The 45,953-nt window shown below is 73.1% G+C and carries 47 protein-coding genes and 1 pseudogene; 28 read left to right on the top strand and 20 right to left on the bottom strand.

Translation table 11 applies throughout. From position 1 onward, the window contains the following. A partial coding sequence (locus KME75_RS13605) for an aminotransferase-like domain-containing protein (protein WP_219414995.1) occupies positions 1-1,179 on the bottom strand: 1,179 nt, incomplete at its 3' end. A gap of 79 nt (positions 1,180-1,258) precedes the next feature. On the opposite strand from KME75_RS13605, the gene KME75_RS13610 reads away from it, so the two are divergent. The 4 genes from KME75_RS13610 (at position 1,259) to KME75_RS13625 (ending at position 3,752) form a co-directional block, all read left to right on the top strand. Next, complete coding sequence (locus KME75_RS13610) at positions 1,259-2,059, top strand: alpha/beta fold hydrolase (RefSeq protein WP_219414996.1); 801 nt, start codon at positions 1,259-1,261, stop codon at positions 2,057-2,059. A gap of 88 nt (positions 2,060-2,147) precedes the next feature. After that, entirely contained in the window at positions 2,148-2,939 is a 792-nt protein-coding gene (locus KME75_RS13615; RefSeq protein ID WP_219414997.1) for an SCO4651 family lipoprotein, read from the top strand. A 250-nt stretch (positions 2,940-3,189) separates the two neighbouring features. Beyond that, on the top strand, positions 3,190-3,549 hold the full coding sequence (locus KME75_RS13620) for a hypothetical protein (protein WP_219414998.1): 360 nt from the start codon (positions 3,190-3,192) through the stop codon (positions 3,547-3,549). Continuing rightward, positions 3,513-3,752, top strand: coding sequence for a TIGR03943 family putative permease subunit (locus KME75_RS13625; protein ID WP_219414999.1), 240 nt, complete (start codon positions 3,513-3,515; stop codon positions 3,750-3,752). The genes KME75_RS13620 and KME75_RS13625 overlap by 37 nt, the downstream gene beginning before the upstream one ends. A gap of 5 nt (positions 3,753-3,757) precedes the next feature. Here the strand turns inward: KME75_RS13625 and KME75_RS13630 are convergent, their stop codons facing one another. From KME75_RS13630 to KME75_RS13650, 5 genes are all read right to left on the bottom strand, one after another. After that, positions 3,758-4,456 carry a hypothetical protein gene (locus KME75_RS13630; protein WP_219415000.1) on the bottom strand — a complete coding sequence of 233 codons (699 nt, stop codon included), beginning with the start codon at positions 4,454-4,456 and terminating at the stop codon, positions 3,758-3,760. Continuing rightward, entirely contained in the window at positions 4,453-5,358 is a 906-nt protein-coding gene (locus KME75_RS13635) for an ABC transporter ATP-binding protein (RefSeq protein ID WP_219415001.1), read from the bottom strand. The genes KME75_RS13630 and KME75_RS13635 overlap by 4 nt, the downstream gene beginning before the upstream one ends. Then, positions 5,355-5,717: a GntR family transcriptional regulator gene (locus KME75_RS13640; RefSeq protein ID WP_308282750.1), complete on the bottom strand. Its 363-nt coding sequence runs from the start codon at positions 5,715-5,717 to the stop codon at positions 5,355-5,357. The genes KME75_RS13635 and KME75_RS13640 overlap by 4 nt, the downstream gene beginning before the upstream one ends. A gap of 170 nt (positions 5,718-5,887) precedes the next feature. Then, complete coding sequence (locus KME75_RS13645) at positions 5,888-6,736, bottom strand: ANTAR domain-containing protein (RefSeq protein ID WP_246632039.1); 849 nt, start codon at positions 6,734-6,736, stop codon at positions 5,888-5,890. A gap of 44 nt (positions 6,737-6,780) precedes the next feature. Further along, positions 6,781-7,674 (bottom strand): DedA family protein, encoded by an 894-nt coding sequence (locus KME75_RS13650; protein WP_308282751.1) that lies wholly within the window; start codon positions 7,672-7,674, stop codon positions 6,781-6,783. 76 nt (positions 7,675-7,750) lie between these two features. On the opposite strand from KME75_RS13650, the gene KME75_RS13655 reads away from it, so the two are divergent. Then, positions 7,751-8,110, top strand: a complete 360-nt coding sequence (locus tag KME75_RS13655; protein WP_219415004.1) for a DUF1330 domain-containing protein — start codon at positions 7,751-7,753, stop codon at positions 8,108-8,110. Between the two features lie 94 nt (positions 8,111-8,204). Here the strand turns inward: KME75_RS13655 and KME75_RS13660 are convergent, their stop codons facing one another. Then, entirely contained in the window at positions 8,205-10,328 is a 2,124-nt protein-coding gene (locus tag KME75_RS13660; RefSeq protein ID WP_308282758.1) for a 3-hydroxyacyl-CoA dehydrogenase NAD-binding domain-containing protein, read from the bottom strand. Between the two features lie 107 nt (positions 10,329-10,435). Then, positions 10,436-11,659 carry an acetyl-CoA C-acetyltransferase gene (locus KME75_RS13665; protein WP_219415006.1) on the bottom strand — a complete coding sequence of 408 codons (1,224 nt, stop codon included), beginning with the start codon at positions 11,657-11,659 and terminating at the stop codon, positions 10,436-10,438. 59 nt (positions 11,660-11,718) lie between these two features. Here KME75_RS13665 and KME75_RS13670 point away from each other — a divergent pair, with 59 nt between their 5' ends. The 4 genes from KME75_RS13670 (at position 11,719) to KME75_RS13685 (ending at position 14,105) form a co-directional block, all read left to right on the top strand. Next, positions 11,719-12,447 carry a MerR family transcriptional regulator gene (locus tag KME75_RS13670; protein WP_219415007.1) on the top strand — a complete coding sequence of 243 codons (729 nt, stop codon included), beginning with the start codon at positions 11,719-11,721 and terminating at the stop codon, positions 12,445-12,447. A 67-nt stretch (positions 12,448-12,514) separates the two neighbouring features. Continuing rightward, positions 12,515-13,330: an alpha/beta hydrolase gene (locus KME75_RS13675; protein WP_219415008.1), complete on the top strand. Its 816-nt coding sequence runs from the start codon at positions 12,515-12,517 to the stop codon at positions 13,328-13,330. 35 nt (positions 13,331-13,365) lie between these two features. Next, positions 13,366-13,692 carry a cupin domain-containing protein gene (locus tag KME75_RS13680; RefSeq protein ID WP_219415009.1) on the top strand — a complete coding sequence of 109 codons (327 nt, stop codon included), beginning with the start codon at positions 13,366-13,368 and terminating at the stop codon, positions 13,690-13,692. Beyond that, on the top strand, positions 13,689-14,105 hold the full coding sequence (locus tag KME75_RS13685; RefSeq protein ID WP_219415010.1) for an acyl-CoA thioesterase: 417 nt from the start codon (positions 13,689-13,691) through the stop codon (positions 14,103-14,105). The genes KME75_RS13680 and KME75_RS13685 overlap by 4 nt, the downstream gene beginning before the upstream one ends. Before the next feature lie 35 nt (positions 14,106-14,140). Here KME75_RS13685 and KME75_RS13690 read toward each other — a convergent pair whose 3' ends face one another. Next, positions 14,141-15,118, bottom strand: coding sequence for a DUF2867 domain-containing protein (locus KME75_RS13690; RefSeq protein ID WP_219415011.1), 978 nt, complete (start codon positions 15,116-15,118; stop codon positions 14,141-14,143). A 51-nt stretch (positions 15,119-15,169) separates the two neighbouring features. On the opposite strand from KME75_RS13690, the gene KME75_RS13695 reads away from it, so the two are divergent. After that, on the top strand, positions 15,170-15,745 hold the full coding sequence (locus KME75_RS13695) for a TetR family transcriptional regulator (protein WP_308282752.1): 576 nt from the start codon (positions 15,170-15,172) through the stop codon (positions 15,743-15,745). Here KME75_RS13695 and KME75_RS13700 read toward each other — a convergent pair. After that, a complete protein-coding gene (locus KME75_RS13700; protein ID WP_308282753.1) occupies positions 15,732-16,484 on the bottom strand; it encodes an enoyl-CoA hydratase/isomerase family protein in 753 nt (250 codons plus the stop codon). The genes KME75_RS13695 and KME75_RS13700 overlap by 14 nt on opposite strands. A 75-nt stretch (positions 16,485-16,559) precedes the next feature. Here KME75_RS13700 and KME75_RS13705 point away from each other — a divergent pair, with 75 nt between their 5' ends. From KME75_RS13705 to KME75_RS13720, 4 genes are all read left to right on the top strand, one after another. Continuing rightward, on the top strand, positions 16,560-17,645 hold the full coding sequence (locus tag KME75_RS13705) for an S-(hydroxymethyl)mycothiol dehydrogenase (RefSeq protein WP_219415014.1): 1,086 nt from the start codon (positions 16,560-16,562) through the stop codon (positions 17,643-17,645). A 73-nt stretch (positions 17,646-17,718) separates the two neighbouring features. Further along, positions 17,719-18,345, top strand: a complete 627-nt coding sequence (locus tag KME75_RS13710; RefSeq protein WP_219415015.1) for an MBL fold metallo-hydrolase — start codon at positions 17,719-17,721, stop codon at positions 18,343-18,345. 33 nt (positions 18,346-18,378) lie between these two features. Continuing rightward, on the top strand, positions 18,379-18,669 hold the full coding sequence (locus KME75_RS13715; RefSeq protein WP_219415016.1) for a type II toxin-antitoxin system Phd/YefM family antitoxin: 291 nt from the start codon (positions 18,379-18,381) through the stop codon (positions 18,667-18,669). Then, entirely contained in the window at positions 18,666-19,049 is a 384-nt protein-coding gene (locus KME75_RS13720) for a type II toxin-antitoxin system VapC family toxin (RefSeq protein ID WP_219415017.1), read from the top strand. The genes KME75_RS13715 and KME75_RS13720 overlap by 4 nt, the downstream gene beginning before the upstream one ends. 15 nt (positions 19,050-19,064) lie before the next feature. On the opposite strand, the gene KME75_RS13725 is transcribed toward KME75_RS13720, so the two are convergent. Next, positions 19,065-20,237, bottom strand: coding sequence for an MFS transporter (locus KME75_RS13725; protein ID WP_308282754.1), 1,173 nt, complete (start codon positions 20,235-20,237; stop codon positions 19,065-19,067). Then, the gene (gene mtnA, locus KME75_RS13730) at positions 20,225-21,184 is read right to left on the bottom strand and encodes an S-methyl-5-thioribose-1-phosphate isomerase (RefSeq protein ID WP_219415036.1); all 960 of its coding nucleotides are present in this window, start codon (positions 21,182-21,184) and stop codon (positions 20,225-20,227) included. The genes KME75_RS13725 and mtnA overlap by 13 nt, the downstream gene beginning before the upstream one ends. A gap of 129 nt (positions 21,185-21,313) precedes the next feature. On the opposite strand from mtnA, the gene KME75_RS13735 reads away from it, so the two are divergent. The 4 genes and pseudogenes from KME75_RS13735 (at position 21,314) to KME75_RS13750 (ending at position 25,088) form a co-directional block, all read left to right on the top strand. Beyond that, on the top strand, positions 21,314-22,276 hold the full coding sequence (locus KME75_RS13735) for a metal ABC transporter solute-binding protein, Zn/Mn family (RefSeq protein ID WP_219415018.1): 963 nt from the start codon (positions 21,314-21,316) through the stop codon (positions 22,274-22,276). A gap of 2 nt (positions 22,277-22,278) precedes the next feature. Beyond that, entirely contained in the window at positions 22,279-23,046 is a 768-nt protein-coding gene (locus KME75_RS13740; protein WP_219415037.1) for a metal ABC transporter ATP-binding protein, read from the top strand. Then, a complete protein-coding gene (locus KME75_RS13745; protein ID WP_219415019.1) occupies positions 23,043-24,218 on the top strand; it encodes a metal ABC transporter permease in 1,176 nt (391 codons plus the stop codon). Before KME75_RS13740 ends, KME75_RS13745 begins: the two co-directional genes overlap by 4 nt. Then, positions 24,215-25,088: pseudogene (locus KME75_RS13750) on the top strand (metal ABC transporter permease). Before KME75_RS13745 ends, KME75_RS13750 begins: the two are co-directional and overlap by 4 nt. A gap of 67 nt (positions 25,089-25,155) precedes the next feature. Here KME75_RS13750 and KME75_RS13755 read toward each other — a convergent pair. Continuing rightward, positions 25,156-26,493, bottom strand: a complete 1,338-nt coding sequence (locus tag KME75_RS13755; RefSeq protein ID WP_246632041.1) for an MFS transporter — start codon at positions 26,491-26,493, stop codon at positions 25,156-25,158. A gap of 163 nt (positions 26,494-26,656) precedes the next feature. Here KME75_RS13755 and KME75_RS13760 point away from each other — a divergent pair, with 163 nt between their 5' ends. Together KME75_RS13760 and KME75_RS13765 are read left to right on the top strand one after the other, a co-directional pair. Then, positions 26,657-27,571, top strand: a complete 915-nt coding sequence (locus tag KME75_RS13760) for an ABC transporter ATP-binding protein (protein WP_308282755.1) — start codon at positions 26,657-26,659, stop codon at positions 27,569-27,571. Beyond that, positions 27,568-28,749: an ABC transporter permease gene (locus tag KME75_RS13765; protein ID WP_219415020.1), complete on the top strand. Its 1,182-nt coding sequence runs from the start codon at positions 27,568-27,570 to the stop codon at positions 28,747-28,749. Before KME75_RS13760 ends, KME75_RS13765 begins: the two co-directional genes overlap by 4 nt. Positions 28,750-28,791: 42 nt before the next feature. Here KME75_RS13765 and KME75_RS13770 read toward each other — a convergent pair whose 3' ends face one another. The 5 genes from KME75_RS13770 to pdxH all read right to left on the bottom strand — a co-directional run bounded on the left by KME75_RS13770 (position 28,792) and on the right by pdxH (position 34,319). Then, entirely contained in the window at positions 28,792-29,217 is a 426-nt protein-coding gene (locus KME75_RS13770; protein WP_219415021.1) for a sunset domain-containing protein, read from the bottom strand. Positions 29,218-29,387: 170 nt separating this feature from the next. Further along, complete coding sequence (locus KME75_RS13775; RefSeq protein ID WP_219415022.1) at positions 29,388-30,686, bottom strand: citrate synthase; 1,299 nt, start codon at positions 30,684-30,686, stop codon at positions 29,388-29,390. Between the two features lie 99 nt (positions 30,687-30,785). Next, positions 30,786-32,144: an APC family permease gene (locus KME75_RS13780; RefSeq protein WP_219415023.1), complete on the bottom strand. Its 1,359-nt coding sequence runs from the start codon at positions 32,142-32,144 to the stop codon at positions 30,786-30,788. A gap of 51 nt (positions 32,145-32,195) precedes the next feature. Next, positions 32,196-33,587 carry an MFS transporter gene (locus KME75_RS13785; RefSeq protein WP_219415024.1) on the bottom strand — a complete coding sequence of 464 codons (1,392 nt, stop codon included), beginning with the start codon at positions 33,585-33,587 and terminating at the stop codon, positions 32,196-32,198. 81 nt (positions 33,588-33,668) lie between these two features. Next, the gene (gene pdxH, locus KME75_RS13790; protein WP_219415025.1) at positions 33,669-34,319 is read right to left on the bottom strand and encodes a pyridoxamine 5'-phosphate oxidase; all 651 of its coding nucleotides are present in this window, start codon (positions 34,317-34,319) and stop codon (positions 33,669-33,671) included. Positions 34,320-34,622: 303 nt separating this feature from the next. Between pdxH and KME75_RS13795 the strand changes: the two genes are divergently transcribed. Then, the gene (locus KME75_RS13795; RefSeq protein ID WP_219415039.1) at positions 34,623-35,738 is read left to right on the top strand and encodes a citrate synthase 2; all 1,116 of its coding nucleotides are present in this window, start codon (positions 34,623-34,625) and stop codon (positions 35,736-35,738) included. Between the two features lie 92 nt (positions 35,739-35,830). Here the strand turns inward: KME75_RS13795 and KME75_RS13800 are convergent, their stop codons facing one another. Next, entirely contained in the window at positions 35,831-37,096 is a 1,266-nt protein-coding gene (locus KME75_RS13800; RefSeq protein ID WP_308282756.1) for an MFS transporter, read from the bottom strand. A 71-nt stretch (positions 37,097-37,167) separates the two neighbouring features. Here KME75_RS13800 and KME75_RS13805 point away from each other — a divergent pair, with 71 nt between their 5' ends. Continuing rightward, positions 37,168-38,139: a GlxA family transcriptional regulator gene (locus KME75_RS13805; RefSeq protein ID WP_219415027.1), complete on the top strand. Its 972-nt coding sequence runs from the start codon at positions 37,168-37,170 to the stop codon at positions 38,137-38,139. Here KME75_RS13805 and KME75_RS13810 read toward each other — a convergent pair whose 3' ends face one another. Next, on the bottom strand, positions 38,140-39,024 hold the full coding sequence (locus KME75_RS13810) for a DUF7847 domain-containing protein (RefSeq protein WP_219415028.1): 885 nt from the start codon (positions 39,022-39,024) through the stop codon (positions 38,140-38,142). A 559-nt stretch (positions 39,025-39,583) separates the two neighbouring features. Here KME75_RS13810 and KME75_RS13815 point away from each other — a divergent pair. The 6 genes from KME75_RS13815 to sepH all read left to right on the top strand — a co-directional run bounded on the left by KME75_RS13815 (position 39,584) and on the right by sepH (position 45,779). Further along, complete coding sequence (locus KME75_RS13815) at positions 39,584-40,429, top strand: ABC transporter ATP-binding protein (protein ID WP_219415040.1); 846 nt, start codon at positions 39,584-39,586, stop codon at positions 40,427-40,429. Further along, positions 40,426-41,265 (top strand): ABC transporter permease, encoded by an 840-nt coding sequence (locus tag KME75_RS13820; protein WP_219415029.1) that lies wholly within the window; start codon positions 40,426-40,428, stop codon positions 41,263-41,265. Before KME75_RS13815 ends, KME75_RS13820 begins: the two co-directional genes overlap by 4 nt. Beyond that, the gene (locus KME75_RS45850) at positions 41,262-42,473 is read left to right on the top strand and encodes a sensor histidine kinase (RefSeq protein WP_219415030.1); all 1,212 of its coding nucleotides are present in this window, start codon (positions 41,262-41,264) and stop codon (positions 42,471-42,473) included. The genes KME75_RS13820 and KME75_RS45850 overlap by 4 nt, the downstream gene beginning before the upstream one ends. Continuing rightward, positions 42,470-43,090 carry a response regulator gene (locus tag KME75_RS13830; RefSeq protein ID WP_219415031.1) on the top strand — a complete coding sequence of 207 codons (621 nt, stop codon included), beginning with the start codon at positions 42,470-42,472 and terminating at the stop codon, positions 43,088-43,090. The genes KME75_RS45850 and KME75_RS13830 overlap by 4 nt, the downstream gene beginning before the upstream one ends. Positions 43,091-43,216: 126 nt before the next feature. Next, positions 43,217-44,353 carry a phosphoserine transaminase gene (gene serC / locus KME75_RS13835; RefSeq protein WP_308282757.1) on the top strand — a complete coding sequence of 379 codons (1,137 nt, stop codon included), beginning with the start codon at positions 43,217-43,219 and terminating at the stop codon, positions 44,351-44,353. A 274-nt stretch (positions 44,354-44,627) separates the two neighbouring features. Next, entirely contained in the window at positions 44,628-45,779 is a 1,152-nt protein-coding gene (sepH, locus tag KME75_RS13840; protein WP_219415033.1) for a septation protein SepH, read from the top strand. Positions 45,780-45,953: the final 174 nt, after the last annotated feature.

Genomic DNA, 45,953 nt, shown 5'->3' on the forward strand with positions numbered 1-45,953 from the left:
CACGGCGATGCCGCGGCGGGCCGCCGCCGCCACGAACATGTCGGCCCGCCACGGTGGCGGCAGCTCCCACCAGCAGTGGTAGGCGGCCGGGTCGGAGTGCACGGCGAAGCCGGCGAGCCGCTCCCGGACCAGCTGCTGGCGTACCGCGGCGTCGGCCCGCTTCATCCGTTCGATTCCGGTGACCACCCCGTCGGCCATCCAGCGCGTCGCCACCTCCAGCGTGAAGGACTGCGCGGTCCACCCGCCGGACCGCAGCGCGGCGGCGATGCGGTCGTGCAGCGCGGGTGGTGGCACCACGAACCCGAGCGTGAGCCCCGGCGCGACCCGCTTGGACAGGCTGTCCACGACGACCGTCCGGTCCGGGGCGATCGCCGCCAGCGGCGGCGGCCCGTCGCGGAGGAACGCGTAGATGGTGTCCTCGACGGCGGTGAGGTCCCGCTCGGCCAGCACGTCGGCGATCGCCGCCCGGCGGGAGCGCGGCATCGTCGTGCCGACCGGGTTGTGCAGCGTCGGCTGCAGGTAGACCGCGTCCAGCCGGCCCGCGGCTCGGAGCGCTTCGGGCAGCACGCCGTCGGCGTCCATCGCGAGCGGGACCATCTCCACGCCCAGGCGGGCGGCGATCGTACGCGCCACCGGGTAGGTCAGACCCTCCACGCCGAGCCGGCCGCCCACGGGCACGAGCGCGCTGATCGCGGCCGCGATCGCGGTGCGCCCGTTCCCGGCGAACAGCACGTGCTCGGCGGCGGGCGCCCAGCCCTCACGGGCGAGCACGACGGCGGCAGCGGTGCGCGCAGCCGCCGTACCCGTGGCCCGCGACTGCGCCAAGGTCGCCTCCAGCGCGTCGGGCCGGAGCAGGCCGGTGAGCGCGGGCGCGAGCAGCTCCGCCTGCCCGTTGAGCATCGGGAAGTTCAGCTCGAGGTTCACCGCCGCCGCGCGCCCGGGTTCGGCCAGTGCGGGGCCCGGGTCGGGCGGCGCGGCCCGGACGAACGTGCCCCGGCCCACCTCGCCGGTCACGAGGCCACGGCGGCCGAGCTCGCCGTAGACGCGGGACGCGGTGGACACCGCGACCCCCCGGTCCCGTGCGAACCGGCGCTGTGTGGGCAGCCGCTCCCCGGGGCGCAGTCGGCCCGCCGCGATGTCGGCGGCCACGCGGTCGGCGATCGCACGGAAATCATCCACGATTGCTCCGAGCACATTGTCAGTATTGAACTCGGATGATGCACCGCGCAGACTCGGATCGTCAACGAGAGGAGCTGCGATGCAGACCATCAGCCGCCACTACGGCACGCTCGCCTACGACGACCTCGGCCCGGACCGCGCGACGCCGCTGCTGCTCGTGCACGGCCACCCGTTCGACCGGTCGATGTGGCGCCCGCAGCTGCGGGCCTTCGGCGCCCAGCGGCGCGTGATGGTACCGGATCTGCGCGGCTACGGGGCGAGCGCGGGCGCGGTGCCGGAGTGGCGCGCCTTCGCCGACGACCTCGCGTTCCTGCTGGACGCACTCCGGGTGCCGCGGGCCGTCGTCGTGGGGCTGTCGATGGGCGGGCAGATCGCCCTCGAGTTCTGGGCCCGCCACCCGGGGCGCGTCGCCGGGCTCCTGCTCGCCGACACCACGGCGGCGGACGAGACGGCGGAGTCCCGCCGCGACCGGCTCGCGCAGGCCGACCGGCTCCTCGCCGAAGGCATGGACCCCTACGCCGTCGACGTCCTCTACCGGATGGTGACGCCCGACGCCCCCGCGGACGTCGCCGAGCACGTGCTCACGATGATGCGCGACACCGACCCCGCCGGAGCCGCTGCCGCACAGCGGGCGCGGGCCGACCGGCCCGACCACCGCACGACGCTCGGCACGATCACCGTGCCCACCACCGTTGTCGTCGGCGCCCGGGACGTGTTCACCCCGCCCGCCGAGGCGGAGTCGATCGCCGCGGCGGTGCCGGGCGCCCGGCTGGTGGTGGTCGACGGCGCGGCGCACCTGCCCAATCTGGAGAACCCGGGGCCCTTTGATGACGCACTCGCCGAGCTCCTCGCCCGCGCGGACGCCGCGACCACGGTGTGACGGCGGTGTGACGGCGTAGCGGAGGCCGACGCCGGGACCCGCCGCGTGGTCTGCCAGTGTGGCCGTCCACTACCTGCTTGGGGGGAACATGCGAAACGTCAGGTGGCTCCAGATCGGCGTAGGGCTCGCGGCCGCGGCGCTCGTCGCCGGCTGCGGGGGCGCCACACCGGAGGTCGGCACCCCGGTGACCGCCGATTCGAACCAGGCGGCCACCACACCCACGGGCGGAGACCCACTCCAGACCGTTGTGGCGGCATCGGAGGCCACGAAGGCCGCGGGCACGGCGCGCTTCGAGATGAGCCTCGAGGCGAGCCAGGACGGCCAGACCCTCACGACCACGGCCACCGGTAGCCAGGACTTCGCGCAGCAGCTCACCGAGATGGACTTCACCGTCTCGGTGCCCGGCACCCCGCCGCAGTCCATGCGCATGATCACCGCGGGCACCACGATGTACCAGCAGCTGCCGGGTGAGGAGCGGTGGTTCTCCATGGACCTGGCCGCGCTCGCCGCCGCAGGCGGCGGGAGCTTCGACCCGGCCCAGCAGCTCGCGATGTTCGAGAAGGCGGCGAAGGACGTGCGCGAGGTGGGCCCCGCCGAGGTCCGTGGCGTCCAGACCCGGCACTTCGAGCTGACGCTCGACGCGCAGGCCATGGTCGACGCGACGGGCGGCGCCGCCACGCAGTCGATCACCGAGCCGCTGCCCGCTGACGTCTACATCGACGGCGACGGCCGCCTCACCAGGTTCGAGATGGAGGCGAAGCAGGCGGGGCTGCCCTCGACGTCGATCAGCATGGACCTCTTCGACTTCGGGGCCCCGGTGTCGATCCAGGTGCCCGACTCCGCCCTGGTGGACTCCGCGCCTGCCGGCCCGCCGAACTGAGCGGAGCGGGGCCGGCCGGCGACCTTGTCCGTGCGGCCCCGCAGACCCGGCTCGGCCTGGCAGCATCCCGCCCGTGACCACGCTGCCCCGGACCCGGCGCGTCACCTCACTGCACGTCTTCTGCGCGGTGCTCGTGTCCGCGATCCTGGCCCGGCCGGGGGCCATCTGGGCGCGAAGACCGCGTTCCTGATCCGCGGGGCGCGGCCTGATCCGGTCGTGCTGGCTGCTCGTCGCCGCGGGAGCGGTGGTCGTGCTGCTCGCCGTCGTGGCCCTGGTCCGCGACCGGACGGCGGCGCCGGCGACCGGAGGGCACGAGCACGGCGGCGCCGAGCGGCACGCCCCCTGGCTGCTCCTAGCCCCGGTGCTGGTGATCGCCCTCGTCGCCCCGCCCGCGCTGGGCGCCGACGCCGTCGCCCGGTCCGGGCCGCACGCGGTGGTGCAGGCCTCCGACGTGTTCGCCCCGCTTCCGCCGGGCGACGCCCCCGAGGTGGCACTCGCGGAGTTCGTACAGCGTGCGGTGTGGACACATCCGGTTCGCTCGACGGTCGGCAGGTCACGCTCACCGGCTTCGCCGTGCGGCGCGGCGCCGCCACCGACCTCGCCCGCCTGATGATCGCCTGCTGCGCCGCCGACGCCCGCCCGCACCGGGTCCGGCTGGTCGGCGACATCGGCGACATCGCCACGGACACCTGGCTGCGGGTCCGGGGCACGGTGCAACCCGGCAGCGCCACGGCGGCCACCGGGCACGCTCCCGCGCTCACCGTGGCGGCCGTCGAGGTCGTGCCGGCGCCGCGGGACCCCTACGAGTACTGACCCGGTCAGGGCGTGGCCCGGCGCAGGGCCAGCCAACCCGCCCCGCCGAGCACCAGCGCGATCACCAGCGGGTAGCCCGCGTACAGGGCCAGCGACGACTGGCTCGCGAAGAACGAGCCGACCGCCGGCCACCACCGCTGCCAGGTGACGACGAGCACGAAGGCCGTCGCCAGCACGGCGGCGCCGAGGCCCACCACGTACACCCCGGGCTGGCCCCACCGCTTGAAGACCACGCCCATGAACACCCCGATCGCGGTGATCGCCAGCATCGGCACGGCGTAGACCAGCCACTGCGCGACGACGTTGCCCTGGCCGAGGAACGGCAGTCCGAAGAAGCGGATGCCCAGACCCCAACCTCCGGTCGCGGCCTCCAGCCGGACACCCGCCACGAGGATCAGCCCGTAGAACAGCGACTGCGCCACCACGACCAACGCGGTGGCCGCGTAGAAGGCCCGCCGCGTGACGCTGAGCCCGAGCGTGAACGGGAACACCTGCGTGATCGTCTGCAGGTGCGCGATGCCCATCGTGATGTAGACCGACATCAGGGCACCGCTGATCCGGCCCTCCTCGGGAGCCTCGTCACCGATCACGGCGAAGATCACCAGGTTGAGCGCGAACGCGAGGGCGAGGACCACCAGCGGCAGCCCGATCACCATGAACCAGTTGACGGTCAGGGTCCGCGCGACGTCCAGTACGCGCCTCATCGGAGCTCGCCTCCCCCGGCACCGGCCCCGACCGGCTGCCCGTTGGCCTTGTTGCTGTGCTGGGTGGTGCGGACGACGAGCTGCTGCAGCGTCACCGGTTCGACGTCCAGGCCGCGTCCGTCGGCGGAGCCACCCGGGCCGGCAACGGTCACGCGCAGGAAGGTGCCCAGCTGCTCGCGGTGCAGCTCGGTGCGACCCGCCACGAAGGACTCGACGGCGCCGACCGGCCCGGTGACGGTGACCGCGGCGCTGCGCAGGGTGCCGGCGTCCTCGTCGATCAGGATCCGTCCCCTGTCGATCAGCACGACGTGCTCGATCAGGTCGCTGACCTCGTCGATCAGGTGTGTGGAGAGAACGACCGTGCGCGGGTGCTCGGAATAGTCGGCGAGCAACCGGTCGTAGAACAGCTGGCGTGCGACGGCGTCGAGTCCGAGGTAGGGCTCGTCGAAGAACGTCAGCGGGGCGCGGGAGGCCAGCCCGATGACCACCCCGACCGCCGACAGCATGCCGCGTGACAACTTCTTGATCCGGCGGTTGGCCGGCAGCGCGAAGTCCGCCATGAGCTCGTCGGCGAAGGCCGGGTCCCAGTTGGGGTGGAGCAGCTCGGCGGCACGCAGGGCGTGCTTCACGCGGAACGCGTCGGGGTAGCGCTGGCTCTCCTTGATGAAGCACACCCGGTTCAGCACCCGGGCGTTCTCGTACGGGTGCTCCCCGAAGACCTCGACCGTGCCGGCCGTCTCGAAGGCCTGGCCCGTGAGCACCTGCATGAGCGTGGTCTTGCCCGCGCCGTTGCGGCCGAGCAGGCCGTGGATCCGGTTCTCGGCGAGCTCGACGCTCACCCCGTCGAGGGCGGTGACGTCGCCGTAGCGCTTCGTCACCCCGCTCATCCTGACCGCGGTCATTCCTGGTCCCCCCAGACATCGATCAGCTTCTTGATCTGCTCGGTGTCCATCCCGAGCTTGCGCGCCTCCGCCAGCAGCGGGGCCACGTACTGCCGCGCGAAGTCCTCGCGCCTGCGCTCCAGCAGGAGGGTCCGCGCGCCGGATGCGACGAACATCCCGATCCCCCGTCTCTTGTAGAGGACCCCGTCGGGCACGAGCTGGTTCACGCCCTTCGCCGCGGTGGCCGGGTTGATGCGGTGGAAGGCCGCGAGCTCGTTGGTCGATGGCGCCTGCGCCTCCTCGGCGAGCGACCCGTCGACGATTGCGTTCTCGATCTGCTCCGCGATCTGCAGGAAGAGCGGCCGTCCGTCGTCCTTCACCCCGACCACCGAGTGCCTCGGCCCGTCGGTTCATTACTCATGTACCTAACCATGCAGCCCGAGCGGTAGCAGTGTCAAGGCGACAGGTGGCAGGGACGCCGGACCCGGGGGACGGACCGGGTGGCGACGGAGGAGGAGGGCGGCGGCGCCCCGGATCGGACGGTCGGGCCTCAGAGCTCGGTGCGGCGCTCCACGAGGGTCTGCGCCACCTGGGTGAGCTTGATGTTGAGGGCCTGCGAGGCGGCCCGCAGCGCCTCGAACGCCTCGTCGGCGGAGATCTTCCGGCGCTCCATGAGGATGCCCTTGGCCTGCCCGATGACGTCGCGGGTGCTGAGCGCCTGCCGCAGCTGCGCCGCCTCCAGCTCCGCGGTCGCGCAGACCGTGGTGGCCGCGAGTGCGGTCGCGGCGTGCGCGGCGAGCACGAGCGCGATGTCGCGGTCCACCTCGTCGAGCCCGCCGACCTCATGGGAGTAGAAGTTGAGCGCGCCCATCCGCGGCGCGTCGCCCCCGTGCGGGAACAGTCCCACCGCGAGCACGCTGCGGACACCCAGGCGCGCGGCAGCCGGCCCGAAGCGTGGATACTCCTCGCCCGCGCCGAGATCCGCGCAGAACGACAGCCCCAGCCCGGCGGTGCGGGTGGCCTCCACGCACGGGCCCTCGTCGAACCGGTACTGCACCTCGTCGAGCCGGCTCGCCAGCTCGTCGGTCTGCACCGGCGTGTGGAACCCGCCGGGCGCCCGCATCGTCACACTGACGAGATCGGCGCCCGGGACAACGTTCCGGCCGGCGTGCACGACCCGCTCCAGCACACCGTGCACGGTGGTGGCGTCGGCGAGCACCGTGGCGAGGCGCACGAACTCACCGGCCAGCGGACCGACCGCCGCGGTGCCGTCCGGAGGCCCGTCCGACCCGGGATCCAGGTCACGGTCACCGAGCGCGAAACGCAGCCGGTCCTCGACCCACTCCTGCTCCGTTGCCACGTCCACCTCGTTCTGCGCCCCGCCCGGTTGCGGGTTCAACCGGCGGAGCATGGCGCAGCGGGACGGCGCCGGGCAAGCCCGTGTCACCGAGACCTTCGTCCCGGCCCCTGCGCCGGGCCCGGCGGCCTTCCCCCCGGGGCAGGCTGGCCCGGGGCGGGCGGGCGGCCCGGGAACGGCGGCGGACCGGATACCGGTGGCCGCGCGCTCGGCGGAACCCGGCCGTCGCCGGGCCGAGCGGGCCCGTGCTGCCCGTGAGGCGCGGGCGCAACCGGGGGACGCGAGCCGGCGTGCTCCGGCCCCGGCACCCGCGGAATCGGGCGAGTCGCATCCGCATCGGCCGGACCGCCCGCCTCCCGGGCCGCCTTCTCCTCCTCGCGCGCGGCGCGATGGCGCATCCTGCGCACGACCAGGATCACCACCCCGACCACCAGCAGCCCGACCACGACGTAGGTGATCGGGCCAAGCCAACCCTCCACCTGCCCCCAGTTCTCGCCGAGAATCCACCCCAGCCAGAGGAACGTCGCGTTCCAGACGCCGCTGCCGATCGCCGTGAGCAGCACGAACCGCGTCAGCGGCATCCCCGCGATCCCGGCCGGGACCGACACGACGCTGCGGATCAGCGGCACGCAGCGCGCCAGCAGCACGACCTTGCCGCCGTGCCTGTCGAACAGCGCGTCACCGCGCTCGATGTCTTTCTGGCTGGCCAGCACGAACCAGCGGTGGCCCGCCAGCTGGTGGAGCCGCTCGTAGCCGAGCCACGCGCCCAGGCCGTAGAGCACCAGCGCACCCAGGACCGACCCGGCCGTGGCCGCAGGCCAGACCGCCAGGATGTTCAGCGAGCCGGTGCGAGCGCGGAACCCGGCGAGCGGGAGGATCACCTCGGAAGGGATCGGTGGGATCACGTTCTCGAGGAAGATGAGCAGGCCGACGCCCACGGCACCCAGCCGGTCCACGATCGAGAACACCCAGTCCACCACGCGTCCAGGATGCCCGAGTCGTCCGATCGGGGACGGGCGGGGCGCCGGGAGCGTCACAGCGCGCGAGGATGGCGCCATGGCAGTGAACCCGACCGGGGCCGACATGAAGGCGTTCCTCGCCGCCGACCCCGACCAGCCGATCGTCATGCTCAACCTGCTCCGGTTCGCCGAGGGCGGCGCGGAGCGCTACGACGAGTACCTCGCCCACTTCACGCCGTACGCCGAGCAGGTGGGCGCGACCGTGCTCTACTTCGGCCACGGTGCCGACCCGATCGTGGCCGAGCAGGGCCAGGCGTGGGACGCCGTGCTCCTGGTCTCCTACCCGAGCCGCCGGGCGTTCTCGGACATGGTGCGCGATCCGGGATACCAGTCCGGCACGCACCTGCGCACCGAGGCCGTCGTGGAGGCGGTCCTCCAGCCGACCGTGCCCCGCTGAGCACACCCGAGCCCCGGAGGGGCGCGGTGGCGCGTTGCAGCAAAGCCACTTTCACGCAACGTGGTTGCATGAAAGTGGCTTTGCTGCAATCCCCTCAGGCCGCCGTGGTCGCTGCCTGCCCGGCGCGGGTGCGCAGGCTCGCCGGCACCTCGAAGCGGGCGCCGTGCTTGGCCGCGAGCTCGTCGGCGCGGGCCACGAACCCGGCGGGCCCGCCCGGGTAGCCCTCGATGTACTGCATGACCCCACCGGTCCAGGCCGGGAAGCCGATGCCGAAGATCGAGCCGATGTTGGCGTCGGGCACCGAGGTGAGCACGCCCTCGTCGAAGCACTTGACGGTCTCGAGCGCCTCGATGATCAACATCCGCTCGGACAGCTCGCGCAGGTCGACGTCGTGGTTCGTGGCCCCGAAGTGCTCGCGCAGCCCCGGCCACAGCCGCACCCGCTTGCCGTCGGCGTACTCGTAGAAGCCTGCACCGGAGCTCTTGCCCTTGCGGTCGAACTCCTCCACCAGCCGGTCGATCACGGCCTCGGACGGGTGCGCCTGCCAGGTACCGCCCGCGGCCTCGACCGCGGCCCGGGTCTCCTTGCGGATCTTCTGCGGCAGCGTGAGCGTCAGCTCGTCCATCAGCTGCAGCACCGGGGCGGGGTAGCCGGCCTGCGCGGATGCCTGCTCGATCGTCTGCGGGTCGATGCCCTCGGCGATCATCGCGACGCCCTCGTTGAGGAACGTGCCGATCACCCTGCTGGTGAAGAAGCCGCGGCTGTCGTTGACGACGATCGGGGTCTTCTTCATCCCCAGCGTCACGTCGAACGCCTTGGCGAGCGCGGCGTCCGACGTCCGCTCGCCGCGGATGATCTCCACCAGCGGCATCTTGTCGACCGGGGAGAAGAAGTGGAGGCCGATGAAGTCGGCCGGCCGGTCGACGCCCTTCGCCAGCTCGGTGATGGGCAGCGTCGAGGTGTTGGAGCACAGCAGGGCGTCGGGGGCGAGGTGCTTCGCCGCCTCCTGGAACACCTGGTGCTTGAGCTCGACGGACTCGAACACGGCCTCGATGACGATGTCGCAACCGGCGAGGTCCGCGTAGTCGGCGGTGGGGGTGATCCGGGCGAGCAGCGCGTCGCCCTTCTCCTGCGTGGTCTTCCCGCGCTTGACGCCCTTCGCGACCAGGGCCTCGGAGTAGGCCTTGCCCTTCTGCGCCGCCTCGAGCGAGACGTCCTTGAGCACGACCTCCCAGCCCGACAATGCGCAGGTGTAGGCGATGCCGGCGCCCATCATCCCGGCGCCGAGCACCGCGACCTTGGTGGGCTGCCAGCGCTCGTAGCCGTCGGGCCGCGACTTCCCGCCGTTGATCGCCTGCAGGTCGTAGAAGAACGCCTTGGTCATGTTCTTCGCGACCTGGCCGGTGACCAGCTCGGTGAAGTAGCGCGCCTCGATCCGGAAGGCGGTCTCGATGTCGACCTGCGTGCTCTCGACGGCGGCGGCGAGGATGTTGCGCGGCGCCGGCATCGGGGCGCCCTTGAGCTGCTTGCGGAGGTTGGCCGGGAACGCCGGGAGCATCGCGGCCAGCTTCGGGGTCGACGGGGTGCCGCCGGGGACCTTGTAACCGGGCTTGTCCCACGGCTGCGCGGCCTCCGGGTTGGCGGCGATCCAGGCGCGCGCCTTCGTCAGCATCTCCTCGTGGCTCGTCGCCAGCTCGTCGATGATCCCGATCTCGAGCGCCTTCGCCGGCTTGTGCCGCTGCCCCTGCACCAGCACGTTCATCACCGCGTTCGCGATGCCGAGCATCCGCACGGTGCGCACCACGCCGCCACCGCCGGGCAGCAGGCCGAGCGTCACCTCGGGCAGCCCGTAGACCACGCCCTTGGCGTCGAGCCCGATGCGGTGGTGGCAGGCCAGCCCGATCTCCAGGCCGCCGCCGAGGGCGGTGCCGTTCATGGCCGCGACCACCGGCCTGCCCAGCTTCTCCAGCTTGCGCAGCTGCCCCTTCACCCGCATCGAGTTCTCCATGACGGCGGGCGCGTCGGCGGGCGTCGCCTTGCTCATGGAGTCGAGGTCACCGCCGGCGAAGAAGGTCTTCTTCGCTGACGTCACGATCACGCCGGTGATGTCGTCCTTGGCGGCCGCCAACGCGTCCACGCACTCGCCCATTGCGGCGACGTAGCGGTCGTTCATGGTGTTGGCGCTGCGGCCCGGGTCGTCGAGGGTGACGACGACGATCCCGTCCTCGCCCTTCTCCCAGCGGACCGGGGGATGGAAGTCGGCGGAGCCTGCGGAGCCGGCGGGGCGGGTAGATGGAGCCTTCTGCTCAGTCACTACGTATCCCTTCAGGAGAGGCGCTCGACGACCGTGGCGATGCCCATGCCGCCGCCGACGCAGAGCGTGGCGACGCCGAAGCGCTGGTCGCGGCGCTCCAGCTCGTCGATCAGGGTGCCGAGGATCATGGCGCCGGTGGCGCCCAGCGGGTGGCCCATCGCGATGGCGCCGCCGTTGACGTTGACCTTCTCGTGCGGCACGCCCATGTCCTTCATGAACCGGAGCACGACGGCGGCGAACGCCTCGTTCATCTCGAACAGGTCGATCTGGTCGGCAGTCATCCCGGCGCGGGCGAGCGCCTTGCGGGTGGCGGGCGCGGGGCCGGTCAGCATGATCGTGGGGTCGGCGCCGGAGAGGGCGGTGGACAGGATCCGGGCGCGCGGGGTGAGCCCGGCCGCCTTCCCCGCTTCCTCGGTGCCCAGCAGCACGAGCGCGGCGCCGTCGACGATGCCCGACGAGTTGCCCGCCGTGTGCACGTGGTCGATCTGCTCGACCCAGTGGTAGCGCTGCAGCGCCACCGCGTCGAACCCGCCCTGGTCGCCGATCATCGCGAACGACGGCTGCAGCGAGCCGAGCGCGTCCAGCGTGGTGCCGGCGCGCACGTGCTCGTCGCGGTCGAGCACCGTGACCCCGTTGCGGTCCTTGACGGGGACGACCGAGCGGGCGAAGTAGCCGTTGGCCCATGCCTTCGCCGCGCGGGTCTGCGACTCGAGCGCGTACGCGTCGACGTCGTCGCGGTTCCAGCCCTCGAGGGTGGCGATCAGGTCGGCGCCGATGCCCTGCGGCACGAAGCCGGTCTCGTAGGAGGTCTCCGGGTCCATCGCCCAGGCGCCACCGTCGGAGCCCATCGGCACCCGGGACATCGCCTCCACGCCGCCCGCGAGCACGAAGTCGGCCATCCCGGCGCGCACCTGGTGGGCGGCGTTGTTGACCGCGTCGAGCCCGGAGGCGCAGAAGCGGTTGAGCTGCATGCCCGCCGTGGTCTCCGGGAGACCGGCGAGGATGGCGGCGGTCTTGGCGATGTCGCCGCCCTGGTCCCCGATCGGCGAGACGACGCCGAGCACGACGTCGTCGATCGTCGCGGGGTCGAGCTCCGGGTAGCGCGCCCGCAGCTCCTGGATCAGCCCGACGACCAGCGAGACGGGCTTGACCTCGTACAGCGAGCCCGAGGCCTTGCCCCGGCCGCGCGGCGTGCGGATGGCGTCGTAGACGAATGCCTCGGGGATCTCACTCATGTCAGGATTGTTACAGCAGCGCTGTCACATAGGTCAAGCTTCGCGCTACCCTCCAGCCCATGGCGGCACCGGAGCAGGAGCAGGCGCTCCTCACGATCGACGAGCTGGCCGCGCGCACCGGGATCACGGTGCGCAACATCCGCTTCTACGCCGGGCGGGGGCTGCTGCCGCCGCCGCAGCTGCGCGGGCGCACCGGCCTCTACGGGCCGGACCACGTGGCGCGGCTGGAGCTGGTGAGCGAACTTTCGGCGCTCGGGTTCACGCTGTCGGCCATCGAGGGCCACTTGGAGCGGCTGCCGCAGACGGCAGGCGCCGCGGAGCTCGCACTGCAGCGGGCACTCCTCACACCGTGGGTGCCCGAGCAGCTCGAAGAGGTCGACCGGGCCGAGCTCGACCGGCGCGCGGGCCGCCCGCTCACCGCGGCCGACGTCGAGGCACTGGTCGGCCTCGGCGCGATCACCCTGCTCGACGACGGCCGGGTGCGGCTGCACGGCACCGGCACGTTGAGCGGTGGCCTCGCCGTCCTCGACTCGGGGCTGCCCACCGAGCTCTGGCGGCGGGCGCACGACCTCATCGAGCAGCACACCACGGCGCTCGCCGAGGACTTGATGAAGATGTTCCAGGACGAGGTGCTGCAGCCCTACCGCGACCGCGGCCGCCCGGCCGACGAGCGCCGCCGGTTGGCGGAGGCCCTCTCGCAGCTCAAGCCCGTGACCGTGCGGGGCGTCGTCACGGCGTTCGGGCGCGCGGTCAACCGGACGATCCGAGAACGCGCTTCGCACCCGTGAGTGGAAAACGTCGCGCGGACGACGTCTTCCACTCACGAGCGCGAAGCGCCTGGGCAGGAGGATGCGAATGGCGGAATCGCAGGAGTGGACGTACCCGGGCCACGGGGGCGAGCTCGTCGCCCGCACGTGGCCGCGGGAGGACGCGCGCTACATCGCGCTGCTGTGCCACGGCTACGGCGAGCACATCGGCCGGTACGAGCACGTCGCCGACGCGCTCGTCCGCCACGGCGCGGTCGTCCACGGCGTCGACCACGTGGGGCACGGCAAGAGCGCGGGTGAGCGGGTGCTCGTCGGCGACTACGAGCAGGTCGTGGCCGACTTCCACGAGCTCGCCGGACGCGCCGGCGACCGCGACCCGGGCCTGCCGACCGTGCTCGTCGGGCACTCGATGGGCGGCATGATCGCGGCCCGGTACGCGCAGCGGTACGGCGACGAACTGGCCGCGCTCGTCCTGTCCGGTCCCGTTCTCGGCCGCTGGGACACGGTGAACACGCTGCTCGCCCTCGACGAGATCCCCGACACCCCGATCGACCCCGACACTCTCTCCCGCGACCCGGCCGTCGGTGCGGCCTACGCCGCCGACCCCCTGGTGTGGCACGGGAGGTTCGCCCGGCCGACCCTCGAGGCACTCGCCGCGTGCCTGGACCGGATCCGCGCGGACGGCGGGCTGGGCGACCTGCCCACGCTCTGGGTGCACGGCGCGGACGACCGGCTGGTACCGATCGACGGGACCCGTGAGGGCATCGAGCTCCTGCGTGGGAACCGGTTCGAGGAGCGGGTCCACGCCGGCGCCCGCCACGAGGTCTTCAACGAGACCAACCGGGACGAGGTCCTCGCGGAGGTCACTGCGTTCGTCGACCGCGTGCTCCCCGGCACGACGTGATCACGACGGACGCCGGCACCCGGTACGGTCCGGGCATGCAGGTGGTGCAGGGCGCGCACGAGTTCGTGCTGCCGGACGGCAGACAGAGCAACTACGTCGAGCACCTGCGGGTGCCCGACCTGTCGCTGGGCACCTACTGCATCCCCGCCGACGGTGTCGACGGCCAGCAGCCGCACACCGAGGACGAGATCTACGTCGTGCTGAGGGGCGCCGCCCGGCTCGTCGCGGACTCCGGTGAGACCCCGGTCGGTCCCGGCTCGGTCGTCTTCGTCCCGGCCGGGGAGGCGCATCGGTTCACCGACGTCACCGAGGACCTGTCGGTGCTCGTGGTGTTCGGCCCGGCGGAGCACTCGCGGGGATGAGCGACGTCGTCATCCACCCGGTCACCGTCCGGTACATGGAGATCGACGCCCAGGGCGTGGTCTTCAACGGCTGGTACCTCACCTGGTTCGACGAGGCGATGGCCACGTTCTTCACCGCTCGGGGAGCGCCTTACCACGCGATGATCGAGGCGGGGTACGACGTGCAGCTCGTCCACTCGGAGATCGACTGGAAGGCCGGGGTGCGCTGGCAGGACGCGATCGAGGTCGCGGTCTCCACCGCCCGCGTCGGCCGCACCAGCTTCGCGCTGGACTTCGAGGTGCGCCGGGACGGGGCCGAGGTCACCTGCGCGGGCCGCACCGTCTACGTCGTGATCGCCACGGACGGATCGGGGAAGCGGCCGATCCCGCCGCTCATCGCCGAGGCGCTGGGCGAGCCGGCGCCGCTGCACTGAGGCACCCATCGCGCGAACGGCCCGTTCGCGCGAACCTATCGCGCGAACGTGCCGCTCGCGCGGGTCGGCGCCACGCGCGGCGCGCGGGAGAGCCGCCGCGCCGCGCGCGTCAGCATCGCCCGCACGACCACCGGGTGCACCCGCCGCACCAGCGCCGAGTAGGCGCGGCCACGTGCGTTGTGCACCTGGACGACCGTGCTCAGCACCACGCGGTCCGGCTCCCGCCGCACCGAGGCGCGGAAGTCGAGGTGCCCCGCGTCGGTGCCGAGCAGCACCTCGTCGTCCGTGCGGGCGAGCGTGTCGAACGCGGTGCCGTCGTCGCGCTCGATGCCGACGAGCCCGACCACGGCCTGCCGCAGGCCGAGCAGCGCGACCACCCAACGCGGCGGGTCGCGGAAGATCGCATCCGCCCAGGCCTGCGGATCGGTGGGCATGCCCGGGTGGCACACGACCGCGTACGCGTCGGCCCAGTCGACGCGTTCCAGGGCTCCGGCGAGCAGTGCGGTGGCCGGCAGGTCCACCTCGCGCGCCCGCGGCACTTCGAGCGGCTGCAGCAGCCGCACCCACGGCGACCACCAGGCGGGCCGCGCCGGGCCGGTCCCGAGCTCGGCCTCGGCCCGGTCGAGGAGGTCCTCCAGCACGGCGTCGTGCAACCACCGGATCGCCAGCGGCCACAGCAGCAGCACGCGCCCGGCCGTTCGGCCCTCGACGACGTGGCGCAGCACGGTCCGCGACGGGCCGGCCGGCTCGGCGATCAGCGTGTGCCGCCCGTGCAGCCCCACCCGCGGGTGGAACGTGAACTCGACCATCCGCCCCGGCTCGTACGCCGTGACCCGGTACCGGATCGGGCCGTGCCCACCGGACGCGCCGATGCGCAGCGGCCCGTCGAGCACCATCGGCGCCCACGCCGGGGACGGCCAGAGCCGGTCGTCCGGGCCGCCGAGCCCGTCGAGCAGCGGTTCGACGTCGGCCACCGGAACCGGCAGCACGCGCTCGTGGACGTTGTGCACCATGACGACCTCCGTACGCCACCGTATGGAATGACCGTACGCTACCGTACGGTCGTGGCGGAGCGGAAGCGACTCACAGCATGGGACTGGACCGTGGCGGCCTACGAGGCGCTCGCCGAGGGCGGCGCCGCCGCGGTCGCCGTCGAACCGCTCGCCGCCCGGCTCGGCACCACGAAGGGTAGCTTCTACTGGCACTTCCCCGGGCGCGACGCCCTGCTCGAGGCGGCCCTGCTGCACTGGGAGCGCACCGAGACCGAGGAGGTCATCGCGCTCGTCGAGGCCCAACCGGACGTCCGCGCGCGGCTGCGGGCCGTCCTCGCCATCGCCCTCGGCGAGCACGAGGACCGGCCGACGGGCGCCGCAGTGGAGCTCGCGCTGCAGCCGACCGCGGGGCACCCGCTGGTCGCCCCGGTGCTCGCCCGCGTCACCGAACGCCGGCTGACCTACCTCACCGCGCTGTTCGGTGAGCTCGGGTTCCCACCCGAGGACGCCCGACATCGCAGCCTGCTGGCCTACACGTCGTACCTCGGGCACGCCCAGCTGACCCACGCCACACCGGCCGCCGCGCCGAGCGGTGACGCACTGCGCCGCTACGTCGACGCCGCGATCGGCACGCTCACCTCCGCGTGACGGCCGCCAGGTAGTCGGCGGTCCACCCGTCGGTGGCGCGGCGGCTCCACAGGGCGGTGACGGCGTCCTCCTCGTCGGCGTACCGGTCGGTGCGCTCGAGGGCCTCGCGCCGCAGCTGCGCCTTCATGGCCGCGAACGTGTCGGGCGGGACGTCGGCGGCGAGCGACCGCGCGGCCTCGACGGCCCGCGGCAGCAGCTCGTCGACGGGCACGACCTCGTCGACGAGGCCGACGGCCTGCGCGTCACGGGGCCGGTGGGTGCGCGCACCGAGGATCAGCCGGCGCGCCGCGACATCACCCACGGCGTACCGCAGGACCTCGACGGCCATCCGCGGGAACGGCACCCCGACCTTGATCTCGGGCACGCCGATGCGGCCGTCGCCGTCGGCCATGAGCGTGACGTCGGCGCACGCGGCCAGCACGCATCCGCCCGCGATGGCGTGCCCGTTGACGGCCGCCACGACCGGCTTGGACAGCTCGAACGCCGCCCGGAACGCGTCGGCGAGCGCGGGCAGGAACCGCCGCACGTACGGCTCCCCCTCGTCGAGGTACCGCCGCAGGTCGACACCTGCCGAGAAGGTGTGGTCCGTTCCGGTGAGGACGACGGCCCGCGCCGGGTCGGTCGCCAGCGCCCGGAACCGTTCGGCGATCGCCTCGCACAGCTCCATATCCATCGCGCTGACCTTGCCGTGCGCCAGCCGCAGCACCGCGACATCGCCCTCGTCCACGTACTCGATCACGTGCCGCAACCTACCGGCGCCGCGCACGCATGGCAGGCTGCGCATGCAATTCCGACGTCGAGGATGGGAAGCACCATGCCGCAACAGGTCCGCGGAGTCGTGGCGCACCGCAAGGGCGAGCCGGTCACGCTGGAGACCATCACCGTGCCCGACCCGGGGCCGGGCGAGGCGGTCGTGCAGGTGCAGGCCTGCGGGGTCTGCCACACCGACCTGCACTACCGCGAGGGCGGGATCAACGACGAGTTCCCGTTCCTGCTCGGCCACGAGGCCGCCGGCATCGTCGAGGCCGTCGGCGAGGGCGTCACCGACGTCGCCCCCGGCGACTTCGTCATCCTCAACTGGCGTGCCGTGGACGGCACCTGCCGCGCGTGCCGCCGCGGTGAGCCCTGGTACTGCTTCTCCACCCACAACGCCACGCAGAAGATGACCCTGGAGTCCGGGCAGGAGCTCACCCCGGCCCTGGGCATCGGCGCGTTCATCGAGAAGACCCTCGTCCACGCCGGCCAGTGCACCAAGGTCGACCCCGCGGCCAAGCCCGAGGTCGCCGGCCTGCTCGGCTGCGGCGTGATGGCCGGCATCGGCGCCGCCATCAACACCGGCAAGGTCGGCCGCGGCGACTCCATCGCCGTGATCGGCTGCGGCGGCGTCGGCGACGCCGCCATCGCCGGCGCCAAGCTCGCCGGCGCGTCCACGATCATCGCCGTCGACATGGACCCGCGGAAGCTGGAGTGGGCCAAGGAGTTCGGCGCCACCCACACCATCGACGCCCGCGAGCAGGACGTCGTCGAGGCCGTCAAGGAGCTCACCGACGGCAACGGCGCCAACGTCGTCGTCGACGCCGTGGGCCGGCCGGAGACCTTCAAGCAGGCCTTCTACGCCCGCGACCTGGCCGGCACCGCGGTCCTGGTCGGCGTCCCCACCCCGGACATGACCGTCGATCTGCCCCTGATCGACGTCTTCGGCCGCGGCGGCTCCACCAAGTCGTCCTGGTACGGCGACTGCCTGCCCTCCCGTGACTTCCCGATGCTGGTCGACCTGCACCTGCAGGGCCGGCTCCCGCTGGACAAGTTCGTCACCGAGACGATCCCGCTCGACGGTGTCGAGGCCGCTTTCGAGAAGATGCACAAGGGCGAGGTGCTGCGGTCGGTGGTGGTCCTGTGAGCGAGCGTCAGCGAGCGAACCATCGACACAGCGCCCGCGCGCAGCGCCGGAAGAGCGCCAGCGAGGACGTGCGATGAGCCCCGTCGACCACGTCGTCACGTCCGGCACCTTCTCCCTCGACGGCGGCACCTGGGACGTCGACAACAACGTCTGGATCGTCGGCGACGACCGCGAGGTCGCCGTCATCGACGCCGCCCACGACGCCGACGAGATCGCCGCCGCGGTCGGGGACCGGCGGGTGGTGGCGGTCGTCTGCACGCACGCCCACGACGACCACGTCAACCAGGCCCCGGCCCTGGCCGACCGGTTCGGCGCGCCGATCCTGCTCAACCCGGCCGAAGCACCGCTGTGGGAGATGACCCACCCGGACCGGAAGCCCGACCGGGAACTCGCCGACGGCGACGTGGTCACCGCCGGCGGGGTCGTGCTGCGGGTGCTGCAGACCCCTGGCCACTCCCCCGGCTCCAGCTGCCTGTACGCCCCCGAGCTCGGCACGGTCTTCACCGGCGACACCCTGTTCAACGGCGGCCCCGGCGCGACCGGACGGTCCTACTCCTCGTTCGACACGATCATCGAGTCGATCCGGGAGAAGCTGCTCACCCTGCCCGGCGACACCACCGTGCGCACCGGGCACGGCGACTCCACCACGATCGGCAGCGAGCTGCCGCACCTGGAGGAATGGATCGCGCGTGGACACTGAAACTATGTAGCACCTACGTGCTACCTTGGTGAGATGAGCCAGCCCGAGAGCATCGGCATCCGCGAACTGCGCCAGCACGCGTCGCGGTACGTCGCGATGGCCAAGGCCGGGAAGCGGGTGCCGGTGACCGAACGGGGCAAGCTCGTCGCGTACCTGGTGCCCGCGGAGGAGCCGGGGTCGATCCTCGACCGACTGGAGGCGGCGGGGCAGCTGCGGCGGGCGACGGGGAACTTGATGGATCATCTGCCCCCACCACCCGCCCCACCTGGCGCGCGGCCGCTGAGCGAGGTGCTGCAGGAGATGCGCGACGAGGAACGCTATTGATCTACCTGGACACGTCGGCGTTCCTGAAGACGGTATGGCAGGAGCCCGAGTCAGCCGCACTGTCCCGGGCGATCGGCGACAAGCCGACGGTTTCCAGCGCGCTCCTGGCTGTCGAAGCGCGGCGAAGCACGCTCCGCGTCGCCGCCGATCAGCTGCCGCGCACCGACCTGATGCTCGCGGATGTGAATCAGATCGAACTGACCCCGGCGCTTCTGGAGTCCGCCAGCCGGCTGCCCGACCCGATGCTCCGCTCCTTGGACGCCATCCACCTCGCCACCGCGCTCCTGATCCGCGAGGAGGTCGACGTCCTGCTCAGCTACGACCAGCGGCTCCTCGACGCGGCCGCGGAGCACGGCCTCCCCACGGCCGCCCCCGCGTAGTCCCGATGGCCGGCGTCAGCGGCGGCGGGTGCGAGCGAGGAGGGCGGTGCCGCCCAGCAGCGCCGCGGACGTCCCGAACGCGGCCGCGAACCCGAACGGCTCCGCCACCGCCCCGAGGCCGACGGCGCCGACGCCGGTGCCCGCGTCGTAGGCGATGTTCCAGGCCGCGCTCGCGGCCCCGTACCGGGCGCTGCCGAACGCGGTGAACAGCGCGGTGAGCGAGGCGTTCTGCACCACGCCGAACCCGACGCCGACGACGCCCGCCCCCACCGCGAGCAGCACTCCGCCGCCGGTCGTGACGGCGATGACCTCGGCCACCATCCCGGCGGCCGTCAGCAGCATCCCGGGCGCGAGCAGGCGGGCGCCCCACCCGCGCCGGTCCACCAGCTCGCCCGCCAGCAGCCGCCCGAGCAGCGCTCCCGCCGACGTCGCCAGCAGGGCGAGGGCCACGAGCAGCCCCGCGTCGGGCGCGGCCAGCGGCAGGAACGTGATCAGCCCGCCCTGCGCGATCGAACAGGCGATCATCGCCAGCACGGGCGCGAACGCCGACCGGGCCAGCATCCCGGCCCCGGCCGGCCCGGCGAGCGGGTCGGCCCCGTCGCCACCGGCGGGCCCGATCAGTGGCACGAGCAGCGCGCCGAGCACCGGCGCCACCCCGGCCGCGAGGAACACCACGGTGAACCCCAGCTGGTCGACCACCGCCACGCCCGCGGCGAGCAGCCCGAGCTGCGGCAGCCCGACCGCCAGGCCGTACCGGGCTGCGGCCCGCCCGTGCTGGGCGCGCGGCACGAGCTCCGCGACGAGCGCGCCGCCGGCGACGGTGAGCATCCCGAACCCGATGCCGCGCAGGACGGAGACGCCCAGCACCGGGGCCAGCGCCGGCGACAGCGCGAGCAGTGGCGCGGGCGCCCCGAGCAGCACCGACCCGATCGCGAGCACCCACCGGTGCCCGATCCGGGCGAGCATCCACGGCACGCCGAGCTGGGTGACCACCGTGGCGAGCATCAGTACGCCGGTGGTCGCACCTGCGCCGAACGCGCCGGAGCCGCCACGCGCCACCCACAGCGGCACGACCGGCAGCAGCAGCGCGTACCCGCTGAACGCGAGGACGGTGGCGCCGAGCATCAGCCGGAACGGCGCGCCCCCGATGCCCCGGGCGGAGGTGGGCACGCGCGTCACGGGCGCCACACCCGGTCCTCGGTGACGACGGCCGTCACGAGGTCGGACGGAGTCACGTCGAAGGCGGGGTTCCAGGCCGCGCTGCCGGCCGGCGCGACCCCGGCGCCGAGCACCTCGTCGGGCGCCCGCTCCTCGATCTCGATGGCGGCGCCGTCGAGGGTGTCCGGGTCGAGCGTCGACTCCGGCGCCGCGACGACGAACGGGATCCCGGCGCGGGCCGCGGCGAGCGCGAGCGGATAGGTGCCGATCTTGTTGGCTATGTCACCGTTGGCCGCGACCCGGTCGGCGCCGACCACGACCGCGTCGACGAGCCCGCGCGCGATGATCGAGGGACCGGCGCCGTCGACCACGATCCGGTACGGGACGCCCAGCTCGGACAGCTCGACGGCGGTGATCCGGGAGCCCTGCAGCAGCGGACGCGTCTCGTCGGCGACGACGTGGGCCACCCGGCCCGCCTCGTGCAGCGAGCGGACCACGCCCAGCGCCGTACCCCATTCCACGCAGGCCAGTGCCCCGGCGTTGCAGTGGGTGTGCACCCGCAGCGGCGCCGGTCCGCAGAGCTCCTCCAGCAGTTCGGCGCCGCGCGCCCCGATCGCCCGGCACGCGGCCGCGTCCTCGGCGAGCACCGCGAGCGCGGCGTCGAGCACCGCGTCCGGGCCGTGCGGCGCCGCCGCGAGGGCCCGCCGGACCCCGACCGCGAGGTTCACCGCGGTGGGCCGGGCCGCGGCGAGCCGTGCGGCGACGGCGGCGAGCTCGGCCCCGGTGGCGGTCCCCGCGGCGAGGGCGACCCCGAGCGCGCCCGCGGCCCCGAGCGCCGGGGCGCCGCGCACGACGAGCCGCTGGATCGCGTCGATGAGCGCGTCCACCGTCGCGACGTCGGTGAGCCGCAGCTCCGGCAGCGCCGTCTGATCGATCAGCCTGATCCGACCGTCCACCCATTCGACCGTTCGCGGCAACACCCGTCCGAGCGTAGGCGGCGCAACGAGCGGCCGGAGGGCCGGCCGAGGTTGATCTCGCCGAATCGCGGGAAGCCCAGTATGGTGGAGTCGGTTAGTTCAAGCTCACGTATCAATTAGAGGTGGCTAATGCCGGACGGCGCGCGGCGCGTCCCGCGGCGCTCGGTGCTGGCCGCCGCCGCGCTGGGCCTCGCCGGCCTCACCGGCTGCGTGGCTCCCCCGGCCGCGGGCGACGAGCCCATCGGCGACCGCCGCCTCCGCGTCACCACCACCACGAACTTCATCACCGACACCGTCGCCCGGATCGGCGGCGAGCGGGTCGAGGTGACCGGGCTGATGGGTCCCGGCGTCGACCCGCACCTGTTCCGGGCGAGCGCGCGCGACGTGCGGACGCTGCGCCGGGCCGACGTCATCTTCTACGGCGGGCTCGAGCTCGAGGGCCGGATGGCCGACCTGCTCGCCGACCTGGCCGAGCGACAGCTCACCGTGGCCGTCACCGCCGACCTGCCGCGCGACCAGCTGCTCGCGCCCGCCCCCGGCGCGAGCGAGCAGTACGACCCGCACGTCTGGTTCGACGTCGCGCTGTGGCAGCAGGTGTGCCGCACGATCGCGGCGACGCTGGCCGAGCGCGACCCCGCGCACGCGGCGACCTACCAGGCGAACCTCGACGCGTACCTGACCGAGCTGACCGAGGTGGACCGCTACATCCGGCAGCGCCTGGAGCCGATCCCGCCACAGCGGCGGCTGCTGGTCACCTCGCACGACGCGTTCGCCTACTTCGGTCGCCGGTACGACGTCGACGTCGCCGGCATCCAGGGCATCTCCACCGCGGCCGAGGCCACCACGGCCGACATCGAGCGGGTGGCCGAGCTGATCGCCGACCGCGGCGTGCCCGCGGTGTTCATCGAGTCCAGCGTGCCCCGCCAGACGATCGACGCGCTGATCGCCGCCGCCGCCCAGCGCGGCGCGCAGGTGCGGGTGGGCGGCGAGCTCTACACCGACGCCGCCGGTGAACCCGGCACGCCGGAGGGCACGTACATCGGGATGTTGCGCGCGAACGCCGACCGGATCGCCGAAGGACTGGGAGGGTGACCATGCTGATGAGCTCACGGTCGGCCACGGAGCTTGCGACCTCCACCGACACCGCGCTGGACGTCCGCGGACTCACCGTGTCCTACCGCTCCGCGCCGGTGCTGTGGGAGGTCGACGCCCGGTTCCCGGCCGGACAGCTGTGTGCGATCGTCGGGCCGAACGGAGCGGGCAAGTCCACCCTGCTCAAGGCGGCCCTCGGGCTCGTCCCCTCCGACGCGGGCCGCGTGCTCGTCCAGGGGGCCACCGGCCGGGCGGCACTGGACCACGTGGCCTACGTGCCGCAGGCCGAGTCGGTGGACTGGGACTTCCCGATCACCGTGCGCGAGGTCGTCGAGATGGGCCGCTACCGGTCGGCCGGGTGGTTCCGCCGGGTCGGGCGGACCGACCGGGCGATCGCCGCGGAGTGCCTGGAGCGGGTGGGGATGGCGGGCTTCGGCCGCCGCCAGATCGGGCAGCTGTCCGGCGGGCAGCGGCAGCGGGTGTTCCTCGCCCGCGCGCTGGCGCAGCGCGCGCCCGTGCTGATGATGGACGAGCCGTTCGCCGGGATCGACGCCCGCACCCAGGCCGACCTGCTGCACCTGCTCGGCGGGATCCGCGACGACGGCGGCTCGGTGATCGTCGTGCACCACGACATGGCGCAGGTGCGGGCCGCGTTCGACTGGACGCTGCTGCTCAACGTGCGTGCCCTGGGCTGCGGTCCGACGGCGGAGGTGCTGACGCCCGCCGCCCTGCGGGAGGCCTACGGGGTCGACCTCACGAGCGCCGGATGACGAGCCTGTTCGGCCTGCCCTACAGCGACTCGGTCGTCGTCGCGGGCGCGCTCGTGCTGGGGATCACCAGCGGCGTGCTGGGCGCCTTCGCGGTGCTGCGGCGGCGGAGCCTGGTCTGCGACGCCGTCGCGCACTCGACGCTGCCCGGCGTGTGCGTGGCGTTCCTCGTCGCCGGCGTGAAGGACGTGCCGGGGCTGCTGCTCGGCGCCGCGGTCGCCGGGCTGGTGGCGGCGCTGCTCATGGTGGGGATCGAACGCACGAGCCGGATCCGCCCGGACGCCGCGATCGGCGTGGTGCTGTCGGGCTTCTTCGCGCTCGGGGTCGTGCTGCTCACCCACATCTCCAACACGGCCGACGCCGACCAGGCCGGGCTGGAGAACTACCTGTTCGGGCAGGCCGCCGGGCTGCTGGAGCGCGACGTCGCCGTGATGGCCGTGGTCGCGACCGGTGCCCTGCTCGTGGTGGCCGTTGCCCGCCGCGCCCTCACCGCCACGCTGTTCGACCCCGCCTACGCCGGCGCGATCGGCCTGCCGGTGCGCGCGCTGGAGACCGTCATGACGCTGCTGCTGGTCGTGGCGGTCGTCATCGGCGTCCGCGTCGTCGGGGCGATCCTCATGGTCGCGATGCTCGTGATCCCCACGGTCACCGCCCGGCAGCTCGCCGACCGGTTCCCCCACGTACTGGTGCTGGCCGGCGTCGTCGGCGCGGCCGTCGGCGTCACCGGGTCCCTCGCGGCCACCCGCGGTCAGCTGCCCACGGGGCCGGTCGTCGTGCTCACCGGCTTCGCGGTCGCGCTGGCCGCAGTGCTCCTCGCCCCGGGGCGGGGTGTCGCGTGGCGGGCACTGCGGCTCACCGCCCGGCGCCGGCAGGTGCGCCGCGAGGCCGTGCTTGCCGCGCCGGAGGCACCCGGGCACGGTCTCGCAGACCGGCTCGCCAGGGCGGCACTGCGCCGCCGGGGCCTGCTCGCTCCCGACGGGCGCAGCCTGACCGCCGCGGGTCGCGCCGCGGCCGATGAGCTCGCCGAACGTCGGGCCCTGTGGTCGGCCTGGCTCGCTCACGGCGCCGCGGTGCGGCTGCCGGACGCGCGCGAACCCGACCCGGCCGACCTGGCGGGCAGCCTCGGAGAGGACGCGGTGCGGCAGCTGCGCAGGCTGGCGCGGGAGGCTGTATGAGCGACGACCTGGTGATCATCGTGGTGGCCGGGCTGGTGGGCACGGCCTGCGGGTTGCTGGGGCCGTTCCTGGTGCTGCGGCGGATGGCCCTGCTCGCCGATGCCGTCAGCCACGCCGTGCTGCCCGGCATCGTCGCGGTCTGGCTGATCGCGCAGACGCGCGCGCCACTGCCGGTGGTGGCGGGCGCCGCGGTGTTCGCCGTGCTCTGCGTGCTCGCGATCGACGCTGCGCGCCACCGGGCTCGTCGCCTCCGACGCCGCGATCGCGCTCGTGTTCCCCGCCCTGTTCTCCCTCGGGGTCCTCGAGGTCACCCGCTACGCCGACGGCATCCACCTCGACCTCGACTCCACGATCTACGGCGAGATCGCGTTCGTCCCGTTCGACACCGTGCCCATCGCGGGCCACGACGTCGTGCGCTCCGGGCTCGTGCTGGCGGTCGTGGCACTACTCAACCTGGTGCTCGTCGCGCTGCTGTCGAAGGAGCTGAAGACCACCACCTTCGACCCGCAGTTCGGGACGACGGTGCGGCTGCGCCCGAAGCTGCTCTCCCGGCTCCTGCTCGTGGCCGCGGCCGTCACCGCGGTCGCCGCGTTCGACGCCGTCGGCGCGATCCTCGTGGTGACCATGCTGATCGTCCCGGCGGCCACCGCGTACCTGCTCACCGACCGGCTGGTCGTCATGGTCGCGATCGCGGTCGGCGTCGGCTGGGTCGGGGCCGCTGCCGGGTACGGGATCGCGCTCGGCGTGGACAGCTCGATCGCCGGGGCGATGGGCCTGGTGTGCACCGCCTGTTTCGTCGTCGCGCTGCTGGCCTCACCGCGGCACGGGCTGCTCACCCGCCGCCTCCGCCGCCGCTCGCTGCGCCCCTAACGCCGGCAAGGTGGCAATTCTGTCACCGGACGGCAGTATCGCCACCTTGCTGCGACGGCCCGGGGCCCTACGCCGGTTGCGCGCGCAGCACCGACGCCGACGCCTTGGGCAGCGGGCGCCGCGCGCTCTCCGCCACCTTGATCACCGCGACCAGCGAGATCAGGGAGGCGACCGCGAGGTAGATCCCGGGCATCGTGTTGTTGCCGGTGCTGTCCACGAGCGCCGTCAGGATGAGCGGCGCCGTGCCACCGAAGATCGAGGTGGACAGGTTGTAGCCGATGGAGAAGCCGCCGTAGCGCACGTCGGTGTCGAACAGCGCGGGCAGCGTGGCCGACATCGTGCCGAGCAGCATCACCAGCAGCAGGCCGAGGATCACCAGCCCGCCGACGGTGCCCAGCACCGTGCCCATCGCGAGCAGCGCGAAGGACGGGTAGCCGAGCACGATGAACCCGACGCACGAGGTCACGATCAGCGGCTTGCGGCCGATGCGGTCGGACAGCGCACCCACCGGGATGATCACGAACATGATCATCAGCATCATGCCGAGGATGTAGAGCAGCGCGGGCGTGGCCTCGAGGCCGAGCGTCGTCTGCAGGTACGTCGGCATGTAGAACAGGATCGTGTAGACGGCGACGTTGTAGAACAGCACCAGCCCGATGCACGTCAGGACGGGTCCCCGGTGCCGCGTCAGGGTGTCCTTCAGCGGCGATTCCGACACCTGCGCCGACTCCTCGAGCTCCCGGAAGGCGGGCGTGTCCTCGAGCTTGCTCCGCAGGTAGAGCCCGACCAGGCCGAGCGGCCCGGCGATCAGGAACGGGATGCGCCAGCCCCACGAGCTCATCGCCGCGTCCGACAGCCCGACCTGCAGCAGCGTCACCATGCCCGCCGCGAGGACGAACCCGCCGGTCGTGCCGAACTCCAGGAAGCTGCAGTAGAAGCCGCGCCGCTTGTCCGGCGCGTACTCGGCGATGAACGCGGCCGCGCCGCCGTACTCACCACCCGTGGCGAAGCCCTGGATCAGCCGGGCCACGACGAGGAGGATCGGCGCTGCCCACCCGATCGCCCCGAACGTCGGCAGCAGGCCGATCGCGAAGCTCGCCGCCGACATCACCACGATCGTCAGCGCGAGCACCCGCTTGCGTCCGATCCGGTCACCCAGCGGGCCCAGGATCGTCCCGCCGAGCGGACGCACCAGGTAGGCCACGGCGAACAGCGCGAACGTGAGCGCAACGTTGGCGTTCTCGTCGCCGCCGGGGAAGAAGTTCATCGCGATGTAGATGGCGACGTAGCTGTAGATGCCGTAGTCGAACCACTCGACGAGGTTGCCCATGGCGGCCGCGCCCACCGCCTTGCGCACGGTGCGTTCGTCGACCTCGACGGGCTCGGTCTTGTCCGTTGTGGTCATGAAGACCCCCCTCTCCTGGGCCCGGACGCTATGAGTGGCCGGATAGGGCCGCAACAGCTGGGACGGCCTGCGGCAGCGGCCGCCGGTGGCTGCACGCCCCCTCACCGGCCACGATCGGGGACCACCGGGAGGTCTGTCACTTTCGGTGACTAGGGTCGGATCCGTGCTGGACATCGGGGGGATCACCAAGAGGTTCGGGTCACGACAAGTCCTCGACGACGTGTCGTTCGCCGTGCAGCCCGGGGAGGTGTTCGGGTTCGTCGGCAGCAACGGCGCGGGGAAGACCACCACCATGCGGATCGTGCTGGGGGTGCTGTCCGCCGACGCGGGCGAGGTGCGCTGGAAGGGTGCGCCCGTCCGTCGACGCCGACCTGCGGCGGCGCATCGGCTACATGCCGGAGGAGCGCGGCCTCTACCCGAAGATGAGGTCGGCGACCAGCTGCACTACCTGGCCCGGCTGCACGGGCTCAGCGACGCCGAGGCGACCACCTCCTTGCAGCGCTGGACCGAGCGGCTCGGGGTCGCGGCGCGGTTCGGCGACGAGGTGCAGAAGCTCTCGCTGGGCAACCAGCAGCGGGTGCAGCTCGCCGCCGCGCTGGCACACGACCCTGAGGTGCTCGTGCTCGACGAACCCTTCTCCGGGCTCGACCCCACCGCCGTCGAGGTCATGAGCAGCGTGCTGCGGGAGAAGGCGCGTTCCGGCGTCCCCGTGATCTTCTCCAGCCACCAGCTCGAGCTGGTGGAGCGGCTCTGCGACCGGATCGGCATCATCGCTGCCGGGCGGATGGTCGCCGTCGGAAGCGTCGACGAGCTGCGCCGCCGCGACGACGCCACCGTCATCGACGTGCTCGGGCCGCAGGACGGCTGGGCCGCCGGCGTGCCGGGCGTCGAGGTGGTCGACGGGGGCGACGCGGCCGGGCGAACCCGCGTGCGGCTCGCTCCGGGTGTCGACGACCAGCACGTGCTGCGGGCGGCGCTCGCCGCCGGGCCGGTGCACGAGTTCCGGCGGTGGCGTCCACCGCTCACGGAGCTCTACCGCGACGTCGTCGAGTCCGACCGCCCGGAGGTGCCGGCATGACCACGCCACTGTCCTCGAACCAGGCGGTGCTGCTCGTGGCGCGCCGCGAGTTCGTCACGCAGGTCCGGTCCCGCACGTTCCTGATCGGGCTGATCATCACCCTGGTGCTTTTCGGCGGCTTCGGCCTGCTCGGCGGCTTCATCGCGAGCCAGGCCTCGAGCCACTCGCTCGGCGTCACCCCCGCGACAGCGCCGCTGCGGCCCGCCGTCGAGGAGATCGCCCGCGTCCAGGACGCCGACGTGGAGATCCGGGAGCTCGACGACGCCACCGGCCGGACCCAGGTCGCCGCCGACGAGATCGACGCCCTGCTCAACGGTTCCCCCGGCGGCTATCAGCTCGTGGGCCGCGACACGGTCGACTCCGCGCTGGAGGCGATCGTCGGGACCGCCGCCCAGCAGCAGGCTCTGGCCAGCGCGCTGGCCGGCGCAGGGGTCGATCCCGAGCAGCTGGCGGCGAACGCGCAGGTGGGCATCAGCACGCTGGAACCGGCCGACCCGGCCAGGGGCGAGCAGCTCGCGCTCGCGATCGTCGGCACGATCCTGCTGTTCATCTCCCTCAGCAGCTACGGGGCACTCGTGGCCACGGGCGTGGTGGAGGAGAAGCAGAGCCGGGTGGTCGAGCTGCTGCTCGCCACGATCAAGCCGTGGCAGCTGCTGGCGGGCAAGGTCCTGGGGCTGGGCGCGGTCGGGCTGGTCCAGCTGGCGATCCTCAGTGGGATCGCCGCCGCGGTGGGTACCCTCACCGGCTTCCTGACGCTCCCGGGCGCCGCCGCGGGCATGTTCGTCATGGTGGTCGTCTGGTACCTGCTCGGCTTCTTCCTCTTCGCCTCGCTCTACGCCGCGGTGGGGTCCACGGTGTCGCGCCAGGAGGAGCTCAACTCGGTGGTCACGCCGATGATCTTCCTGCTGCTCATCCCGTTCGTGCTCGTGCTGAACCTGCTGCCCAACGACCCGCGCAACGAGCTTCCCACGGTGCTGTCCTACATCCCGTTCTTCTCTCAGACGATCATGCCGGCCCGGTACGCGATGGGCGTGGCATCGCTGTGGGAGGTGCTGCTGGCCGCCGTCCTCGCCGCCGTCGCGATCGTGCTGGTCGTCCGCGTGGCCGGGCGGGTGTACAAGAACTCGATCCTGCGTACCGGGGCCCGGGTGAGCCTGCGCGAGGCGCTGCGCTCCTGACGCCCGCCCTGCGGCTCGGCGTCCGGCCCGGGGCGGCGGGGGTCAGCTCGCCGCGCGCCGCTTCGCGCTCCACTCGGTGAAGCCCGCCGCCCGGGCGTCCTCGGTGGTGCGGAACCAGACGTCGGCGCGGGTGCGCGCGTAGTACGGGCTGGCCGGCGGGTGGAAGAGCCGGGACGCGTGCTTGCCCTTGATCGTGTACTCGGCGGCGGGTGCGGACCCGTCGGGCAGGGGCGCAGCCGACGCTGGCAGCGCGGCCACCGGGACAGCCCCGCGCGGCCGCGGCGACGGACGCGGCGCTGCGCGCTCAGGAGCCGGGGTGCGCTGCGGCTCGGGCCATCGGTCGCCGTAGTCGACGCCGGTGGTGCGCCAGTAGCGGGCGATCACCGCAGCGGTGGCGCCGACCAGCAGCAGGAACAGGAACCGGTACAGCCGGCGCGGAGCGCGCTTCCGGATGTTCTTCGCCATCATTTCCCCTCCTGACGGGACTGCTGACGAAGAGTAGCCGAGCAGACACGCACTGCAACATCAGCCCGAGTGGAGGGGCGTCATTCGCTCGCAGCCGCCCGGCCTTGCAGCAGGGTGGCGCTACTGCCGTGTTGGTGGAGCAAAGGCCACCATGCTGCAACTCGGGCCGGCGGTCAGCGCTCCGACATCGGCACGAACGGGCGCTCGGTCGCGCCGACGTAGAGCTGCCGCGGACGACCGATCTTCGTGGCCGGGTCGTTGATCATCTCGCGCCAGTGCGCGATCCACCCCGGGAGCCGGCCGAGCGCGAACAGCACCGTGAACATCTTGACCGGGAAGCCCATGGCCCGGTAGATCACGCCGGTGTAGAAGTCGACGTTCGGGTAGAGCTTGCGCTCGACGAAGTAGTCGTCGGCAAGCGCCTTCTCCTCCAGCGTCTTGGCGATGTCGAGCAGCGGGTCGCTGACGCCCAGCTTCTTGAGGATGTCGTCGGCGCTCTGCTTGACGATCTTCGCCCGCGGGTCGTAGTTCTTGTAGACGCGGTGCCCGAAGCCCATCAGGCGGGCACCCTTCTCCTTGTTCTTCACCCGCTCGACGAACTTCTCGACGTCGCCGTTCTCCTCGTCGCGGATGCGCTGGAGCATCTCGAGCACCGCCTGGTTCGCCCCGCCGTGCAGCGGGCCGAACAGCGCGTTGATGCCCGCCGAGATGCTCGCGAACAGGTTGGCCTGCGACGACCCGACCATCCGGACGGTGGACGTCGAGCAGTTCTGCTCGTGGTCGGCGTGCAGGATGAGCAGGACCTCGAGGGCGCGGGCGAAGTCGGGGTCGATCTCGTAGGGCTCGGCCGGGAAGCCGAACGTCATCCGCAGGAAGTTCTCGACCAGCCCGAGCGAGTTGTCCGGGTAGAGGAACGGCTGCCCGACCGACTTCTTGTACGCGTACGCCGCGATCGTGGGGACCTTGGCGAGCAGCCGCACGGTGGACAGCTCGACGGCGTCGTTGTCGAACGGGTCGAGGCTGTCCTGGTAGAAGGTGGACAGTGCGCTGACCGCGCTCGACAGCACCGGCATCGGGTGCGCGTCGCGCGGGAAGCCGTCGAAGAACCGCTTGAGGTCCTCGTGCAGCAGCGTGTGCCTGCTGATCCGGTTGGTGAACGCGTCGAGCTCGGCCTGGGTGGGGAGCTCGCCGTAGATCAGCAGGTAGCTGGTCTCGAGGAACGTGGAGCCCTCGGCGAGCTGCTCGATCGGGTACCCGCGGTAGCGCAGGATCCCGGCGTCGCCGTCGATGTAGGTGATGCCCGACGCGCAGGCCGCGGTGTTGCCGAAGCCGGAGTCGAGCGTGACCATGCCCGTCGAGGAGAGCAGCTTGCTGACGTCGAACGCCGAGGCGCCCTCCGTCGCGGGTTTGATGGCCATCTCGTGGTCACCGCCGGGGTGGCGCAGGACGGCTGTGGTGTTCTCGTCGGCCATGTGGAGGTTCCCTCACACTCAATGTTTCCGTGGTTGGCCGCAACGCTAGTGCGCTCCCAGGCCGCCGTGCCTCTCAGAGCGTGTGACGTCAGGCAAGGTTCAGCTCTTGCCGAGCCGCTCCGCGTCGACGTCCACCCGCCCCACGACGAGGTAGTTCACGACCCACAGCGCCGCACCGACGAGCAGCAGGATCCCGGCGATCACGAACTGCTGCAGCGGCCGCCCCGACAGCGGTGTGGCGAGGAAGCCGCAGAGCACGATGCCGGCGTAGGGCGCCCAGGTCGGCGCGCGGAAGTGCCGGTGTTCCACGCGGTCGCGGCGGACCACCAGCACCGCGATGTTGACGATCGTGAAGACGGCGAGCAGCAGCAGCGCGGTGGTGCCGCCGAGCTGCGAGATGTCGGCGCTCGTCACCAGCACGATCGCGACCACGCTGGTGAACGCGATCGCCACCCACGGGGTCCGGCGGCCCTCGTGCACGGTGCCGAACACCCGCGGGATGATCCGCTCGTGGGACATGCCGTAGAGCAGCCTGCTCGCCATCAGCATGTTGATCAGGGCCGAGTTCACCACGGCGAAGAGCCCGATGGCGGCGAACACCGCGAGCGGGAACCCGGGTGCGCCCGCCTGCAACACTCGGAAGAGCGCCCCGCTCTCGGCAGCGGCCAGCTCGTCGGCGGGCACGAGCATCGACGACAGCACGGCCACGACCACGTAGATCGTGGCGGCGACCCCCATCCCGACGAGCATCGCCCGCGGGAAGATCCGCGGCGGGTCGTGGGACTCCTCGGCCATGTTCACCGAGTCCTCGAACCCCACCATCGCGAAGAACGCCAGCGACGTGGCGGCGGTGATGGCGAGGAAGGCCGTGGAGTCGCCGGTGTCGACCTCGACCAGGCGGGACGGCTCCCCCGCGCCGCCCGCCACCGCGTATATGCCGACGCCGATGATGAGCAGCAGGCCCGACAGCTCGATCAACGTGAGCACCAGGTTGGCCTTGACCGACTCGCCCACCCCGCGGAAGTTGATCAGCGCGAGCCCGGGGATGAATACCGCCGCGACGGCCCACGTCGGCAGCTCGATGAACTGGCGCAGGTAGGTGTCGCCGAACGCCTTCGCGGCGGTGGCCGCCGAGGTGACGCCCGAGGCCATCACCGTGAACGTCACCATGAACGTCAGGAAGTTGATCCCGAACGCCTTGTGCGTGTACAGCGCGGCCCCCGCCGCCCGCGGGTACTTCCCCACCAGCTCCAGGTAGCTGAACGCGGTGAGGAACGCGACGACGAACGCCAGCAGGAACGGCGCCCACAGCGCCCCGCCGACCACCGCGGCCACCGAGCCCGTGAGGGCGTAGATGCCGGTGCCGAGGATGTCCCCGATCACGAAGAACAGCAGCAGCTTGGGTCCGATGGCCCGCCGGAGCTCCGGTTGCCCCGTGACCGCGCTCACATCCGCCATGGCATGATCGTGCCGCTTCTACGGCCTCCCGTCATCCCCTGGGAGAGCCAGTTATGCCGACGGCGCCACGGGCGCCTTGTAGCGCCAGAACGCCGGGAACGCCACCACCACGGCGATGGCGAACACGATCACCGCGAAGCCGCCGACCGAGGACGCTGCCCCCGGGCCGATCCCGGCCGCGGCAGTCCCGTGCCAGAGGTCCGCGACCCGCGGACCGCCCGCCACCACCACGAGGAACACGCCCTGCATGCGCCCGCGCATCTCGTCGGTGGCCACGGTCTGCAGGATCGACATCCGGTAGACCGCGCTCACCGTGTCGGCGGCGCCGGCAACGGCGAGGAAGAGCACGGCGAGCCACAGCGACCCGGTGAGCCCGAACAGCGCCACCCCGAGCCCCCACGTGCAGATCGCGACCGTGATCGCGACCCCCTGGTGCTGCACCCGGTTCAGCCAGCCCGAGAGCAGCCCGGCGATCACCATCCCGGCCGGGATCGCGGCGAACAGCAGCCCCATCGCGAACCCGCCGCCCGGCGGGTCGCCGTAGACCTCCTGGGCGATCTCCGGGAACACCACGCGGGGCATGCCGAAGGCCATCGCCACGACGTCGATGAGGAACGACACGAGCAGCACCTTGTGCAGGGCGGCGTAGCGGAAGCCCTCGGCCACCTCCCGCAGGCCCGCCCGGCGCCGCACCCCGGACTCCGGCGGCACCGACGGCAGCCGCCAGGTCGCCCACAGGGTCGCGAGCAGCGCGATCGCGTCCAGCAGGTACAGCGTGGACAGCCCCACCACCGGGATGAGGACGCCGGCCAGCAACGGCCCGGCGATCGCCCCGGCCTGGAACACGATCATGTTCAGCGCGTTCGCGGCGGGCAGCTGCTCGATCGGGACGAGCCGCGGGATCACCGCGTTGCGGGTGGGCTGGTTGACCGACAGGAACGCGGTCTGGACGGCGAACAGCGTCAGAACGGCCCAGACGTTGCCCACCCCGGCCGCGGCGGTGACCCACAGGGCCAACGACGACAGCGCGATTCCCGTACCCGTGACGAGAAGCAGGACCCTGCGGTCCACGGCGTCGGCGATCGCCCCGCCCCACAGCCCGAACACGATCAGCGGCACCAGCCCGAACAGGCCGGTCAGCCCGACATATGCCGAGGAGCCGGTGAGCTCGTAGATCTGCGCCGGGACCGCGACGACGGACAGCTGCGCGCCGATCACCGTGATCATCCCGGCGAGCCAGAGGCGCCGGTAGGCGGGCGTGCGCAAGGGACGGGTGTCGGCCAGTGCGCCCCGGACCGCGCGCCCGAGGCGCCTGGTCGGCGAGACCGCCGCGCCCTTCGTGGGGCGCGTGGGGGCGTCCGGGCCCGCGGTGATGCGCCCGGTCGGCGCGTCCTGCGCCAGTGGGTTGGGGCGCGTGCGTTCCTCGGGACCGGGCGTCGTCACGAAGTCACCAGTACCACTGCGCGACCCGAAGGACCGCCGCGGTCACGGCGGACGTGCCCAGGTTCACGACCGATCCGGCCGTCAGGGCGCCAGGCGGCGGACCTTCCAGGTGCGGTCGTGGCTGTCGAGCTCGAAGCGCAGCCGGTCGTGCATGCGGTCGTGGCGGCCCTGCCAGAACTCCACCTGCTCGGGCAGGATCCGCCAGCCGCCCCAGTGCTGCGGGACGGGCACGGTCTCGTCGGCGGCGAACCGCTGCGTCGTCGTCTCGAGCGCGTCGTCGAGGACCTGCCGGTCGCGGACCACGGCGGACTGGGCGGATGCCCACGCCCCGAGCTGCGAGCCGCGCGGCCGGGTGACCCAGTACGCGCGCGTCTCGGCCGGGGTGACGAGCTCGACCCCGCCGCGCACGTGCACCTGCCGGTGCTGCGCGTACCAGGGGAACGTGGCGGAGGCGTAGCGCGTGCGGCGCAGGTCGTGGCTCTTCGCCGAGGTGTAGTTCGTGAAGAACACCAGCCCGCGGGCGTCGAGGACCTTGCACAGCACGCTGCGCGACGACGGCAGGCCGTCGCCGCCCACCGTGGCGAGCACCATGGCGTTCGCCTCGACCACCCCGGCGGCCTCGGCCTCCATCAGCCAGCGCGACAGCTGCTCGTGCCACGTGGGGGCGAGCGCATCCATGTCGAACCCCTCGGTCCGGTAGTCCACCCGCATCGCAGCCAGCTGATCCGTCATTGCGCCTCCACCGGTAGCCGACGCACCACGCTATGTGTCCGACGGCGACTCCGACAGACCCGGTGACCGAAGCCACCCGCTCACACCGTTGCCTCTCGACCCCGCTAGGAGCAAGGTGACGCCAACCACGCGGCCGCCACGCGCGGGCGCGGCCAGCACGCCGGCCGGTCGAACGGAGCCGATCGGCGGGCGACACCGGTCGACGACGCCACCGGCGCCGCGGCCGGCCGAGTCGGCGACCACGATGAGGAGGACGCGGTGACTGCGACCGCGCCGGACGTACCGGGCCGGAACGACGGAGCGGTGCCGCCGCCCCCGCCAGGGTTCACATCCGGGCTGCAGGGCCACGTGGCCTTCCGCACCGAGATCGCCGAGCCGGACAAGGACGGCGGCGCGCTGCGGTACCGGGGCGTCGACATCGAGGAGCTCGTCGGCAAGGTCACCTTCGGCAACGTGTGGGCGCTGCTGGTCGACGGCCGGTTCGGCTCCGGCCTGCCGCCCGCCGAGCCGTTCCCCATCCCCGTGCACACCGGCGACGTCCGGGTGGACGTGCAGGCGGCGCTCGCGATGCTCGCCCCGTACTGGGGCTACCGCCCGCTGCTCGACATCAGCGACGAGGAGGCCCGCGACCAGCTGGCGCGCGCCTCGGTGATGGCGCTGTCCTACGTGGCGCAGTCGGCGCGCGGGATCGGCATGCCCGCGGTTCCCCAGTCGCGCATCGACGAGTGCCGCACGATCACCGAGCGCTTCATGACCCGCTGGCGCGGCGAGCCCGACCCCGCGCACATCAAGGCGGTCGACGCGTACTGGGTCTCCGCGGCCGAGCACGGCATGAACGCCTCCACGTTCACCGCGCGCGTGATCGCCTCCACCGGCGCGGACGTGGCCGCCTCGCTGTCGGGCGCGATCGGCGCGATGTCGGGGCCGCTGCACGGCGGCGCGCCCGCCCGGGTGCTGCCGATGATCGCCGAGGTCGAGAAGACCGACGACCCCGAAGGGCTCGTCAAGGGCATCCTCGACCGCAAGGAGAAGCTCATGGGCTTCGGGCACCGGGTGTACCGGGCCGAGGACCCGCGGGCCCGGGTGCTGCGCCGCACCTGCCAGGAGCTGAAGGCCCCGCGCTACGAGGTGGCCGCCGCGCTCGAGCAGGCCGCGCTGTCGATCCTGCGCGAGCGCCGGCCGGACCACCCGATCGAGACCAACGTGGAGTTCTGGGCCGCCGTGATCCTCGATTTCGCCGAGGTCCCGCCGCACATGATGCCGGCGATGTTCACCAGCGCCCGCACGGCCGGCTGGTCGGCGCACGTGATGGAGCAGAAGCGGGAGGGCAAGCTGGTGCGCCCGTCGGCCCAGTACATCGGCCCGGGCCCGCGCAGCCCGCAGGACGTCGAGGGCTGGAACGAGATCCAGCACGCCTGACCCGACCTGCCCGAGTTGCAGCAAAGCCACTTTCACGCAACGACGTTGCAGGAAAGTGGCTTTGCTGCGTTCCGGAGCGGCGGGCGTTCCGGTCAGGTCACGGCAGGGACCGGGCGGCGGCGGATCAGCAGCGACAGCCCGCCCGCCGCGACGGCCAGCGCGCCGCCCACGAACCACGCCGCGTCGTAGGCGCCGAGCTCGTCGCGCACGATGCCGGCGCCCAGCGCCATGACGGCGGCGCCGACCTGGTGCGAGGCGAACACCCAGCCGAACACCACCGGGGCGGAGGCGCCGAAGACCTCCCGGCACAGCGCCATGGTCGGTGGGATCGTCGCCACCCAGTCGAGCCCGTAGAACACGATGAACGCGAGCATGCTGGCCTGGATGTCCGGCCTGAACAGCGCGGGCAGCGCGAGGAGTGAGAGCCCGCGCAGCACGTAGTAGGCGAGCAGGAGCAGGCGTGGGTCGACGCGGTCGGTGAGCCAGCCGGACGCGATCGTGCCGGCGACGTCGAAGATCCCGACGAGCGCGAGCAGCCCGGCGGCGACGGTGTGCGGCATGCCGTGGTCGTGTGCCGCCGGGATGAAGTGCGGCTGGATGAGGCCCATCGTGGTGGCTCCGCAGATCATCATGCCCGCGGCGAGGTACCAGAACGGCCCGGTGCGCGCGGCGCCGGCGAGCGTGCGCAACGCGAGCCGGGCGGCACCACTGCGCACCGGGTCGGCGTCGTCGGCCGGGGTGCCGCCGTAGGGCGCCACGCCCAGGTCGCGCGGCCGGTCGCGCAGCAGCCACAGCACGAGCGGCGCGACGGCCAGCGCCGCGACGGAAACCGCGAGGGACGCGGGCCGCCAGCCATAGGCGTCGGAGACCTGGGCCACCAGCGGCAGGAACACGAGGCCGCCCGCCGCCCCGGCCGCCGTCAGCACCCCGGAGACGAGCCCGCGGCGGGCCACGAACCAGCGCCCCGTGACCGTGGCGACCAGCGCGAGCGCCATCGAGCCCGTGCCGAGCCCGACGAGCACCCCCCAGCAGAGGATCAGCTGCCAGCTCGCGGTCATGAACACGGTGAGGCCGCTGCCGGCGGCCACCACCAACAGCGCGGCCGCGACGACCCGCCGGATCCCGAACCGCTCCATCAGCGCGGCGGCGAACGGGGCGGTGAGCCCGTAGAGCGCCATGTTGACGGCCGCCGCCAGCGAGATCGTGGACACCGACCAGCCGAACTCGCGGTGCAGCGGGTCCATCAGCACACCGGGGACGGCGCGGAAGCCCGCGGCGCCGACGAGGGCCAGGAAGGTCACCGCCGCCACCCACCACGCGGGGTGGACGCGACGTGTGCGCGCATCGAGGTCGATCACGAGAGGCAGCTTCACCGGCGGCGCGAGCGGACAACAGTGGCCCGACGGCCAATACATGAAAGAATCCGGCCATGGCAGCACTCCACGAGGTCGCCGTCCTCGCCCTTCCCACGGTGGTGGCGTTCGAGCTCGGGCTCCCGCACAAGCTGATCGGCACCGCGGTCGACGACGACGAGCGGCCGCTCTACCGGGTGCGCGTCGCGACACTGGACGGTGGCCCGGTCCGCACCTCGCCCGACTACCGGGTGCTGCCCGACCACGACGCGGCGATCCTGCGCACCGCCGACACCGTGATCATCCCCGGCATCTACGGCGGGCCCGCACGCGAACGCGGAGTACTGCAGCCCGAGCTGGCCGCCGCGCTGGACGGGCTGTCGGCAAGGATGGTGTCGATCTGCACCGGCGCGTTCGTGCTCGCCGCCGCGGGCCTGCTCGACGGCAGGCCCGCCACCACCCACTGGATGCACAGCGCGGCGTTCCGGGAGCTGTTCCCCGCCGTCCGCCTCGACCCGGACGTGCTCTACGTCGACGACGGCGACGTGCTGACCTCGGCGGGCAACGCGGCCGGGATCGACCTCTGCCTGCATGTCGTGCGACGCGACCACGGAGCCGCCGTGGCGAACCGGGTGGCCCGCCGCAGCGTGGTGGCCCCGTGGCGGGAGGGTGGGCAGTCGCAGTTCATCGAGCCGCCCCCCGATCCCGCCGGAGCCGGCACCGCCGCCACGCGGGCCTGGGCCATGGACCGCATCGGCGAGCCGCTCACCCTGGCCGACCTCGCCACCCACGCGTCCATGAGCGTGCGGACCTTCACCCGCCGCTTCCGCGACGAGACCGGCGTGAGCCCCGGCCGCTGGCTCGCCACCCAGCGCGTCGCGCTCGCCCGGCGGCTGCTGGAGAGCACCGACCTGCCGGTGGAGCGCATCGCCGCCGACGCCGGCTTCGGCATCACCGCGTCGCTGCGCCAGCACCTGCACGCCGCGATCGGGGTGGCCCCGCTCGCCTACCGGCGGACCTACCAGGGTGCGACGCGCGACCCCGGGTGATCAGCCCCCGGCGCCGGCCGCCTTGGCCACGTCGATGTCGAAGCGCTCGCGCCGGATCCGCTGGTCGATGTAGAGCAGGCCGGTGACACCGACCGTGAACGGCACGGTGAACGTGCTCACGACGATCAAGGCGAGCACCGCGGGGATCTGCGCACCGAATGACGGCGGCTCCGGCGCAGCTCCCGTGCCGAGGCCCACGAAGGCCGTGAAGCCGAACGCGAGGCCGACGATCACGACGACGGCCAGCGAGATGAGACCCACGAGGAACACGATCCCGAAGATCCGCCACCACGCCCCGCTGACGAGATTGCCGGACCGGGACAGCGCCCCCACGACGCCGATGTCCTCGAGGAGGTATGCCGGAGCCGCCATGCTCCACCGCACTCCGAGGTAGACAGCGACGATCGCCGCCGCCAGCACGAGGACGGCGCCGACCCCCAGGCCCGCTCCCGAACCCCCGATGGCCACGGCGACGACCACCGGCACCACCGCGACCATCACGATCGCGCCGATGATCAGCCCGACGAGCAGGGTCAGCCCGATCAGGCCGAGCAGCCGCGGCGCCACGGCCCGCCAGGCCTCGCCGAGGCCGACCCGGCGCCCGAGCACCGCACGGCTGAGCGCCACGAGCAGCAGCCCGTTCAGGGCGGCGCCGACGAGGATCGCGCCGAGTGCGGCGGCGGGGGAGAGAAGGGCTGCCGACACGGCCTCGGAGGGCGCCATCGCGGCGCCCTCCGGTACGGCGTTGACTTGCGCGATCAACTGCAACCCGTAGGTGATCGTCATGGCGACCGCGGCCAGGCCGATGACCGTCCCGGGATTCGCCCGGATGTAGCCGACCGCGCCGCGCAGGATGTCGCCGAGGACGAGCGGTCGCAGCGGCACGACCCCCGGCTGTGGCGGGCTCGCCCCAGGGTGGCACACCGTGACCCGGTGGCTCTTCTCGCGGATCGTGCTCAGGTCGATCTGGCATGTCCGGCATCGCCGTCCCCCTCGGTGTGGATCTCTCACACGTGTCGGCCGCGCCCGTCAGAGGTGCCCGTCGTGGATCGACCGGCGGTCCTCCCCACCGCCCGGCCGTCCCGTCCCCCCGGATCCGGACGCCGCCCTCGGATCATGGACGGGAACGAGGTGTTTCGCATCCGCGGGCCGGCGGGTAGCGGACCGCCCGGCCCGAGGTGGTGGTTTTCGCTGTTGCGACTGCGCGGATGCGCATCTCACTCCGATCATGACCACTACGACCGGTGCGAGGTCGCAGTTCCGGCAGCTCCGACTGCGCGGATGCGTATCTCGCGGCGATCATGGCCGCGCTGATCGCGGCGATACACCTCCGGCGCGTCGCCCCTGCGCCCCTGTCCATCGATCGACCGACAGCACGTACCACCGTGCGGTCGTTCCGCCGCCCCGGTCTGCGAGCGAGGCTCATGTCGTGACCGAGAACGCGATCCGCATCCGCGGGCTGCGCAAGCACTACCCCGGCGCCGCCCGGCCCGCCGTCGACGGGGTGGATCTCGACGTCACCCGGGGGGAGGTGGTCGCCCTGCTCGGCCCGAACGGAGCCGGGAAGACGACGACGGTGGAAGTCCTGGAGGGTCACCGGTACCGCGACGCGGGGGATGTCGCGGTGCTGGGGGCCGATCCGGGGCGGGCGGGCCACGAGTGGCGCGCCCGGATCGGCATCGTCCTGCAGTCCGGCGCCGACCAGGCCGACCTCACGCCCGCCGAGGTGGTGCACCACTTCGCCGGCTACTACCCGCAGGCGCGGGACCGGGACGAGGTGCTGCAGCTCGTCGGTCTGTGGGAGAAGCGGGGCACGCTCGCCCGCAACCTCTCGGGCGGGCAGCGGCGCAGGCTCGACGTGGCGCTGGGCATCATCGGCCACCCGGAGCTGCTGTTCCTCGACGAGCCGACGACCGGGTTCGACCCGCAGGCCCGCCGCGACTTCTGGCAGCTCATCAGGGCGCTCGCCGCCGACGGCACCACGATCCTGCTCACCACGCACTACCTCGACGAGGCCGACGCGCTCGCCGACCGGCTCGCCGTGATCGCCGACGGCCGGATCGTGGCCGAGGGCCCGCCCGCCACGCTGGGTGGTCGCGACGCGCACCGCGCGACCGTGCGCTGGTCCGAGCGCGGCGGGCAGCGCGCGGAGCGGACGGCCACGCCCGCGGCGTTCATCGCCGACCTGGCGGCCCGGCACGGCGGCGACGTGCCCGGCCTGACCGTCACCCGCCCCAGCCTCGAGGACGTCTACCTGGACCTGATCGGCGCCGCCGGAGGTCCCCGATGACCACGACCGTTCCGACCGCCCGGGCTGCCGGGCCCGCCCCGTCCGCCGTCCGGCTGGGGCTCTCCCGCGGCCGCCTGGAGCTGCTGCGCTTCTTCCGCAACCGGGACGCCGTGGTCTTCACGTTCGCGCTGCCCACCGTGCTGCTGGTGCTGCTCGGCTCGGTGTTCGGCGACGTCTACGAGGGCACCGGCGTGTCGGCGAGCCAGGTGCTGGCGGCGGGGATGATCGCGGCCGGGATCATGTCCACGACCTTCGTGAGCCTGGGCGTCGACATCGCCACCGACCGCGAGGACGGCACGCTCAAGCGGCTGCGCGGCACGCCGATGCCGCAGGCGGCGTACTTCGTCGGCAAGATCGTTCTCGTCACGGTGACCACGGTGGCGCAGACGGTGCTGATGCTCGCCGCCGCCGTCCTGCTGTTCGACCTCGCGCTGCCGGGCACCGCGCAGCGCTGGGCGACGCTGCTGTGGGTGTTCACGCTCGGGGTGACCGCCTGCTCGCTGCTCGGGATCGCGATCTCCACCGCGGCGCGGAACGCGCGCAGCGCCACCGCGGTCGTCCAGCTGCCCTACCTCGCGCTGCAGTTCATCTCCGGCGTGTTCGTGAACCCGATCTCGGCCCTGCCGGCCGGCCTCGTGGCCGTGGCGTCGGTCTTCCCGGTGAAGTGGATGGCCCAGGGCTTCCGCTCGGTGTTCCTGCCCGACGCGATGGTGGCGTTCGAGGCCGCCGGGGCGTGGGAGCTGGGGCGGGTCGCGCTGGTGCTCGGCGCGTGGTGTGTCGCAGGCTTGGCGCTGTGTCTCACGCTGCCGGTGCTCGGCTCCGCGAACCGCCGGTGACGGATGCGGCGGCGGTGCCCGCGGGGGCGGGCGCGCGCGGGATCTGGCTGTGGGACGTGCTGTACGCCATCGCCGCTGCTGCGACGTCCGTGCTGGTGGTCCTCGACAACGGCGGGGCGCCCGCCGCGGCGGGCGCGGTCGCGCTGGTCGCCGTGGGCGCGGTCGGCTGGTTCGCCGTCGGGCGCCGCATGGCACTGGCCGAGCCGGCGCGTCCGGAGGCCGCGCGGCTGACCTACTGCGGGCTGATCACTGTGGCGCTCGCCGCCGCGGTGGCACTCGCGCCGGAGGCGAACTGGGCGTTGTTCGTGGTGCTGCCGCAGCTGTTCTGGCTCCTGCCGCTCCGCTGGGGGATCACGGCCGCCGTCGTGCTCACCCCGGGCCTGCCGGCGCTCGGGGCGGTGGTGCACGGCGGCGGCGCCCGCGAGGTGCTGGCCGACCTGGCGCCGCAGATCCTGTTCATGTCCGCGTTCGGGGTGCTCGTCGGCGTCTACATCCACCGCGTCACCGAGGAGAGCGACGAGCGCGGGCGCCTGATCACCGCGCTGGAGGCGAGCCGGGCGCGGGAGGCGGAGCTGTCGCACCGCGCGGGCGCTGCGGCCGAGCGCGAACGGCTGGCCGGGGAGATCCACGACACCCTCGCGCAGGGCTTCACGAGCATCGTCACGCTGCTGCAGGCCGCGCAGGCCGAGTTCGACGCCGACCCGGGCGCGGCGCGCAGGCACGTCGACCTCGCGGTGCGGGCGGCGAAGGAGAACCTGCAGGAGGCGCGGCACCTGGTGGCCGCGGGCGCACCCACCGACGTCGTGCCCCACCCCCTCGCCGACGCCGTCGGCAGGCAGGCCGAGCGGTTCGCGGAGGAGACCGGAGTGGACACCGGGCACGGCGTGTCCGGCGAGCCGCGGAGGCTGCCCGCCGAACAGGAGATCGTGCTGCTGCGGGCGGCACAGGAACTGCTCACCAACGTGGCCCGGCACGCGGGCGCGGGCACGGTGACCGTCCGGCTCGACTTCCGCGACCCGCACGCCGTCGCCCTCACCGTCGCCGACGACGGCGCGGGCTTCGCCCCGGATGCGGTGCCCGGTGGACACTTCGGGCTCGCGATGATGCGCTCCAGGCTGGAACGCCTCGGCGGGTCGCTGGAGCTCGACACCGCGCCGGGGGCGGGCACGACCGCCGTGGTCACGCTGCCGTCGGAAGGTGCCGAATGATCGACGTCCTGCTGGTGGACGACCACCTGATCGTCCGCGAGGGGCTGCGCGGCATGCTCGCCGCCGAGCCGGACCTGCGCGTCGTGGGCGAGGCGGGAGCGGGACCGGAGGCGGTGGCCCTGGTCGGGCTGCGCCACCCCGCCGTCGTCCTGATGGACCTGCGGATGCCCGGCGGCGACGGGGTGGCGGCCACCGCCGCGATCGCGGCCCAGCACCCGGGCACGCGGGTGGTGGTCCTCACCACCTACGACACCGACGCCGACATCCTGCGCGCGGTCGAGGCGGGTGCCGCCGGGTACCTGCTCAAGGACTGCTCGCAGGCGGAGCTCACCTCCGCGATCCGCGCCGCGGCGCGCGGGGAGACCGTGCTCACCCCGTCGGTCGCCGCGCGGCTCGTCCAACGGATGCGCGGGCCGCAGCAGGAGTCGCTGTCACCGCGTGAGGTGCAGGTGCTCCGGCTCGTCGCGGTCGGGCGGACCAACGCCGAGATCGGCCGCGAGCTCCACATCGCCGAGGCCACCGTGAAGACGCACCTGCTGCGCGCGTTCACCAAGCTCGACGTGGGCGACCGGACGGCGGCGGTGACGGAGGCCCGCAACCGCGGCCTGCTGCCCTGACGCGACCACCCAGCCCGCTGCACATGGCAGCAAGGTGGCAATGCTGCCACTGGACGGCAGCAAAGCCACCTTGCTGCAACAGGGGGACGGGCGAGGCAGCCGTCCCGAGCTGCGACAATGGAGGCCGTGACCGCTTCGACGTCCACCGACCTGCAGATCCCCGCCGACCTCCTGCCCTCCGACGGGCGCTTCGGCTGCGGCCCGTCCAAGGTCCGTCCGGAACAGCTCGCCGCCCTCGCCGGCGCGGGTGCGGCCCTGATGGGCACCTCGCACCGGCAGAAGCCGGTGAAGTCGCTGGTGGGACGCGTGCGCTCCGGGCTCGCCGAGCTGTTCTCGCTGCCGGAGGGCTACCAGGTCGTGCTGGGCAACGGCGGCACCACGGCGTTCTGGGACGCGGCCGCGTTCGGCCTCGTCCGGGAGCGGGCGCTGCACCTGACCTACGGCGAGTTCTCCGCCAAGTTCGCCGACTCGACGAAGGGCGCCCCGTTCCTCGCCGACCCGGTCGTCGTCAAGGCCGACCCGGGCAGCGCCCCCGCCCCCACCACCGACCCGAGCTGCGACGTGATCGCGTGGGCGCACAACGAGACCTCCACCGGTGTGTCCGTGCCGGTCGTCCGCCCCGAGGGCACCAGCGACGGGCAGCTGGTCCTGATCGACGCCACCTCGGGTGCGGGCGGGCTGCCGGTCGACGTCGCCCAGTCCGACGCCTACTACTTCGCCCCGCAGAAGGGGTTCGCGTCCGACGGCGGGCTGTGGATCGCGCTGATGAGCCCGGCCGCACTGGAGCGCGTAGCGGAGCTCGCCGGCGCCGACCGCTGGATCCCGCCCTTCCTCTCGCTCGCGACGGCCGTGGACAACTCGGCGAAGGACCAGACCTACAACACCCCGGCGCTCGCCACGCTGTACCTGATGGCCGAGCAGATCGACTGGATGCTGGGCCTCGGGGGCCTGGACGCGTGCGTGGCCCGCACCGCCGACTCGTCCGGCAGGCTCTACGCCTGGGCCGAGAAGGCCGAGTTCGCCACGCCGTTCGTCGCCGACCCGGCCCACCGCTCGCAGGTGGTCGGCACGATCGACTTCGCCGACTCGGTGGACGCCGCCGCGGTCGCGAAGACGCTGCGCGCCAACGGCATCGTCGACACCGAGCCGTACCGCAAGCTCGGCCGCAACCAGCTGCGCATCGGCATGTTCCCCGCGATCGAGCCGGACGACGTCTCGGCGCTGACCGCGTGCATCGACTGGGTCGTCGAGCGCCAGTCCTGAGCGTCTCCGCCCAGGGGCGGGCGTCGATCCGGCGACACCGGATCGTCGCCCGCCCGTGATCGTGTCGCCCGATCGCGCTCTGTAGTCACATGAGTAACATATGCCACAGCTTTACCTAACGTCGCAGGGATGGAACGCTGCGTGTGTGGCGGGGCTGGGGCGGCACATTCCGACGTCGGACGGGGTGGGTCAACCCCGGCGCGCCTCCACCGCAGGTTGCGATTCGGCAACTACCGTCACCCGGACGGGGAGAACGAGAGCGGGGAGGCCGCCGATGCGGGCGCTGCGGGTCGTCGGGATCACCGAGGGCGACGGTGAGGTCTCCGTCGTCCTCGAGGACCCGGGGCGTCGTGAGCGCTTCACCGTGCCGGCCGACGAGCAGTTGCGCGCTGCCGCTCGGGGAGACCTGACCCGGCTCGGACAGATCGCGATCGAGTTGGAGAGCCAGTTGCGCCCACGAGAGATCCAGGCCCGAATCCGCGCCGGAGCGTCCGTGGAGCAGGTCGCCTCGGCGGCAGGTGTTCCGCTGCAGAAGATCGAGCGGTTCGCCTACCCCGTGCTGCTCGAGCGTTCCCGGACCGCCGAAGTGGCCCAACGCGCCCATCCCGTGCGGGCCGACGGGCCCGACTCCCGCAGCCTCGGCGAGGTCGTCGCGCACACGTTCGGCCTGCGCGGCCAGGAGTACGCCGACGCCGACTGGGACTCCTGGAAGGGCGAGGACGGCCGCTGGGTCGTCGCGCTGTCCTGGCGGGCGGGGCGCTCGGACAACCGGGCGCACTGGACGTTCCAGCCCGGCGCCCACGGCGGCACCGTCACCGCGCTGGACGAGCACGCGAGCGACCTGGTCGAGGGTCTGCCTGCGCGCCCGCTGCGCACCGTCGGACCCGTCATCGACATCGCCAGGGCCGAGGAGGCCGAGCCCGCCCCGGCCCCGCAGCCGGTCGAGGAGCTGCGCGCCGCCGCGTCCGACACCGCCCGCGGCGCCCGGATCGAGCCGCCCCGCAGCGAGCCGCCGCGGGCCCCGGCGGCCGAACCCACGCGACCCGCCCCGGAGCGGCCGCCCACCGAACGCCCGGCGGCCCGGACCACCGCCCCGGAGCCCACGCGGCGCGCGGAGCCCGCCGCCGAGCCGCCCGTGGCGCGCACCGCCCCGGAAGCTCCCACCGAGCGGCCCGCGACGCGCACCGCGCCCGAGCCGCGCCGGCCCGTTCCGCCCGCCCAGCGCCAGGCCCCGGTCGAGCCCACCCGGCCGGCGGAGCCCGCGGCCACCGAGCCCGAGCCGCAGCAGCCGGCGGCCGAGACCCCGGCCGCCGAGCCCGCCCAGCCGCCCGCGGCGGAGGCGCCCGCCGCCAAGCGCACCAAGAAGGGCAAGCCGGTCATGCCGTCCTGGGACGAGGTGCTGCTGGGCGTGCGCGGCCAGCGCTGACGTCCGCCCGGATTGCAGCAAAGCCACTTTCACGCAATGAGATGGCATGAAAGTGGCTGTCAGGAGAATCGACCGCAGCCTATGAGGCCTTGGCGAGTGTGACCTCGTATCCGAGGTCTTGGAGTGCCTTGAGGTGGCGGTCGCGGCGACGGTCGGGGCTGTCGTGGCGGCGGA

The organism is Pseudonocardia nigra (genome assembly GCF_019396355.1).
In the GTDB taxonomy this organism is placed as follows: Bacteria; Actinomycetota; Actinomycetes; order Mycobacteriales; family Pseudonocardiaceae; genus Pseudonocardia; species Pseudonocardia nigra.

Bases quoted from the DNA above. Each gene is read 5' to 3' on its own strand.
- KME75_RS13610 (WP_219414996.1), top strand. From the start codon at position 1,259: ATGCAGACCATCAGCCGCCACTACGGCACGCTCGCCTACGACGACCTC.
- KME75_RS13615 (WP_219414997.1), top strand. From the start codon at position 2,148: ATGCGAAACGTCAGGTGGCTCCAGATCGGCGTAGGGCTCGCGGCCGCG.
- KME75_RS13630 (WP_219415000.1), bottom strand. From the start codon at position 4,456: ATGAGGCGCGTACTGGACGTCGCGCGGACCCTGACCGTCAACTGGTTC.
- KME75_RS13635 (WP_219415001.1), bottom strand. From the start codon at position 5,358: ATGACCGCGGTCAGGATGAGCGGGGTGACGAAGCGCTACGGCGACGTC.
- KME75_RS13655 (WP_219415004.1), top strand. From the start codon at position 7,751: ATGGCAGTGAACCCGACCGGGGCCGACATGAAGGCGTTCCTCGCCGCC.
- KME75_RS13665 (WP_219415006.1), bottom strand. From the start codon at position 11,659: ATGAGTGAGATCCCCGAGGCATTCGTCTACGACGCCATCCGCACGCCG.
- KME75_RS13670 (WP_219415007.1), top strand. From the start codon at position 11,719: ATGGCGGCACCGGAGCAGGAGCAGGCGCTCCTCACGATCGACGAGCTG.
- KME75_RS13675 (WP_219415008.1), top strand. From the start codon at position 12,515: ATGGCGGAATCGCAGGAGTGGACGTACCCGGGCCACGGGGGCGAGCTC.
- KME75_RS13680 (WP_219415009.1), top strand. From the start codon at position 13,366: ATGCAGGTGGTGCAGGGCGCGCACGAGTTCGTGCTGCCGGACGGCAGA.
- KME75_RS13685 (WP_219415010.1), top strand. From the start codon at position 13,689: ATGAGCGACGTCGTCATCCACCCGGTCACCGTCCGGTACATGGAGATC.
- KME75_RS13690 (WP_219415011.1), bottom strand. From the start codon at position 15,118: ATGGTGCACAACGTCCACGAGCGCGTGCTGCCGGTTCCGGTGGCCGAC.
- KME75_RS13705 (WP_219415014.1), top strand. From the start codon at position 16,560: ATGCCGCAACAGGTCCGCGGAGTCGTGGCGCACCGCAAGGGCGAGCCG.
- KME75_RS13710 (WP_219415015.1), top strand. From the start codon at position 17,719: ATGAGCCCCGTCGACCACGTCGTCACGTCCGGCACCTTCTCCCTCGAC.
- KME75_RS13715 (WP_219415016.1), top strand. From the start codon at position 18,379: ATGAGCCAGCCCGAGAGCATCGGCATCCGCGAACTGCGCCAGCACGCG.
- KME75_RS13735 (WP_219415018.1), top strand. From the start codon at position 21,314: ATGCCGGACGGCGCGCGGCGCGTCCCGCGGCGCTCGGTGCTGGCCGCC.
- KME75_RS13740 (WP_219415037.1), top strand. From the start codon at position 22,279: ATGCTGATGAGCTCACGGTCGGCCACGGAGCTTGCGACCTCCACCGAC.
- KME75_RS13745 (WP_219415019.1), top strand. From the start codon at position 23,043: ATGACGAGCCTGTTCGGCCTGCCCTACAGCGACTCGGTCGTCGTCGCG.
- KME75_RS13755 (WP_246632041.1), bottom strand. From the start codon at position 26,493: ATGACCACAACGGACAAGACCGAGCCCGTCGAGGTCGACGAACGCACC.
- KME75_RS13765 (WP_219415020.1), top strand. From the start codon at position 27,568: ATGACCACGCCACTGTCCTCGAACCAGGCGGTGCTGCTCGTGGCGCGC.
- KME75_RS13770 (WP_219415021.1), bottom strand. From the start codon at position 29,217: ATGATGGCGAAGAACATCCGGAAGCGCGCTCCGCGCCGGCTGTACCGG.
- KME75_RS13775 (WP_219415022.1), bottom strand. From the start codon at position 30,686: ATGGCCGACGAGAACACCACAGCCGTCCTGCGCCACCCCGGCGGTGAC.
- KME75_RS13780 (WP_219415023.1), bottom strand. From the start codon at position 32,144: ATGGCGGATGTGAGCGCGGTCACGGGGCAACCGGAGCTCCGGCGGGCC.
- pdxH (WP_219415025.1), bottom strand. From the start codon at position 34,319: ATGACGGATCAGCTGGCTGCGATGCGGGTGGACTACCGGACCGAGGGG.
- KME75_RS13805 (WP_219415027.1), top strand. From the start codon at position 37,168: ATGGCAGCACTCCACGAGGTCGCCGTCCTCGCCCTTCCCACGGTGGTG.
- KME75_RS13820 (WP_219415029.1), top strand. From the start codon at position 40,426: ATGACCACGACCGTTCCGACCGCCCGGGCTGCCGGGCCCGCCCCGTCC.
- KME75_RS13830 (WP_219415031.1), top strand. From the start codon at position 42,470: ATGATCGACGTCCTGCTGGTGGACGACCACCTGATCGTCCGCGAGGGG.
- sepH (WP_219415033.1), top strand. From the start codon at position 44,628: ATGCGGGCGCTGCGGGTCGTCGGGATCACCGAGGGCGACGGTGAGGTC.